This is a genomic window from Filimonas zeae (assembly GCF_014641615.1).
In the GTDB taxonomy this organism is placed as follows: Bacteria; Bacteroidota; Bacteroidia; order Chitinophagales; family Chitinophagaceae; genus Filimonas; species Filimonas zeae.
In genome coordinates this window covers 288,358-346,028 of the sequence record NZ_BMIB01000003.1, presented here as the reverse complement: position 1 = coordinate 346,028, position 57,671 = coordinate 288,358, and the positions used below count along the sequence as shown (strand labels likewise).

Annotated in this window: 47 protein-coding genes, 1 tRNA gene and 1 pseudogene (2 of these 49 only partly in view); 19 read left to right on the top strand and 30 right to left on the bottom strand. The window is 46.4% G+C overall.

What is annotated here, in order from left to right:
- Nucleotides 1-700, top strand: partial view of a relaxase/mobilization nuclease domain-containing protein gene (locus IEY13_RS14410; protein ID WP_188953278.1) — the 3' portion only. It extends 698 nt beyond the left edge of the window; the window shows 700 of its 1,398 coding nt (coding positions 699-1,398); the start codon falls outside the window, past its left edge; the stop codon is at nucleotides 698-700.
- A gap of 11 nt (nucleotides 701-711) precedes the next feature.
- The gene (locus tag IEY13_RS14405) at nucleotides 712-2,676 is read left to right on the top strand and encodes a YWFCY domain-containing protein (RefSeq protein WP_188953276.1); all 1,965 of its coding nucleotides are present in this window, start codon (nucleotides 712-714) and stop codon (nucleotides 2,674-2,676) included.
- Nucleotides 2,677-2,699: 23 nt separating this feature from the next.
- On the opposite strand, the gene IEY13_RS14400 is transcribed toward IEY13_RS14405, so the two are convergent.
- Entirely contained in the window at nucleotides 2,700-2,954 is a 255-nt protein-coding gene (locus IEY13_RS14400) for a helix-turn-helix transcriptional regulator (RefSeq protein ID WP_188953274.1), read from the bottom strand.
- A 509-nt stretch (nucleotides 2,955-3,463) separates the two neighbouring features.
- Between IEY13_RS14400 and IEY13_RS14395 the strand changes: the two genes are divergently transcribed.
- From IEY13_RS14395 to IEY13_RS14375, 5 genes are all read left to right on the top strand, one after another.
- Complete coding sequence (locus tag IEY13_RS14395) at nucleotides 3,464-4,204, top strand: sensor histidine kinase (protein WP_188953272.1); 741 nt, start codon at nucleotides 3,464-3,466, stop codon at nucleotides 4,202-4,204.
- A 22-nt stretch (nucleotides 4,205-4,226) separates the two neighbouring features.
- Nucleotides 4,227-5,126 carry a HEPN domain-containing protein gene (locus IEY13_RS14390; protein WP_188953270.1) on the top strand — a complete coding sequence of 300 codons (900 nt, stop codon included), beginning with the start codon at nucleotides 4,227-4,229 and terminating at the stop codon, nucleotides 5,124-5,126.
- A 52-nt stretch (nucleotides 5,127-5,178) separates the two neighbouring features.
- A complete protein-coding gene (locus IEY13_RS30455) occupies nucleotides 5,179-5,394 on the top strand; it encodes a SymE family type I addiction module toxin (protein WP_188953268.1) in 216 nt (71 codons plus the stop codon).
- A 31-nt stretch (nucleotides 5,395-5,425) separates the two neighbouring features.
- Nucleotides 5,426-5,812: a hypothetical protein gene (locus tag IEY13_RS14380; protein WP_188953266.1), complete on the top strand. Its 387-nt coding sequence runs from the start codon at nucleotides 5,426-5,428 to the stop codon at nucleotides 5,810-5,812.
- A 721-nt stretch (nucleotides 5,813-6,533) separates the two neighbouring features.
- Entirely contained in the window at nucleotides 6,534-7,556 is a 1,023-nt protein-coding gene (locus tag IEY13_RS14375) for an HNH endonuclease (protein WP_188953264.1), read from the top strand.
- 146 nt (nucleotides 7,557-7,702) lie between these two features.
- On the opposite strand, the gene IEY13_RS14370 is transcribed toward IEY13_RS14375, so the two are convergent.
- Both IEY13_RS14370 and IEY13_RS14365 read right to left on the bottom strand, forming a co-directional pair.
- On the bottom strand, nucleotides 7,703-8,992 hold the full coding sequence (locus IEY13_RS14370) for a site-specific integrase (protein ID WP_188953262.1): 1,290 nt from the start codon (nucleotides 8,990-8,992) through the stop codon (nucleotides 7,703-7,705).
- Between the two features lie 310 nt (nucleotides 8,993-9,302).
- A tRNA-Pro gene (locus IEY13_RS14365) sits at nucleotides 9,303-9,376 on the bottom strand.
- A 176-nt stretch (nucleotides 9,377-9,552) separates the two neighbouring features.
- On the opposite strand from IEY13_RS14365, the gene IEY13_RS14360 reads away from it, so the two are divergent.
- Entirely contained in the window at nucleotides 9,553-9,966 is a 414-nt protein-coding gene (locus IEY13_RS14360; RefSeq protein WP_188953260.1) for a hypothetical protein, read from the top strand.
- Between the two features lie 406 nt (nucleotides 9,967-10,372).
- On the opposite strand, the gene IEY13_RS14355 is transcribed toward IEY13_RS14360, so the two are convergent.
- On the bottom strand, nucleotides 10,373-11,122 hold the full coding sequence (locus IEY13_RS14355) for a peptidase associated/transthyretin-like domain-containing protein (protein ID WP_188953258.1): 750 nt from the start codon (nucleotides 11,120-11,122) through the stop codon (nucleotides 10,373-10,375).
- Nucleotides 11,123-11,251: 129 nt separating this feature from the next.
- Between IEY13_RS14355 and IEY13_RS14350 the strand changes: the two genes are divergently transcribed.
- Entirely contained in the window at nucleotides 11,252-12,316 is a 1,065-nt protein-coding gene (locus IEY13_RS14350; RefSeq protein WP_188953256.1) for an NADH:flavin oxidoreductase, read from the top strand.
- Between the two features lie 48 nt (nucleotides 12,317-12,364).
- Here the strand turns inward: IEY13_RS14350 and IEY13_RS30175 are convergent, their stop codons facing one another.
- Together IEY13_RS30175 and IEY13_RS30170 are read right to left on the bottom strand one after the other, a co-directional pair.
- Complete coding sequence (locus IEY13_RS30175) at nucleotides 12,365-12,700, bottom strand: DJ-1/PfpI family protein (protein ID WP_229687872.1); 336 nt, start codon at nucleotides 12,698-12,700, stop codon at nucleotides 12,365-12,367.
- A gap of 10 nt (nucleotides 12,701-12,710) precedes the next feature.
- Nucleotides 12,711-12,917 carry a hypothetical protein gene (locus IEY13_RS30170; RefSeq protein ID WP_229687871.1) on the bottom strand — a complete coding sequence of 69 codons (207 nt, stop codon included), beginning with the start codon at nucleotides 12,915-12,917 and terminating at the stop codon, nucleotides 12,711-12,713.
- 100 nt (nucleotides 12,918-13,017) lie between these two features.
- On the opposite strand from IEY13_RS30170, the pseudogene IEY13_RS30450 reads away from it, so the two are divergent.
- From IEY13_RS30450 to IEY13_RS14330, 3 genes and pseudogenes are all read left to right on the top strand, one after another.
- Nucleotides 13,018-13,502: pseudogene (locus IEY13_RS30450) on the top strand (sigma 54-interacting transcriptional regulator).
- Nucleotides 13,496-13,795: a helix-turn-helix domain-containing protein gene (locus IEY13_RS14335; protein ID WP_188953254.1), complete on the top strand. Its 300-nt coding sequence runs from the start codon at nucleotides 13,496-13,498 to the stop codon at nucleotides 13,793-13,795. Before IEY13_RS30450 ends, IEY13_RS14335 begins: the two are co-directional and overlap by 7 nt.
- 198 nt (nucleotides 13,796-13,993) lie before the next feature.
- Complete coding sequence (locus IEY13_RS14330) at nucleotides 13,994-14,356, top strand: DUF1622 domain-containing protein (protein WP_188953252.1); 363 nt, start codon at nucleotides 13,994-13,996, stop codon at nucleotides 14,354-14,356.
- Here IEY13_RS14330 and IEY13_RS14325 read toward each other — a convergent pair.
- Nucleotides 14,325-15,428, bottom strand: a complete 1,104-nt coding sequence (locus IEY13_RS14325) for a S1/P1 nuclease (protein WP_188953250.1) — start codon at nucleotides 15,426-15,428, stop codon at nucleotides 14,325-14,327. The genes IEY13_RS14330 and IEY13_RS14325 overlap by 32 nt on opposite strands.
- A 245-nt stretch (nucleotides 15,429-15,673) precedes the next feature.
- Here IEY13_RS14325 and IEY13_RS14320 point away from each other — a divergent pair, with 245 nt between their 5' ends.
- On the top strand, nucleotides 15,674-16,657 hold the full coding sequence (locus tag IEY13_RS14320) for an aldo/keto reductase (RefSeq protein WP_188953248.1): 984 nt from the start codon (nucleotides 15,674-15,676) through the stop codon (nucleotides 16,655-16,657).
- 81 nt (nucleotides 16,658-16,738) lie between these two features.
- On the opposite strand, the gene IEY13_RS14315 is transcribed toward IEY13_RS14320, so the two are convergent.
- The 7 genes from IEY13_RS14315 to IEY13_RS14285 form a co-directional block, all read right to left on the bottom strand.
- Entirely contained in the window at nucleotides 16,739-17,395 is a 657-nt protein-coding gene (locus tag IEY13_RS14315; protein WP_188953246.1) for a DUF6766 family protein, read from the bottom strand.
- 112 nt (nucleotides 17,396-17,507) lie between these two features.
- Nucleotides 17,508-19,658: a RagB/SusD family nutrient uptake outer membrane protein gene (locus IEY13_RS14310; protein WP_188953244.1), complete on the bottom strand. Its 2,151-nt coding sequence runs from the start codon at nucleotides 19,656-19,658 to the stop codon at nucleotides 17,508-17,510.
- 25 nt (nucleotides 19,659-19,683) lie between these two features.
- Nucleotides 19,684-23,214, bottom strand: a complete 3,531-nt coding sequence (locus IEY13_RS14305; RefSeq protein ID WP_188953242.1) for a SusC/RagA family TonB-linked outer membrane protein — start codon at nucleotides 23,212-23,214, stop codon at nucleotides 19,684-19,686.
- Nucleotides 23,215-23,228: 14 nt separating this feature from the next.
- Complete coding sequence (locus IEY13_RS14300; RefSeq protein WP_188953240.1) at nucleotides 23,229-24,407, bottom strand: FecR family protein; 1,179 nt, start codon at nucleotides 24,405-24,407, stop codon at nucleotides 23,229-23,231.
- Between the two features lie 69 nt (nucleotides 24,408-24,476).
- On the bottom strand, nucleotides 24,477-25,052 hold the full coding sequence (locus tag IEY13_RS14295; protein ID WP_188953238.1) for an RNA polymerase sigma factor: 576 nt from the start codon (nucleotides 25,050-25,052) through the stop codon (nucleotides 24,477-24,479).
- A 139-nt stretch (nucleotides 25,053-25,191) separates the two neighbouring features.
- Entirely contained in the window at nucleotides 25,192-25,908 is a 717-nt protein-coding gene (locus IEY13_RS14290; protein WP_188953236.1) for an SMI1/KNR4 family protein, read from the bottom strand.
- A gap of 182 nt (nucleotides 25,909-26,090) precedes the next feature.
- Nucleotides 26,091-26,684, bottom strand: coding sequence for a Crp/Fnr family transcriptional regulator (locus IEY13_RS14285; RefSeq protein WP_188953234.1), 594 nt, complete (start codon nucleotides 26,682-26,684; stop codon nucleotides 26,091-26,093).
- 145 nt (nucleotides 26,685-26,829) lie between these two features.
- Here IEY13_RS14285 and IEY13_RS14280 point away from each other — a divergent pair, with 145 nt between their 5' ends.
- Complete coding sequence (locus IEY13_RS14280) at nucleotides 26,830-27,735, top strand: SDR family oxidoreductase (RefSeq protein ID WP_188953232.1); 906 nt, start codon at nucleotides 26,830-26,832, stop codon at nucleotides 27,733-27,735.
- An 86-nt stretch (nucleotides 27,736-27,821) separates the two neighbouring features.
- Here IEY13_RS14280 and IEY13_RS14275 read toward each other — a convergent pair whose 3' ends face one another.
- The 3 genes from IEY13_RS14275 to IEY13_RS14265 form a co-directional block, all read right to left on the bottom strand.
- Nucleotides 27,822-28,100, bottom strand: a complete 279-nt coding sequence (locus IEY13_RS14275) for a hypothetical protein (protein ID WP_188953230.1) — start codon at nucleotides 28,098-28,100, stop codon at nucleotides 27,822-27,824.
- Between the two features lie 178 nt (nucleotides 28,101-28,278).
- A complete protein-coding gene (locus IEY13_RS14270; RefSeq protein WP_188953228.1) occupies nucleotides 28,279-28,974 on the bottom strand; it encodes a LytR/AlgR family response regulator transcription factor in 696 nt (231 codons plus the stop codon).
- Nucleotides 28,967-29,986 (bottom strand): sensor histidine kinase, encoded by a 1,020-nt coding sequence (locus IEY13_RS14265; RefSeq protein WP_188953226.1) that lies wholly within the window; start codon nucleotides 29,984-29,986, stop codon nucleotides 28,967-28,969. Before IEY13_RS14265 ends, IEY13_RS14270 begins: the two co-directional genes overlap by 8 nt.
- A gap of 125 nt (nucleotides 29,987-30,111) precedes the next feature.
- Here IEY13_RS14265 and IEY13_RS30355 point away from each other — a divergent pair, with 125 nt between their 5' ends.
- A complete protein-coding gene (locus tag IEY13_RS30355) occupies nucleotides 30,112-31,767 on the top strand; it encodes a M23 family metallopeptidase (protein ID WP_188953224.1) in 1,656 nt (551 codons plus the stop codon).
- Nucleotides 31,768-31,769: 2 nt separating this feature from the next.
- On the opposite strand, the gene IEY13_RS14255 is transcribed toward IEY13_RS30355, so the two are convergent.
- Nucleotides 31,770-32,291, bottom strand: coding sequence for a L,D-transpeptidase family protein (locus IEY13_RS14255; protein ID WP_188953222.1), 522 nt, complete (start codon nucleotides 32,289-32,291; stop codon nucleotides 31,770-31,772).
- A gap of 170 nt (nucleotides 32,292-32,461) precedes the next feature.
- Between IEY13_RS14255 and IEY13_RS14250 the strand changes: the two genes are divergently transcribed.
- From IEY13_RS14250 to IEY13_RS14240, 3 genes are read left to right on the top strand one after another with little or no spacing between them, the layout of a single operon-like run.
- Nucleotides 32,462-33,829 carry a TolC family protein gene (locus tag IEY13_RS14250; protein WP_188953220.1) on the top strand — a complete coding sequence of 456 codons (1,368 nt, stop codon included), beginning with the start codon at nucleotides 32,462-32,464 and terminating at the stop codon, nucleotides 33,827-33,829.
- Nucleotides 33,830-33,833: 4 nt separating this feature from the next.
- On the top strand, nucleotides 33,834-34,907 hold the full coding sequence (locus IEY13_RS14245) for an efflux RND transporter periplasmic adaptor subunit (RefSeq protein ID WP_188953218.1): 1,074 nt from the start codon (nucleotides 33,834-33,836) through the stop codon (nucleotides 34,905-34,907).
- Nucleotides 34,908-34,928: 21 nt separating this feature from the next.
- A complete protein-coding gene (locus tag IEY13_RS14240; RefSeq protein ID WP_188953216.1) occupies nucleotides 34,929-38,087 on the top strand; it encodes an efflux RND transporter permease subunit in 3,159 nt (1,052 codons plus the stop codon).
- Between the two features lie 165 nt (nucleotides 38,088-38,252).
- Here the strand turns inward: IEY13_RS14240 and IEY13_RS14235 are convergent, their stop codons facing one another.
- Together IEY13_RS14235 and IEY13_RS14230 are read right to left on the bottom strand one after the other, a co-directional pair.
- The gene (locus IEY13_RS14235) at nucleotides 38,253-38,981 is read right to left on the bottom strand and encodes a LytR/AlgR family response regulator transcription factor (RefSeq protein ID WP_188953214.1); all 729 of its coding nucleotides are present in this window, start codon (nucleotides 38,979-38,981) and stop codon (nucleotides 38,253-38,255) included.
- Nucleotides 38,978-40,036: a sensor histidine kinase gene (locus tag IEY13_RS14230; RefSeq protein WP_188953212.1), complete on the bottom strand. Its 1,059-nt coding sequence runs from the start codon at nucleotides 40,034-40,036 to the stop codon at nucleotides 38,978-38,980. Before IEY13_RS14230 ends, IEY13_RS14235 begins: the two co-directional genes overlap by 4 nt.
- Before the next feature lie 248 nt (nucleotides 40,037-40,284).
- Here IEY13_RS14230 and IEY13_RS14225 point away from each other — a divergent pair, with 248 nt between their 5' ends.
- Complete coding sequence (locus IEY13_RS14225; protein WP_188953210.1) at nucleotides 40,285-41,310, top strand: porin family protein; 1,026 nt, start codon at nucleotides 40,285-40,287, stop codon at nucleotides 41,308-41,310.
- A gap of 120 nt (nucleotides 41,311-41,430) precedes the next feature.
- On the opposite strand, the gene IEY13_RS14220 is transcribed toward IEY13_RS14225, so the two are convergent.
- The 10 genes from IEY13_RS14220 to IEY13_RS14175 all read right to left on the bottom strand — a co-directional run.
- The gene (locus IEY13_RS14220) at nucleotides 41,431-41,811 is read right to left on the bottom strand and encodes a VOC family protein (protein WP_188953208.1); all 381 of its coding nucleotides are present in this window, start codon (nucleotides 41,809-41,811) and stop codon (nucleotides 41,431-41,433) included.
- Between the two features lie 287 nt (nucleotides 41,812-42,098).
- Nucleotides 42,099-43,250: a fatty acid desaturase family protein gene (locus IEY13_RS14215; protein WP_229687870.1), complete on the bottom strand. Its 1,152-nt coding sequence runs from the start codon at nucleotides 43,248-43,250 to the stop codon at nucleotides 42,099-42,101.
- Between the two features lie 341 nt (nucleotides 43,251-43,591).
- The gene (locus tag IEY13_RS14210) at nucleotides 43,592-45,748 is read right to left on the bottom strand and encodes an IPT/TIG domain-containing protein (RefSeq protein WP_188953206.1); all 2,157 of its coding nucleotides are present in this window, start codon (nucleotides 45,746-45,748) and stop codon (nucleotides 43,592-43,594) included.
- A 25-nt stretch (nucleotides 45,749-45,773) separates the two neighbouring features.
- Nucleotides 45,774-49,046, bottom strand: coding sequence for a TonB-dependent receptor (locus IEY13_RS14205; protein ID WP_188953204.1), 3,273 nt, complete (start codon nucleotides 49,044-49,046; stop codon nucleotides 45,774-45,776).
- Between the two features lie 13 nt (nucleotides 49,047-49,059).
- On the bottom strand, nucleotides 49,060-50,040 hold the full coding sequence (locus tag IEY13_RS14200) for a fasciclin domain-containing protein (protein WP_188953201.1): 981 nt from the start codon (nucleotides 50,038-50,040) through the stop codon (nucleotides 49,060-49,062).
- 11 nt (nucleotides 50,041-50,051) lie between these two features.
- On the bottom strand, nucleotides 50,052-51,257 hold the full coding sequence (locus IEY13_RS14195; RefSeq protein WP_188953199.1) for a fasciclin domain-containing protein: 1,206 nt from the start codon (nucleotides 51,255-51,257) through the stop codon (nucleotides 50,052-50,054).
- 9 nt (nucleotides 51,258-51,266) lie between these two features.
- Nucleotides 51,267-52,349, bottom strand: a complete 1,083-nt coding sequence (locus tag IEY13_RS14190; protein WP_188953197.1) for a fasciclin domain-containing protein — start codon at nucleotides 52,347-52,349, stop codon at nucleotides 51,267-51,269.
- A 16-nt stretch (nucleotides 52,350-52,365) separates the two neighbouring features.
- On the bottom strand, nucleotides 52,366-53,550 hold the full coding sequence (locus IEY13_RS14185) for a hypothetical protein (protein WP_188953195.1): 1,185 nt from the start codon (nucleotides 53,548-53,550) through the stop codon (nucleotides 52,366-52,368).
- A 13-nt stretch (nucleotides 53,551-53,563) separates the two neighbouring features.
- On the bottom strand, nucleotides 53,564-55,276 hold the full coding sequence (locus IEY13_RS14180) for a porin family protein (protein WP_188953193.1): 1,713 nt from the start codon (nucleotides 55,274-55,276) through the stop codon (nucleotides 53,564-53,566).
- A 26-nt stretch (nucleotides 55,277-55,302) separates the two neighbouring features.
- On the bottom strand, nucleotides 55,303-57,671 hold the 3' portion of the coding sequence (locus IEY13_RS14175) for a TonB-dependent receptor domain-containing protein (RefSeq protein ID WP_188953191.1). It continues 1,003 nt past the right edge of the window; 2,369 of the gene's 3,372 nt are visible here — the last part of the coding sequence; its start codon lies beyond the right edge, outside the window; its stop codon occupies nucleotides 55,303-55,305.

The following is a 57,671-nucleotide window of genomic DNA, read 5'->3' as shown; positions in this document are numbered from 1 at the left end:
TTACCGCGCACTGGATGAAAACGGGCAGAAAATTGGCGTGCCCATCAAAGCCAGCAGCATATACAGTAAGCCTACTTTAAACGAGATTGAAAAGAAGTTTACAGAGAATGAACAGGCCCGGAAAAAGGATAAAAAGCATTTTACCACCGCTATAGACTGGCATATCAAACAGCATCCCGGCAGCTTACAGGAGTTTAAAAATGCACTGCAAAAAGAGCGCATTGCTATGGAAATACGCCGCACTGATACCGGCTTTATTTACGGCATTACTTTTATTAGCCATGAAAAAAAGGCTGTGTTTAATGGGGGCGATTTGGACAAAGATTATTCAGCAAAAAGGATATTAGAGCGTTTGGGCATTGAGCAGGAAAAGCCGCAGGTGAAAGAGAAAAGCCAAGAGCAAGCAAGGCCCAAAAATAAAGAAGCAGCAAAAGAGTCGGTGCCCAATGAACCGCAACCAGCGCCAGCACAGCATACCGGCAAATCCCATTCACCGGCCAGTACACCGCCTGCATCTGAAAAGACACTTACCGCAGATAATGAGAAAAGCGCAGGCAATGCAGATGGTCTGCTGAAAGATACCGGCAACTCTTTACAGGAGATAATGCAGCCGCAGCAGGGAGCAGAAGCAATGGACGCAAATTTAAAACGGGATGAAGAACACAGAAGAAAACGCAGAGATCAATCATTGGAACGTTAAAAAATCATGTTATGAAAAACAATACAAACGACATAGGGTTAAAAAAGATCATAGACCTTACACGGGCTATCAGCATCATAGTTTTACTACTGCATGTTTACTTTTATTGCTACGGCACTTTTAAAGAATGGCATCTTACTGCCAGCTTATCAGATCGAATTTTAGGTAATATCAGTAAAGCGGGGTTGTTCAGCAGCTTCTTAAAATCAAAGCTGGTGGCGCTGCTTTTTCTGCTGCTTTCCCTGTTGGGGGCACAAGGGAAAAAATCAGAAAAGATCGGTTACCCGGCGGCGCTGGCATTCGTAATTACCGGCCTTATACTGTATTTTATAAGTGTACTGGCATTATACATACCAGCCAATCCGGCTATCACCGGTATAGCTTATATTACTATTACAGCTGCCGGTTACATCCTGATACTTACCGGAGGTACGCTGCTTACACGCATTATAAAGCTGAAACTAAAGGGGGATATTTTCAACAAGGAAAACCAGAGTTTCCCGCAGGAAGAAAGGTTACTGGAAAATAATTACAGCTTTAATTTTCCGGCCCGCTATAAGCTGAAAGGACAGGAACGGCAAAGCTATGTATCTGTAGTAAACCCCTTTCGCAATCTGCTTTTGGAGGGCGTACCGGGCTGTGGTAAAACGCTATGGCTCGTAATGGAAATACTGCGCCAATCTATGTATAAAGGCTATGGGGTCTGCCTCCATGATTTCAAGTATCCCGACCTTACCGCCTTTGCATACACCTATTACCAGCAATACAAACACAGGTATAAAGTAGAACCGGAATTTCATGTATTGAACTTTGACGAGATACAGCAACGCTGCAATCCTTTAATGAAAGAATCTATGCGGGATATTACAGATGCTGCGTCAGCCTCCCGTACTATCTTAATCGGCTTCAATCCGGACTGGATGGAAAAAACGGATTTTTGGGCTGAATCTTCCATCAATCTTATTACCTGTATTATCTGGTTTCTGCGGCTCTATAAAGGGGGGCGTTATTGCACTTTGCCGCATGCAATTGAACTGGCACAGACGGAATTTTCTGTACTCTTTTCCATACTTTCAGCAGAGCCGCAGCTAGAGGCTATGATTTCACCGTTCGTGCAGGCGTTGAAAGAGGATGCCGGTAAGCAGCTGGTGGGGCAGATTTCCGGGGCACTGATCGGGCTATCCAAACTGTCTACACCAAACCTGTATTACGTGCTGTCAGGCGATGATTTCAGCATGACCATTAACGACCCGAAGGCTCCGAAAATCGTATGTATTGCCAATAATCCACAGAAAGCAAATGTGTATAGCCCGGTTATATCCCTGTACTTAAACAACCTGCAAAAGCTGCTGAAAGAGCAGGAAGAGCAGCCCTGTGCAATTATTTTAGAGGAGTTTGCCAATATTTCATGGCCTTCACTGGATAAGTTTTTGGCGGTGTGCAGGTCTTATCTGGTTTCTGTTACTATGGTAATACAAGATGCCAGCCAGTTAATAGCCGCCTATGGTAAGCAGCAGGCTGATGTGCTGCTAAATATTGTGGGCAATATCATTTCCGGGCAGGTGGCCGGGCAAGGAGCGAAAGACCTGTCAGAACGTTTTGGTAAGATCATGCAGGACAGGGAAAGCATAGCTATTAACAGTAATGATACTTCTGTTACCCGTTCCAAGCAGCTGGATTATGCAATACCGCAGTCTGTGATTTCATCCCTTTCAGCTGGGGAGTTTGTGGGAGTAGTGGCAGATAACCCAGACCAAAGGATTGATTTAAAAATGTTTCATTCTGATTTTGTACTTGATAAAAACAGGATAAAGAAAGCTGATTATCTGCCATTGCCTAAAAAACAGGTATCTTCTGCTATAGTGTTGGATACGTTCTTACAAATAAAAAAGGATGTAAAAGGTATTCGAGAAAATGAGATGGAGCGGTTGATGAATACGCCGGAGTTGAATCAATTTATAATTACCAAGAAGTAGTGATCTGATATGCTGCAAAGAGGTTACGGCTTTTTTGCAGCATGTTTTTTGTCTTTAGTGGAGTGGAATAAGTCCTTTATATCTATATCCAACCATTCTGCTATTGCATAAAATGTATATACGTCAGGTTGGATTTTATTATTCACCCAATAAGACACGGTAGAGTGGGCAACACCAAAATGCTCTTCTAATTCACCAATAGTCTTACCGCTATCAGCTAACGCTCCTTTAATCCTGTTTATAGCAATATCCGGTCTTATTACTTTCCTACGTGGCATATTTTGTCTTTCCTGTATAAAGAAAAGACAAAATTCTTAAACAGCTGATAAACAGTTATTTGAGTATTATTTCATTGAACTTATGTATCATATTATAATACTTTTATTTTTTTCTATTGATCTAAAGTATTAGATTGCTTTAAATTCAGTGATTTCACCCATGAACGATACCTCATAATATAATATATTGCGGACACATAAAATATTGTAAAGCGTGTTTGCTTTAATTCCTGCAATTGAAAACTACGACAATTTCAAAGCGGCAAGAATAAGGTAAATCGCTCACGTTAGCGCGTGGGCGTTCTTATTGCCGCATGGGTGTCGTAGCCCTTCAATTGCATAAGAACTAACCCACGCCATTTTTTTGTTTAGGACAATAGCAAAGTCTTTCCGTGGGTTTCATCTGCCAACTGCTTACCAAATTTCCTCCTTTGTGCATACCGCTATTCTATCAAGTGCATAACTCATTTTAAGCACATCCACTTTTTCCAACTATCAACTTCTACATTATGCAAGACACATGCAAATGTTGTGGCAAAGCCATGCCTGATGCTAACGACATACCACTTACACAGAAGCTTGAAATAATGGAATTATTTATAGTCAGCTATACCCATGAGGTAAGGAGTTTTTTTACTGCAATACATGGGGCACTATACTACATCGAAAAAGGAATAGAAAAAGATCGTTGGCTCAATCTCACCAAACAGTCTACCAAAGACGCGTTAAGCCTTATTGAAAACATGCTTACGACAGTAAAACTAAAAGAAGGTAAACTGGCTATAACCTTATTATCAGAATCTTTCCATTTTACTAACTGGCTTTTCCCATTTATAACAACATTAAGAGAAAACCCATTCTTTTCCAAAGACATTCACGTAGATAGCGCCGCAACTTTAGAAAAACTACATATCACTACGGATAAGATAAAGCTAGAGCAGATTGTACTTAACCTTGTTGCGAATGCTCAGAAGTATAGCGCCAGAGAGAGTTACATAAATATACTATGCTACACGGTGGATGATTATATTATTATAAAGGTAACCAACAAGGGCACAACCATACCTCCCGAAAAATTAAAACTGCTATTCACCTTGTACTACCAAGCGGATGCAGAAAGGGCTGGTGTTGGGTTAGGATTGTATCTAAGCAAGTTATATGTAGATGCAATGGGAGGCTCCATAGATGTTAACAGCAAAGACATGCTAACAGTTTTTACAGTTAAAATTCCGCTTCAACCTATTATTTAATCACATAAAACACGTCTACTCTATGTCAAAATTCACGCACTTGTCACAACGGCAACAAACGTTGCTGAAAGATTTTACCGAAAAAATTGTTCAAACCGTTTCCCCGGTAAAAGTCCTATGCTATGGCACCCGCCAAACCGTAGTTCAGGAATGGACACCCTTTACAGTTGAGAACAGTAGCATTTCGCAAAGAGCTACTGTTAACTATGACCTATTGATTGTAACACAAAATGACGAAAAACGGCCTGAACATGAAATAATACAAACAGTAGAGCAACAGGCTACGCCATTCGACTTAAAGGTTACCAGCGTTGTTTTGAAACTGGTAAACTTCGACAAGTCACTGACGGAGGGGTGGCGTTTTCATACAACCGCATATACCAAAGGTTATATGTTGTACGATGGTGCCCCTAATATCTTGTATGCGTGGGAATCGTTACCGGATATGCGCGGAGTAATAAACGATATGAAGCAGTACTGGCAGCATCATTTTTCACTGGCACAGGGCTTTTTAAAAACCGCAGAATATAATCTTAGCCAAAATTGGTTTGGCGGCGTAGTCTTCCAGCTTCACCAAGCCACACACCAAGTTTGCCTTGCTCTTCTACGTGTATTTACTGGCTATAAAGCAGCCACACCCAACCTTTCACGTTTGTTTGAATTAACGAAAAATTTTTCGTTAGCACCGGCTACCATATTTCCATGTAACACGCCGGAAGAAAAAGAGCTGTTTACTATTTTAAATAGAAGTTTTGGCGAAGCACGCCACAGGGGTGAATGTGACGTACCTCCTGATAAAGTACAAATCCTGCTTCGCAGAGTACAAGAGCTATTAAAGACTGCAGAAACACTTTATGACAACTTTTTGCAGGAAGTCATTTTACACGCACCTATCACTTTCCCGCTAATAGGCGAATGTTAAGCCCCGCAGCAGTAATACAATCCGATTGCAAATACACAATACCGTACTTCTTATGAGTGCCAAAGTTATACCAATGCACACCAGACAATTAAAAGTGGTTAGAATAGGCCTACCGAGGGTAGGGTATTACAAGTTTGTGCCGTGGATAAACTTATCCGGCGTTTGGCTTAAAAATGCAGGCTTTGAAATTGGCGATAACATAACAGTTTCCACCGGAACAGGCTTTCTTATGATATGGAAAGAGAAACCGCAGACTGACGCTTTATAATTATAAACAGCACTACATCCACTCAGCTTATATGAAAACAAACAAGGACGATTTACGCAACACCGGATACGCCTATACTATTCCGCTAGGGAGAGCAGGGCGATTGCACGCCGATTCACTAAAGAAGCACATTGATAGTGAAACATTCCATTACAAGCAATGGCCTGTGACTTTTGTATCTCCGGTTAAAATAAATCAATATAAGGCAGAATATACCAACACTTCCGGCGCACTATCATACACATTAGCAATCTCCGTTTCTAATAACGAGGTGCATGTTATTTGCGATTGTGACAGGAAAGTAGAAATGCTGTGCCATCATGCTTATGGAGCCTTAAAATATCTCATTACCACAGGAGGCGAAGAGTATTTTTTAGAACTGGGCAAAATACTTCAAACTAAAAAGGATACCCCCTGATAATGGATAATTGGAAAACGAAGGCCTGCTGTTTCTACAGTAGGCACTTTTTTTAAAGTGGTTCCACTGCCTGTCTAATTCTTCTAATCCGTCACCTTATGCACATTGATATAGATTTCCGGGCGCAGAACACTGCGCATATCAGGCTTTATATAAGTCAAGTAAGGCTGGTTATTGCGACCCTGTTGATATATCTATTTTCGGCTTCGCTGGTCTGTCTGTTTATGAATATCTATTTCCACGAACCACTGCTGCTAAAGCACTTCTACAGGCTAGATAACATCATTGCTGCATTAATTAACACCTTTCTGATAGTTGTTTTAGGGCTTGCATTTTTGGTTATTAAACTATGGAAACGCAGTGCCCGCATAAAGAGGAAGTCGGTATGGAGGATATTGGTAATTCATGTGCTTGTAGTTGCCTCAGAGTATCTAATCTTGTACGCTGTAATAAGAAGTCCCCAATTATCGACACTTTCTGTAATATTCCAGATTGTCACGGTTGGTTTAGCCAGAGGTATTTGTGTAGATAGCTGGGTATTCAAATTTGAACGGTATGGTAAAGAAGCCAACTAACGGATTTGCATCACACAATAACCAGCATTATTTAAAAATTGTTTAAAAAGGGAATATTATAAATATTGACAATCAGTATTGTTTTTTGGGCAGCTTGAAAGCATAACGTATATTTATTCGTTAGAGGAACGCTTCAAAACCATGCTATGGGAATTTCAATCAAGACACACAAAATGCTTTGGGGACGGTCAGGTAACAAGTGCGCAATCTGCAAAACAGAATTGGCAGAAGACATTACGGAAACAGACGACCCCTCAGTATTAGGCGAAGAAGCACATATTGTTGCAAGAGAAGAAAAAGGGCCAAGAGGAAAATCTACCTTAACGCCTGAAGCAAGAGATAAATACAATAACCTCATGTTGCTTTGCCAAAAGCACCACAAAATTATTGATGACCACGAAGAGTTATACTCTGTTGATAAGCTACATGAAATCAAGAACGAGCATACAGAATGGGTTCGCACCTGCTTAAACCCTTCTGACATAGTAAAGCAAAAAGATGATGAAACTTACGCAACATATGTTGAGGAATTTGTGAATCTCGCAGGAATTGAAGAGTGGGATATATGGAGTTCTTATGTGTTGTCAGGAGGGCAGCCTAATATTTTTAAAGACCGTTTTGAAGAGTTGCAACGACTAAACGGGTATCTTCTTTCAAGAATTTGGCCGAACCGCTATCCCAAATTGGAATTTGCATTTAAAAATTTCCGTTCAATATTAAACGATTTTTTACATGTCTTTGCAAGACACCTTGATAAAAGTGGTGAAGAAATGTATTACACGGAAAAATTTTACAATAAGGACTATCATATTGATCAAAAAGAATACGATATATTAGGGGACAAATTCGATTATCATGTTGACCTTGTGCAAGACTTAATGTGCGAGTTGACAAGGGGGGCTAATTTTCTGATTGAACAAATTAGATATTTTATTTCGCCATCGTTCAGAACAGAAAAAGGCCTGTTGTTAGTTACTACCGGCCCCGACATGTTAATGCAATGGACAACCGTTCGATTAGAATTTTCAATAAAAGACCCTGAACAGCTGGCATACAAAGACCTCAGGAGTTTTATGACCGCTCGTGAAAATAATACATACCATTTTGGAAAAGGCGTTAGTGAGGATTATTTTCTTGGTGACAAATTGCGAGAAATGATGGGAGAATAGTGCAGTCATCAACACTTCACTTCATGCCATTGGTAGCTTTAATGTAATTTCGGGTTTTAATAGCAGGTATTGTAAGAACAGTTTAAGCAGACAACTCAAAAATATAAGGGCTTTCGCCCCTATATCGTACTAATAAATAATAGAACTCACACAGCTTGTAAGATTTTTTTCTTTTTTAAATTGAACCGTTCCTGCACATGCGCAGTATCATCAATGATTTTTTCCTCGTCAACATCGGCATAGTTCTCTTTAGTGGTACTAATTTTAGAATGGCCCAACATTTTACTCACCGTTTCCATAGGCACACCGTTTTTCAGGTTTAATTCTTTAGCAAAAAAGTCCCTTGCTTTTCTGGTACACAGGTTTATTGGAATGTTTAGAATGCCAGCTATGATTTTTAGATTCCTGTTAAAGTCCTGATTACTGATATACGGAAATATCTTACCACCAGCCACTGCCGCAGGTGTATTTGCGTACTTATTCATAATAGCAATTGCTGCTGGCGGTACAGGAATCCCTGCCCGTTCAATGCTTTTTTGCCGGTATATGGTACAGAATAAAGTGTCTTCCATTTCCACAAAATGGCCTTCCTCTAAATTTAGCAAGTCCACATAGCTAACTCCTACATAACAATCATATATAAACAAGTCCCTGACATAGTTTAGCTTATCATCATTAAAAACTCCGTTTTCAATGGCAACAAATTGCTGAATAGTTAACCGCTCCTTAACCGTCCTTTTCTTTTTTAGCTCATATAATTCAAAAGGGTTATCAGTTAGCCACCTCATACTACGCGCCATGCCAAACAGTTTCATTACTCTTTCCATGTGCTTATACACGCCATTGCCTAAGCAGGGGTCAGATTGCTTTATTGGAAAGTTCCTTATGTAATATTCCAATTCCAGTACGGCCTGATAGTCAAAATCTAAAAGGTCAACATCTTCCTTTTTGTATTTATGCAGCATGAAATTGGTAAGATACTTTTCTGTTGCTCCATAGTTTTTCATAGTGCCGGGCTTCAATTTTGCTGCTTCCTCATTATGCTGTGCTTCGCCCTCTATCTTATTATGAAACCTTATAAGCTCCTTAATCGTGTGCCCGGAAGTAGGGGCTTTCTGGCTGGTATGCCTGCCTTCATAATGCTCTTTAATTGTTGAAGCCGTAATTGGATGCCTGTTTGTTTCTAATGCCTTTCTGCTTTCCTTTATCTTATACCTTACCTCATCAATCCAATCGTTAATTGATTTTGCATACTTGTTTTTACCTTTTACCGTTTCGCTTCTGGAATCCCAATCCCACACCTTAATTTTTTCCTTCAATGAAATTTCAGTGTTTTGCCCATTGACTGTGACACGGGCGAATAAATAGCCTTCTGTTTTATCCTGTTTGTCTTTTCGGATAATGAAGTCAATTGAAAAACTTTTGTCTGTTCTCATACCACACCATTTGAAATGATTTGAAATTGTTTCAAATTCTTTCACCTCTTATCACGTAGGACGCAGGTTCAAATCGTGTTAGGACGCACCAAAGTAAATTGGCCTAACAGATTGAACCTCAAAAGTTTGAATGAATTTCTGTGAGTAAAAGTTAGCGAGTTTTTCGACTCACGTATTTACTCACCACCAGATTGAAATAATGTGATATAAATTGAAATGCGGCTAAAAATGAAAAAGCCCGCAAACTCAATATTTGCGGGCCTTCCGGTCAATTAGGGTATCATTATATTTCATAATAAAACCCCTTCAGTCGGGACGACTGGATTCGAACCAGCGGCCTCTTGCACCCCATGCAAACGCGCTACCGGGCTGCGCTACGTCCCGTAAAACATGCTAACCGTATGATTAACAGGGTTGCAAATATAAGCGCTTTTTCATTCAAACCAAGAATTTCTACCAATGTATGGTTATTTTTTTGAAGCTTTCCGACAGTTGGCCTGTTCAGATATTACACTTAATCAATATCCTGGTTTCAATATATTTGAAGTAAATATGTAACTATGACCCCTAATCCATCAGAAGAAACAACTCCCGCCCCACAGTACGATGCAGCTACGGAAGCCTTTTTAAACAGCGGCTACGACCTTCCTATTAAACAGGCCAGAAATGCCCTCTTTATCATTGCTGCTGTACAATTAGTATCGGGCATTATTGCAGCTGCACAGGCGCCTGCTGAAACACAAACGGCAATATGGATAGAAACAGGTATTCTAACAGCAATTTTCGCCGGACTGGCATTATGGACCCGAAAGAAAGCTTATGCAGCATTGTTAACCGGGCTGATAGTATATCTGGCATACCAGGCTTTACTGGGTATTATCAATCCACTTAACCTGCTTTCGGGTATTTTCTTTAAAATCTTCATTATCGTTTATCTTATCATTGGCATCAACAACGCCAGAGACAGGCAATAACAACACCTTCAAACGCCTGAAATAATACAATCTGTTTCAGGCGTTTGAAGGTATTATTCAGAAATGTCTTCAAACAAAATGCCCTTGAGGCTGAAATCAGCCGATATCGCCTTGTCATAGCCAGGCAGCGCCAATAACAGTGTATGGAATTCGCAGTTTTCTCATTATCCTGCTGGACAACCTTCCACGCATGACGTAATACCTACTCTGCGCTACAGTACAAACGCTTGATACACAAGGTTGCTACCATATAGCCGTAAACAAATGAAAATCATCAACACCTCTGTGCTGCCATTACATAACAAGGCTGCGCGCCACAGCAATAACAGCACTCGGGTCTGCAGAAAAAGAATTCAGTCAGGTAAAGGGTATTTAGCCTAAACGGCTTTTCTAAAACTATAATACTCTATTTTCTGTGAAGAATAAATCTGTCAGCATATTCATTCCGCATCTTCCTGCTATACGAGATAGCATTCCCTAAAAACTTCTTTTCTCCATCAGGAAAAGTCAACCCTATCCCTTCCACTAATTGATCATCCAAATTGCCAGGTTTCATACCCTTTAAATCAGGACATTGGGCTACAATCAACAGAACCATAGTGCTATCTGCTGCTTCGGTTTGGAAAGCCCTTGTGTAGTTTTTATTCAGGTTATCGCTAAACCACCAGGCTTTCGCCCGCCAGATATCCGGCTTTAAAACCGCCAGCGTCTGCTTAACAGTCATCCCCAATAACTCCGGGCCTGCTTTCTGAGTATTATACCATCTGCTTGTGCGATCACGTACAAGCACAGCTGTATCAATTGTCATAAACGACTTAAGCTCGGCAAAACAATGCTCTGAGGTAAAAAAACCTGGTTTGTTAAAGTACAGCGAGTTGGTTACAAACTGAGATTCTCTACATTTCACTTCAAAACACCCATTCTCGTCCGTAACAACAGTGTCTTTTTCATACCAGGTTATATCATACTTTTCCAGATAAAAAGGATAGAACAATACCCACACATCTTTAACCGGGTTACCGGATTCATCCAGCACGCGCCCGCTCACAAAAACGGAATCATCTTTAGCAGGCTTAATACGGTCGAGTATAGCAACATTCTGTGCATTTAGCACAATGCACACTAACAAAAGGCTTAGGCTAAATAAGTATTTCATACAACCAGATATTCTCTCAAAATAAACAACCAGGATACCGGTATTTGGGGCAAATAGTTACAAATGTAAACCAATGATGGTTACTTCGTGTAACAATCACTTTTACAGAGAACCACTAAAGAAGAAAAGATGAACACAGCAGCTTTGTTTCAGCCGTTCAGCTACAAAAACCTGCAGCTGAAGAACAGGATGGTAATGGCTCCTATGACGAGGGCGCAGTCGCCCGATGGTGTACCCACCAGTGAGGTGGCAGCGTATTATGCCAGAAGGGCTGGCGCCGAGGTAGGTTTGATTCTCTCTGAAGGTACCGTTATCAATCGCCCTGCTTCTAAAAACATGAAAGACATTCCCGACTTTCATGGTGAAGCCGCTTTACACGCATGGCAAAAGGTAATTGACGGCGTACATGCCCAAAACGGCAAAATGGGCCCTCAGATATGGCACGTAGGTAACACACCCATTGCAGGCTCCCCCTACCCTGGCATACCCATGGAAAGCCCGGAAAGTATGTCTGTGGCAGATATAGAAGATACCATTCAGCAATTTGCCAACGCTGCCCGTGCAGCTAAAGCACTGGGCTTTGATTGTCTGGAACTGCATGGTGCCCATGGTTACCTGATTGATCAGTTTTTCTGGCAGGGCACCAACAACCGCACTGATGAATACGGTGGTAAAAGCATTGCAGCAAGAAACCGGTTTGCAGTAGCAGTTATCAAAGCAGTAAGAGCAGCCGTTGGGGAAGACTTCACCATCATTATCCGCCTGAGCCAATGGAAACAACAGGATTATACCTCCCGCATCGCCACTACCCCGCAGGAAATGGAAGAATGGCTGGTACCGATGAAGGAAGCGGGCGTAGACATTTTCCATTGTTCGCAGCGCCGTTTCTGGGAGCCGGAATTTGAAGGATCTGACCTCAACTTTGCCGGATGGGCTAAAAAAATTACCGGACAGCCAACCATTACCGTAGGCTCCGTAGGATTGAAAGGAGATTTTCTCGGCTCTTTCTCCGGCCAGGGTTCGGAAAAGTCAGACCTTACCGAACTGTTACGCAGACTGGAGCGTGAGGACTTTGATCTGGTAGCGATAGGCCGCGCAATACTGGCCGATCCGCTGTGGGTGCAAAAGATAAAAGAAGGCAAAACAGAAGAGTTGAACGATTTTTCTGCGGCCAGTATGGGCATACTGTATTAAAACAAACAAGCTGTACTGTTGAACAGTACAGCTTGTTTACAATAGCTGCTATTTCTTACGTAACCTGCCTTCCACTGCTCTGGAAAAATCAGCTACATCAATAGGATGCCTGCTGGTAATCAGGTTGCCATCTGTTACCACTGGTTGCTCCAGTACGGTAGCACCTGCATTCTTCAGATCAACCTGTATGTTCCAGTATCCTGTCAGCTTTCTGCCTTTCAGAATATCGGCAGACGCCAGCACTACCGGAGCATGACAGATAGCCGCTATCAGCTTTCCGGATTGGTTAAAATCCCGGATAAACTTTATCACATCTTTATCATACCGCAGGTTATCGGGGTACCAGGCGCCACCCGGTATAAATACGGCATCGTAATCACTCACCTGTATTTCATCAGCTGTCCTGGGCGCCCAGTTGCCTGAAATACCATACCGGCCCCAGTAACTCAATCTCTTCAAGACCATCTGCAGCAATCACGGCAATTTTTTTACCCTTCAATACCGTTGAATCTTTAACCGGTGTAAAGAGGAAAGCCCGCAAGGCTTCATTACCAGGCGCATTCAGCAACTGAGATACGGGCACTTCGGGTAGCACAGACAAACGCGCAGGCACAGTTCATTCCCGGCAAGAGGATACCGAAAGCGCCACGGGATTTAAAAGCATCATCGGCAGTCACCATTTACTCTTATCTGCATTAGACATGGCAGCACAGGTAGCCCCCTACACCAGTTCCGTTTTACTACTGGGCGAGAGTGGCACAGGAAAAGAAAAAGTGGCGCAGGCCATTCACCTTTCTTCCCCCGGAAGAAAAGGCCCGTTTGTAAAGGTTAACTGTGCCTCTATTCCGCCCACACTGGTAGAGTCAGAGTTGTTCGGGCATGAAAAGGGCGCATTTACCGGCGCTACAAAAAAAGAAAGGGCAGGTTTGAGCAGACCGACGGAGGTACAATATTTCTGGATGAAATTGGAGAACTGCCCCTGACCATGCAGGTAAAACTGCTACGCGTTTTGCAGGAAAGAGAATTTGAAACGGTAGGCAGCAGCACACCCGTTAAAGTAAACATTCGTGTGGTAGCGGCCACCAACCGCCATCTGGAAAAGGAAGTAGCAGAGGGTAATTTCCGGCTCGATCTGTATTATCGCCTCAATGTATTTCCCATAACCCTGCCTCCACTGCGGTGTTAAACAACGGCCGGTCTCCCCTGCAGCTGGCGCGTAAGCTTTCCGCTACAGCACCACGCCTGAATGCTAATGCAAACCCTGGCACCCTGGAAGCCATTAAAGATGTTCAGCGGGCTACAGAAAAGGAATATATTGTTGCTGCCCTCAAAAAAGCAAGGGGCCGCATAAGAGGCGCCAACGGTGCCGCAGAGTTGCTGCACATTAAACCAACAACGCTGGAATCGAAAATGGCCAGGCTGAACATAAGAAAGCAGGATTTTTGCCAGGGAACAGCAGAAGATGAACTTTCCGGCTAAATGCCTGTCAGGCAATACCTGACTCTTTTCTGCAACCAGCGGGGCAAACTCCGGCACCACTATCATACATTTACGATATACCGCAAAACACAAATAGCAACCACCCCGTATAGTACTCTAAAAATCAAACAATTAGCAAACAGGCATTCTGCTTGATTACTATGCACACACAAACATCACACATTCAATAATACCTGTATGGACTTATTTATTCAACAACTGGTACACTGGCTGCGGTTCAGTCTTGAGATTATGGGGGCTATGGCTATTGGCGTGGGCACGCTGGTTTCGCTGATTCAATTTTTCCGGTGGTGGGCCAGAAGGCAACACTCAGATTTTGGCAAGATAAGGATTGACTTTGCCCGATACCTTACCCTGGCGCTGGAGTTTCAGCTGGGGGCAGATATATTGTCTACTGCCATAGCACCCAGTTGGGAAGAAATAGGCAAACTGGGCGCTATTGCAGTAATAAGAACGGGATTAAATTACTTTCTGAGTAAGGAGACCAATGAGCAGCCGGCGCCAGAGTCTACTGTAGCTGCGCCGGATCGTCTACTATAATCTCCGGCTTACCTTTAAACAGAATAACCTTACCGGTTACCGTAATGGTTTTACCATTCAGGTTGCCGGTGAAGCTTGTTTTTGCTTTGCCCTGTAAGGCTACGGTAAGCAGTTGATTGGGATGCGCCGCTCCTATGTTTAACAACAGCATGCGGCCTATGTCCTTAGCACTGAAAACTTTTCCGCTAACAACCACCTGTTTTCCCACAGCGTTTGCTACATCCTTCAATGCAATTCTGGTAGCAACGCCGGGTTGCTGCGGACGAACGGGTGTAACAGGCTTCACCTTTACCGGCACGGCCTTCTGCCCTTTCAGCACGGAGTTTAACTCTCCGGCCAGGCGTATCCCCGCAAGCAATATTCTTTTACGGGTAATGTTGATGTATTGCTGATAAGCAGCGTCTGCCACATTTGTTCCGGGCTTTAGTTCGCGGTATAGCTGGCCGCTTATCTGATAGCTTTCCCACAGCCACTGCATCACGCTATCCTGCTGCCATTGTTTTACCTGCTGTGGGCTGGCATTATCATAAGCCGCCACCATTTCAGGAATACTCAGCCCCTCCCGGTCAATCAGCTTACCATCCCACAGGCTGTGCATATTGGTTTTATCACCGCCAAATTTCAGGGTAATATCATTACCGCCTCTGTCTTCTTTACGGCTTACGTGCATCGGCTGATGCGCATCTGCCACCAGGTGAATCAGATAGCGTAAGGCATCTTTCTTCTTTTCTTTGGAAGCTCCCGGCATTTGTATAGTGGCCCGTGCTTTTAATAAAGCCGTATATACGGTATGCTTTTGTGCACGTACCGCTTTATCAAACGCCGCATAACTCAGGCCCACCGGCAGGTTAATATAATGCCATTGGGCAGTATAAGTGTTGTGATGATCATCGGCCCAGGTACTCACTTCCTCCATGGTTTCGCCGTCCAGATACGACTGTATCACGGTTTTCACATCGCTTTGCAGATGCTTCTCCGCAATCAACGCCACCGCACGGTGCCCCTTGTTGCCCCAGCCAGCCAATACAGTTACCAATAACAATACGCCGCACAAATAATAATTTCTTTTCATAATCCTGTTCATCTTATACAACTGATCTCACTTTACATCTCCATCGCCTACCGTTTGCGCAGGGCTGCCAAATATAAACGATTACCCTCTATGTTTGAATATCGCAAGCTTCGGTTTGATATTCGCAATTACAGCACCTTGCAACAACAATACCTTTGTGGGGGTTATATACCTGGTGATTGCATACACCGGCAGCAAAAATACTGGCGTGTAAAAAAACGAATCACCGCTAAAAATCATCTACTATGGAAAAACGTGAACTGGGTAAAAGCGGGCTGGAAGTGTCTGCACTGGGCCTGGGTTGTATGGGATTAAGTTCCGGATACGGCCCTGCCACTGACAAACAAACAGGCATTCAGCTGATACGCACTGCCTTTGACAAAGGCGTTACTTTTTTTGATACCGCCGAAGTATATGGACCTTTTACCAATGAGGAATTATTGGGCGAAGCACTGTCCCCCATACGCGACAAAGTAGTTATTGCTACCAAGTTTGGATTTAAAAACGCCAATCCTTCTACCGGTGCCGACAGCCGCCCCGAAACTATCCGGGCCGTGGCAGAAGCATCCCTCAAACGCCTGAAAACAGAAGTGATTGATTTGTTCTATCAGCACCGGGTTGATCCCCATGTGCCTATGGAAGATGTAGCAGGCACCGTAAAAGAGCTGATACGGGAAGGCAAGGTAAAACACTTTGGCCTGTCTGAAGCAGGTGTACAGAGCATTCGCCGGGCGCATGCGGTACAGCCGGTAACAGCGCTGCAAAGCGAATACTCACTCTGGTGGCGCGAGCCGGAACAGGAACTGTTTCCGCTGCTGGAAGAACTGGGCATTGGCTTCGTACCTTATAGCCCGCTGGGTCGTGGATTTCTTACCGGTAAAATTGATGCAGACACACAGTTTGCCCATAACGACTTCCGCAACATTGTACCCCGCTTTTCAGCAGAAAACCGGAAAGCCAATCAGCAGCTGGTTGATGTACTTACCAGCTTGGCACAAAAGAAAAACGTGACCAACTCGCAACTGGCACTGGCCTGGCTGCTGGCACAAAAACCGTGGATAGTACCCATACCCGGCACCACTAAAGTGCACCGGCTGGAAGAAAACATCGATGGTGCAGCAGTTATACTTTCCACCGAAGAACTTGAGGAGATTACCACAGCGGCAGACAATATTGCCATTCAGGGCGAAAGATATCCTGAACAATTAAAGCAAATGGTAGGTCGTTAAATACCGCCATCCGTCCCCCGTAGCGGATGCGTCAGCAACCGGCCTTCGCGCCGGTTGCGCCATTGGCGATTAAAAGCGCCCCTAGCCTGCCCCGGTTTCGCTGTTAGCAGCATCTACCGGTTTGGATTGTGGCGAGCCATGCTGCCGCAGAAAAATACTGAACACCACCAGCGCAAATACCGATAAAAATTCGCTCTGCCAGTTCTGGAACGATTCAAACCAGAACGTAGGATTACCCAGGTAGGCAGTAGCGCTTTCCGTTGGCAAACCTTTTATCATTTGTAACTCGTTGTACCCTTTCAGGCTGCCGTAAAAATGCAGACCGAGAGAAATAGCAAACAGCAGAAAGAAACAGATGGACAGAGAATTTTTATACAGCGCTAGTATTAACCCGCCTTTGCGCACGGGCCAGGGCGCTCCGGGCCGCGATGCATCGGGTTCCCTGTCAACCTCTTCCTCTTCAAACGATTTTGATTCGGACGAGCCTTTCTGCCGCAGCTTAACAGCCAATACCACAAACATACCCATCTGCAGAAACTCACTTTCCCAGTTTTCAAAAGTAGATTGTATAAAATGCCCGGAATGCAGATATTGAGCCATAGCAACCGGCGGCTGTCCGTCTTCCTGCCGCTCTTCATTGTACTCTTTCCACCCCATTATTATCTGGCCCAGCAGTGATAGCAAAAAGAAAACACCAAACACAAGGGACAACCCGTTGTTCTTCCACAGCTTTTTCATAAGGCTACCTGTTATTTATGCAGATAGTTACTTCAAAGGGCATACCACAACAAAAAACGCCGCCTCAGGAATAAGGTGGCGTTGCTCGTAAACGATTGCTAAATGAGAACTATTAGTATCCAGGGTTCTGGTAGTTTTTCATTGTTTCTGCGTCCAGCGGCTTACCATTCACATCGGTAAGCTGTTGCAGAAAATCACTGGGCCATGGGCGGAAGGTATATTCCTTGCGCATCTGGCCTTTACCATTTCCGTTCTGGCCGTTGCCTGCTACGGTATTGTAGGCTACCGGCCATAAGCCTGCCTGAGAAGAGGCCAGCTGGTTCAGGTACTGTATACGATCGAACAGAATGCCTGCATTGTGCAGGTCTTCCCACAGTACACCTTCTGCCAGAAATTCGCGCGTTTTCTCATTATAAATGAAGTGAATAAACATATCCTGTTTGCCACTCGCCGTGGGTATATAACGCTCAGCAGCGGCCTGTGGTGTACCGGGTGTAAAATGGGCTTCTGTAGCCTGTATGGTATTGTAAGAGCTGCCGCTGGCAGGGTATGGTGCTACTTTTTCAGCAGCAGTAAGTGCGGTGGCACCGGGCTCCCACTCCACCAGTACACCGGGGCGGTTTTCACCTGCTTTCCAGGCCGCGCGCTGGCGCAGCACGTTAATATCTGCCAGCGCGTTGGCGTACTGACCTTTGCGGCCATAAGCCTCTGCACGTATCAGAAAGGTTTCAGCCAGGCGCATCAGTATACCATCACGCGTACCTTGCTCATTGTCAAAATTGCTTTCATCAGCACTACCGCCACGTAAAGGGTCTACAAACTTTTTTACAGACAGGTACGGCCAGTTTACCCCTGTGGTAAGCCCCATAGATACCTGGCTGTAATTTAGGCGGTAATACAGCCTGCCTGTGGTAGCGCTTTTTATCCAGCGTACCACAAACTGGTAAGGCTGGCTCATAGCTCTGGCAGAATCCACAGCTTCGGCCGGCTGGTTTTCCAGATAAATCAACGCGCGCCTGCCCGGTGTAGCGCGTGGTGCGCCTACCGTAACAGCAGGCTCTGTAGCAGGTTTGTTGGCATTCCACCACGCAGCAGCATCTGCACTCCAGGGGTAAGAGCCTGTAGCATTGCTGATATATTCGTACTGAAAGGTTTTATAATAGCGGGAATCGTTTACCTTATCGGTAAACACATCATACCCATAATCGGTAGGCTTTAACGTACCAAACGGGCGGCCATACGCCATAGAGCGGGAAACACCGGTACCGCCTGTATAGTTACCCACGTGGTAGTTTACACTGCGGTTGCCAAAGCGGTTATGTAAAGAAAGGTTTACATCAAACTGGCAGGCCCACAGCACTTCCCGGCTGGGGTTGGTTTCTGATACTTTAGGGTCAAACAGTGTCCAGTAATCAGGAGCCAGTCCGCCTGCACCACCGGCAGCGGTAATTACTTCCGTAGCTACCAGTATAGCAGAGTCCAGATCGGTACTTACATTACCTTTATACAGCATCTTCAAATGCGCTTCAGTACTGTTTTCAAAAGCAGCCGCCTGTGCACGGTTCAGATACAACTTGGCCAGCAGATTACCCGCTGCCAGTTTGCTTACACGGCCACGTTCTGTTACTGTAACAGGTAAAGCAGCATACGCCTCACGCACATCCCCTATTATCTGGCGGAACACATCCGGCAGTTTGGCTTTAGGAAAGTAGTATACACCATTGTCTTCCCTTCTGGCTGTTAGTTGCAAAGGCACATCACCCAGCTGATTGGTTACCAGATAATAGGCCCAGGCACGCAGAAACAATATCTCCCCCCGGCGCTGCAGGCGATAGTTTTCATCGGTACCAAAGCGGCCGGGCTTCAACCCCTCTATTACTTCCAGTGCAATGTTACAGTTGTTAATATGCGGGTAAGCACCCATAGGTGGCGCACCGTTGTTAGGCGCGCCTATATAATTGGCAACGTTAGTGGCAATGGTGCTTACGTTAGAGCCGTAGCGCGCAGCGGTGTAGGTAGAGTAAGTTGCATCAGAATGCATATACGCATCGGTTTCTGTTTGCGTAAGGCGTACGCCGCTGGCATCCCACTCATGTTTTATACGGGCATAACCATATAAACCAGTAATCAGTGCATTTAAGCCCTCTTCTGTATTGTAGTAATCCTGCGTAAGGTTGGCTACCTGTTTTTCATCCAGAAATTTTTTGCAGGAGCCGAGGCTGGCAGTTATCAGCACCAGCAGTATCAGTGAATATCTTTTCATATGTTTCGTCTCTGATAGTTAGTAATTAAAGGGCCACACGTAATCCAAACACCCAGCTGCGTGGCAGTATGGTATTGTTGTTCATGCCACCGGATGGGTTGGTAGTAAAGCTATCCGGCTGCGACTGATCGCTCCAGTTGGTTTCATCATCCGGGTTAATACCCATCTTTACCACATCTCCGCCAAACAGAAAGGGGTTCAGCACCTGCACATTCAGCTGCACATTTTTAATCTTAGCACGGCTGATGAGTTTTACCGGCAGGTCGTACGTAAGCGATATATTGCGCACTACCGCAAAAGAGCCATCATTGTACTGTTTGGCAGCAGTAATGTTGGTAATACCTGTAGCGCCCAGCACCGGTAAAGGCCAGCGGCCGCTTTGGTTGTTAAAGCTCCATACATCTTTTTCATTTCGGCCAAACACACCCGGCACACCGCCAAAGTACGTTTGCCCCACGCGTACATACATAAACGAACTCAGGCTAAAACCTTTATAGGTAAACGTGTTGGTAATACCACCATACCATCTGGGGCGCGGGTTGCCACGCAACACATAATCTTCTGCACTTATTTTATAATCGCCGTTCTGGTCTACCACTTTCACTGTACCGGGCTTAAAGTCTAACCCACCAATGGTTTTAAACTTCGCCATCTCTTCCAGCTCTTTGCTATCGCTGCCCCAGATGCCCGCATCCTGCAACTGATAAAACACCTGCCAGGGCTGACCGATAAACAAACGGGAAGCCAAAATGTCCTGCTTGCCATTCAGCAATTCAACAATCTCTTCTTTGTTGCGGCTCCAGTTTAAATCGGTTGTCCAGCTGAAGTCTTTGGTTTTAATATTCACGGTATTAATAGATATCTCCACACCACGGTTTCTGGATTGGCCTATGTTCATTACTTTGGTTACATAACCCGATACCGCCGGCAGCCCCCGGCTAAACAGCAGGTCAGACGTGTTTTGCACATAGTATTCCAGTGAGCCGGAAATGCGGTTGCTGAGTAAAGAGAAGTCTACCCCCAGGTTCAGCTGTGCTGTTTTCTCCCAGCTCAGATCGGGATTTTTTACAGAAGAGGGCATAAAGCCGATAGCCGGTGCATTGCCCCACGCATAGTTACTGCGCGTTAACGGCCCCGTAGTGGTGTATGGGCCTACGGAAGAGTTACCGGTTACGCCGTAACCAATCCGGGGTTTCAGTTCGTTAATCCAGTCTATATGACTCAGGAACTTTTCTTCCTGCATTTTCCACGCCAGTGCAAACGATGGAAAGAACTCCCATTTATTAGCGGGCGATAATACAGAAGAACCATCAAAACGACCAGAGGCAGTAAGCAGGTATTTATTCAGCAGCCCATAGTTTACACGGGCCATGTAAGAGCTGAGGGTGTTCTGCGTAAAGCCTGTACCTATGCCGGGGTTACCCTGTGTATTAGAACCCAGATCGTACCAGTGGCTCAGTGGTATAGCTACACCACCCACACTGGTGCTGGTGTTTTCTCTTCTGCTTTTCTGAGATGATTGTAACAGCGTAACACCTATGTTGTGTTTACCGGCAAACGTTTTATCAAAGTACAACAGGTTTTCTACCACCCAGGAGAAGTTCTCGTCCCGTGCATAACCGGCTGTATTGGCTTTGGCACTCAGGTAAGGAGTAACGGTAGGGCCTGTCCAGCTGCCATTACGGAAGTTGCGCATCTGTGCCCCAAAGTTTATCCGGTACTTCAGCCAGGGAGTAAACCTGATTTCACTATACAGGTTGGCCATGATAGAGGATGAACGCCTTTCATTCAATGCCTGATTAATATCAATCAGCGGGTTCCATACAGAGAGGCCACCACCGGGGTTGCGGATAAAGGCACCCATACTATCCGTAGGAAACGCCCAGGGGAGCATGCTGTAAGCACGTCCGTACAGGTCTTTCGGGCCGCTATTGCTCTGGTTAGCATTTACACCAAAGTTCTGTTTATTCAGCGATGCAATCAGCGAAGCACCTAAAGTAAACCATTTCAGTGCCGTAATATCCCCATTCAGGTTCAGTGTAAAGCGTTCAAAATCCTGATCTTTCTGTACGCCCTGCTGTTTGTTATAGCCAAGCGACATATACAAACGGGTAGCTTCTGTACCTGACGATAAAGCTATCTGGTAGTTGTGTGTAATACCTCTGCGGGTAGCTGCATCCAGCCAGTCAAAAGTGGGTATGCGGCCGGAGTTATATACGGGTATCTGATCGGGCCAGCCCAGCGCTTTTTCTTCTGCTGTGGTGGCACGCGTACGCACCGTGCCATTCGGGTTCCATTCATAGCCCTTCATAGTAGCAGCCAGCAGCTCGCTAAAGTTGTCGGTAACACCGGAAGCTGAAAAGTTAAGGCTATCCAGATGCGGATCGGCATACCAGGCTTTGGGTGCCACCGTAAGGTCTGTAGGGTTGCCAGGCTGGTAACGCCTGCCATTAATAAGGGCGTAACGCAACTGGTCAATATACTCCCCCGCATTCATACGATCGGTCAGCTGATGATAACTATCAACAGAAACAGTAGAATTCAGGTTTAGCGATACCCGGCCTTTGGTGGCTTTTTTGGTAGTCACCAGTATTACCCCATTTGCCCCTCTGGATCCGTAGATGGCCGTAGCAGAAGCATCTTTTAATACTTCTACGGAAGCAATATCGTTCGGGTTAAGATCATTGATAGAAAAGGAGCTTACCCCCAGTGCCGATACAATAGGCACACCATCCACCACATATAAAGGATCGTTAGAAGCATTGGCAGAGCGCGTACCGCGTATACGGATGGCAGGTACTTCACCAGGCCTGATATTGGTAGCCACATTCATACCCGGGGCCTTGCCCTGTAAGGCCTGCGCCAGATTGGTTACCGGCCTTTCCTGTATAGTGGCGGCGGTAATACGGGTAAGCGAACCGGTTACATCGCTCCTGCGCTGTGTACCATAGCCTACCACAATTACATCATTGAGCACAGAAGATTTCTGAAGCAAATGCACTTCCAGTGTGTTCCGTTGCAAAAGGTCCGCAGTAACAGTTATCTCCTGCTGATCGTACCCTATATACGTTATTACCAGCACATCACCAGTACCAGCACCCAGCGTAACAACGCCTTCTGCATTGGTTAAAAAAGACTTACCGGTTTTCTTTACCGCAACCGATGCGCCAGGCATAGGCTTACCGGTTGAATCAGCTACGCGAACCTTCAGTGGCCCCTGCACGGCCGCCGCCGCTGCTTTGGCAACAGTGGCAGAGGCATCAGCAGCAGGGTTTTCCAGCACCACTGTCTGGTCTTCAATAGACCAGGTAAAGGGCTGCTCCTTAAAGGCAAGGGTTAAAAAATCGCGCACCGGTACATGATCCGCCGCAATGCTTACACGCCGGGCATCTTTCAACGTCTTTTTTTTATAAAAGAAAACATAGCCAGCCTGCTGCTTTACGGTAGAGATGATATCTTCTACCGAAGCGTTTTTAGAAGAATAGGTTACAGACTGGGAAAACCCTGTGGTTATACCCATGCAGGCAGCAATCGATAGTAATAGTGTGAGCTTCATAATACAGTTAACAGTTATTTGGTTATAATCAGCTGATTACCGCTTACCCGGTAATGCACATGTATCCTTTGCAAAATTTTCATTACCTGGCTCAGTTTCAGGGTGCGCTGTATCTCACCCATCATTTCTTCCTGCACAGGCTCTGTTTCATATACAATATCCAGATCGTACCAGCGGCCTATCTCACGCATTACCGCTTTCAGGTCATACCCATCAAAATTGAACAGTCCGTTTTTCCATGCCATTACCTGCTCCAGATTTACCGCATGGGCTACACTTAACGTATTACCCGCGTTCAGTACTGCCTGTTGTCCGGGCTTCAGCAACTGCGCCTGCCCGCCCACATGCACTTTTACCGCACCATTAAGCAAAGTGGTTTGCATAGCAGCTTCATCATCATACGCATGAATATTAAAGCTGGTACCCAGTACCTCTACCACAGCCTCCCGGCTGGTAGCTACCCGAAAGGGCATTTGTGTGTTAGTGGTTACTTCAAAATAGGCTTCCCCGTGTATCTCTACCTTTCGTTCTTTACCGGTAAAGCGTGTGGGGTAGGTGATAGAGCTGGCCGCATTCAACCATACACGGGTACCATCGGGCAGCTGTAACTGAAACTGTCTGCCGCGTGGGGTGGTCATGGTATTATAGGCTATCTCTTTGCTTTCTTCTTCTGTATGTTCATACGCCAGCAATCCATCTTTCAGCACCACTTCCGCACCATTCTGCTGCGCCACTACGGTGTTACCCATACTATCCAGCACTATCTTTTTACCGTTAGCCAGGGTAAGTACTGCCCCATCGTGGCCCGGTAATATATCAGCGGCGGGATGCTGTTCGGCTACAGACTTTTGTATATCCGGCTTACTGCGGTAAAACAGGGTAGCTACCCCGCATATCAATATCACTGCAGCCGCATAGCGCCACCAACGCATTGCTGCAACAGGCTTGCTTTGCTGGTGCTCTACCGGTTGCTGATTGGTAGCGCCGTCCATCATCTGCGCTTTAATGCGCGCATAAATAAATGCCTGTGCCTCCTGCGCCTGTACCGGCTCAGTTTGTTCATACCCCTCCTGCAGCAGCTGTTGCAACTCGCTTTCGCGCTCGCTGCTGTGCAGCAGTTGTTCAAAAGCAGCACGCTGCGCAGCGTCCATTTTACCCTTCCGGTAATCATCCAGTAATTGCTTAAAGTCCATTCGTGTAGTGTGTGGTATACAGAAGACGAAGGAACGGGGAAAATGTGGGGGTGTAAGAGGAAAAAAATCTTAGCAAAAGAAAAGCAGCGATAGCAGCATACCTGACTGCCCGTATTGCTGCCGCAGAAAATGCCGTATATGGTGCAACGCTTTGCTCAGGTGCTCGCGGCTCATATCAACCGATATACCCAGCGACCGGGCAATTTCTTTGTGCGAATACCCTTCCACCCTGCTCAGGCGGTATACTTCCTGCTGGCGCTTGCTTAAAGCAGCAACGGCCCCATCCAGCAGCTTTTCCAGTTCGCGGTAATTCACTACATCGTGTGAGTCAATACTTTTAACCTCTTCCGGCTGCCAGCCCGGCGGAAACGCTTTGCGCAGTTCAGTAATCAGCAGGTTGCGGGTAATGGTAATCAGCCAGGCTTCAAAGTGTTCCACCTCAGTTAACTTATGCCGGTTCAGCCATACACGGGTAAATGTTTCCTGCACCACATCCTGCGCCACAGCCACATCGGGCGCATAGCTTACACACATAGCATATACTTTGGGAAAATAGTGCTGGTACAGGTCGTGAAACGCCCGCTCATTACCATGGGTAATACGCACAAGCAATTCCTGCTCTTCATATAGCTGATTAAACGGCAAGTCAGAATTCGTTTACAAGTAAGCCGGACAGTTCTTCATATCAATCATATAGCAGGTCCGGTATGCGATGTTATAGAGAATCGCGCACGTGCCTGTCCTGTGCCATCCTGCAACAATAGTATGCAACCGGTTACATGACTCACGGCTGCACTTCATCTGCCCTAAACACCGCTGTAGCACCTATGCTTTCCAGCTGCCGCACCACCCGCTTCAAATGCAGCAGTACACCATGCTTTACGGTTATTTCCGGCTGCTTTACCATTGCCAATGCTTCCTGCGGAGTTAGTTTAAAAATGTCTTTTAAGTAATGTACCACTTTCATCTTCTGCGCGCCAACCTCCGTTATCACTACTTCTCCCCATATCCATTCCGTCATATCTACGGGTTCTATAGGCGTATCATCCCGGTTAAGCACATTATCATACACTTCCTGCCACAGCACATTCTGCTTATCAGTATGCGCCTGCAGATATTGCAGGGTTTCTTCTTTGTTGGTATAGCGTGCCTTCAGCGCTGTAAGCAGGCTACTAAACATAGCAAGATTATCCGATATCTGCACCACATCCCACCTGCCCGTACCATGGGCAGCATAATAAACCGGAAAGCCCTGTGCTGCATCAGAAAAATCAACTATAAACGGATCATCCATACCATTCTGCGCTACCACATACCAACCCGGTTGCCAGGCACCTGCCTTGTCAGCAACAAGATTTTCCAGGGTAACACCGTGGTAGCGGTAGCCGCTTTGAAAAGCCTCCAGTTCATCCACTTTGGGATAATGAAAAGGAAGGCAGATATCCTCCACCACTATAGCGGCTTCAATAAATTGTTGTACGGAATCAGGTATTTGTATCATAGTAATAGCTAATTTATTACTGATTGATAAGATGTTAAAGTAAATTTCCTGTTTTCTTTAAGACTCCTCCACTCCTACATGTGCAACACCCCTACAGAGAAACTATGAAGATGAAGTTATCTATCCTGGCCGCTGATAAGAACAAGTGGCACGTGGCAGGCAACACCCTGCGCTACCGGCTATCAGCCCTGGCCTTTCAGCTGCCTCATTTGGGTGTGCCGGATGCGGCTTAACGTTTCTCTGGATACGCCCAGGTAAGAGGCTACCATGTGCAATGGCACGCGGTTAAACACATCCGGGTAAGTGTTTACAAATTCCTGATACTTTTCTTCAGAAGTACCGCTGATATTCATCATAATACGCCCCATACTGGCGGTAAGCGTGTTGGTTTTCAACTGATCGGAATAAGCCTTCAATGCCGGAATCTCCTCACTCAGCCGGTTCATGGCATCACGTGTCCATAGCAGCACATCGCAATCTTCCAGTGCATCCACGTTGTATTTGGTAGGCAGTCCGCTGTGGTAGCTTTCGGGGTCAATCAGCCAGGAGCTTTCCGCTGCAAAACGCATAATATACTCTGCACCATCGTTTTTCAGCAGATAGCTGCGCAGCAGTCCCCGTTCAATAAATATCTTATGCCTGCACACTTCTCCCTCATGCAGCAATATCTGCCGTCTGCGCACTCTTTTACGGATACCTTGCGATACTATCAGTTTCGCCTCCTCTTCCGTAACCCCTGCAGCCTGTATAATATAAGTTTCAAAATTATCCGCCATGCAGTAACAAATGTAACCAAACAAGCCCCTTCCCGCAAAACAAGGGCAAACGACCGTGTAAAATTGTGTCAAATGACCTTGTTTCGCCCACCCCTTCCGGCGCAATTTTGTACTGCAAAACAGCACAAAACCTAAATACTACTATATGCGCGTATTTGTTACAGGCGCTACCGGCTTTGTCGGTTCCGCCATTGTGAATGAGCTATTGCAGGCAGGCCATCAGGTACTGGGCCTTACCCGCTCAGAAGAAGGAGCTAAACAATTAAAAGCCGCAGGTGCCGATGTACATTATGGTAATCTGGAAGATCTGGAAAGCCTGAAACAGGGCGCTTCCCTTGCCGATGGCGTAATACACACCGCCTTCAACCACGATTTCACCCGTTTTGCCGCCAGCTGCGAACACGACCGGCATGTAATTGCCGCACTGGGCAGCGCATTGGAAGGCACCAACCGCCCTATGCTTATCACCTCCGGCACTGCATTGGTAGCCACACCCGGCCGCGCCGCCACGGAAGCCGATGATCCTACGCTTACCGCCGCTCAATTTCCCCGTATTGCCACGCAGGAAGCAGCTGTGGCATTAATGGAAAAAGGATTAAACGTGTCGATGGTACGCCTGCCTCCTTCCACCCATGGACAAGGCGATCATGGCTTTATTCCCATGCTAATAGCTATTGCACGCGACAAAGGGATGGCTGCGTATGCCGGAGAAGGTAACAATTTGTGGCCCGCAGTACACAGGCTGGATGCTGCACGTTTGTACAGATTGGCTATAGAAAAGGCTATACCTGGTACGAGATACCATGCGGTGCAGGATGAAGGGGTACCCATGCGCCAGATTGCGGAAGTAATTGGTAAACGCTTACAGGTGCCCGTAAAATCTCTTACGCCGGAAGCAGCTAAAGGCCATTTTGGATGGTTTAACCATTTTGCTTCATTGGATGCGCCTGCTACAGCGCTTATTACGATGGAGAAGCTGGGCTGGAAGCCAACGCAGATTTCACTGCTGGAAGACATAGATCTGTATTACTTCGGAAACAAAAACAATTAATACATGCCTCAAAAACATACAAAGCCATCCCAATATGGAATGGCTTTGTATGTTTTATTAATTACTCAGATGATATAATATCTACATCAATCCCTAAATCCAACCCTGGCTCCCCCACTCTCCATTATCTCCCTTACTCTGGCAGCAATACTTATCTTCTCTTCAATTGAAAGAGGCCGACTTTCATTTCTCAAACCAGTTCCCGAATAATAAATTACTATGTCTAATTCTTCGACCTCATTACGGATATTATCGGTATCAAGATAATATTCGTTGTTACCGTCATAGAAACTCATTCCAGCTCTTCCGAGAAGCTTAATTGAGTCTTTCTTACGTTTGAACATAGAAGAAAATAAATTAAACATGCACCTATTTTTTAATAACTGATATCAACAAGTAAATTGCTCTTTAATGCCCGTTCCCTTCCCACAAGAAATATGTCTTCAACCTTAAATTCAGGCCGGACTGACTAGACGAGGCCGATGCTGCATTCTGTCTACCAGAAACCGTATCAACAGCTGCCAAATCTACTGCCCTTACTGCTTAAACCGGCTTAATCCACTGCTGTACCGCCTCCTTATACGTATCTCCCACCGGCAGATATTGCCCCTTTATCACTACCTTACCCCGCTCCAGAAAATCAACATTATCGCGGTTGATAATATAAGATTTATGAATGCGGATAAACTGCTGACCCGGCAACACCTCTTCCATACGGCGCATACTTTCCAGCGAGAGTATTTTTCCTTCCGTAGTGTGAAAAGCAATATAATCCCGTAAAGCCTCGATGTACAATACAGAAGCCAATACTATCTTCTGAATGCGGTACTCTGTCTTCACAAAAATATAAGGCATAGCAGTAACGGGGGCACTCTCCTGCAACCTCGCCCTTACCTTCTGTACAGCCAGCGCAAAACGATCAAACGTAACCGGCTTAAGCAGGTAATCCACCACATCATATTCATAACTCTGTAAAGCATATTCCTGATAAGCGGTCGTAAGCACCACTTTGCATTCTTTACCTATCACTTTTATCAATTGCAGGCCGGTCAGTTCCGGCATTTGTATGTCCAGAAACAATACATCCACCTGCCCTTCCTGTAACACCGGCAGCGCTTCCAGTACTTTGGTGGTGGAATACACCAGCTCCAGCCCCGGAGTTTTACGAATGTAATCTGCCAGCAGTTTTACCGCCAGCGGCTCATCGTCAATTACCATACAACGTATTGCATTAGCCATGTGTCAGTTCCAGGTGAATGGTGAACGATTCTGGTTTATCTTCTATTTCCAGCAGGTGTTTACCGGGGTATAACAATTCCAGTCTGCGTTTTACATTCTTCAGGCCAATGCCTCCGCCGGCATCCTTTTCTCCCTGTCCTTTCCGGTTGCGGCAATAAAACTGCAACTTTTGTATAGAGCTGTATACGGTAATCACCATGCCTTCGCTTCCCCCGGTAAAATCGCCGTGTTTAAAAGCATTCTCTACAAACGCTATCAGCAGCAGGGCCGGTATCACAACCTGGTCCGTTTCGCCGCTTACATGCACCTGTGTAACAATCGGATGATCAAAACGGATTCCCTGTAGTGCTATGTATTGCTGTATATAGTCCAGTTCTTTCTGTAAAGGCACGCGGTCATTACCCTCATATAACATATACCGCATCAACTGCGATAAACCGGCTATGGCAGGCAGCGCGCCGGGGTGGTTTTCATATACCAGAGAATAGATATTATTCAGGCTGTTGAATAAAAAATGCGGGTTCACCTGCGAGCGCAGAAAGGATAGTTCAGACTGCCTGTTCTGCAACAACAGCTCTTTCTGTTCCACCTCCTTATCATAAGCATAGCCGGTAAAGTAAAACACTACGCCATAAAACAAATACACCCCCAGAAAAAAAAGGTTATTCAGAAAGTAGGTACGCAGGCGAAAGGTATAGCCCTCCATACGCCAGGCAAGGCGAATAATGCCGATATGAACGATACCCAATAACACTACACCCAGCGCTATCAGCAACAGAATTTTTCCTATACGCCGTGCGGGATACCCTTTCAACAACACCCGGAAGGGCCAAAAAGCAAACAGAAAAGCACAGGCCAGATCCAGTATCCGGATAATCAATCCCCCAACGGTAAGCGGTATCCATTTAAAACCAGGATGGCCGTTTACCAGGTTGGGTAAATCGTACGCAATATGTATCAGATAATATAAAGCAATCAGTCCTGATAACAGAAGCCGCACCTTTTTCTTCATAAATCAAATGTACTATTTAGGTACCATTCACCGCCGGGCGTTGGCAGAGAAGAAAAGCCTGTTTGCAGAGTGCAGTTTACCCGCCAGGCAGGCAGCTATAGTTTGGCAGTTATAAAACTTCTGTTATGAAAAAACGCTTCGCCCACTCTATTCCCGTGCTTGCCATTGGTGCCGTAACGCTTATCATTTTTCCACTCATCCGCTGCGGACGCTACCGCGATAATCCATTGCAACGCCCCATAGAACTGGCTGCCGGCTTTGGGGAAATAAGAAAGGATCATTTTCATATGGGTGCCGACTTACGTACCAATGGCCGGGAAGGCCTGCCGGTATACACTGTAAAAGAAGGCTACATCAGCCATATCAGTATACAAAGTAACGGCTACGGAAAGGCTGTTTGGGTTACGCATCCTGATGGCACAACTACGCTGTACGCTCACCTCTCCCGTTTTAACGGCGCTGCCGGTAAATGGATTACCGCCCTGCAGTACAAAAGCCAGTGCTGGCAGCAGAATCTGGATGCACCCGCAGGCAGCTTTCCGGTAAAAAAAGGGCAATGCATTGGCTACAGCGGCAATACGGGCACCTCAGAAGGCCCGCACCTGCATTTTGAAGTGCGTAATACCGCCACCGGAAAAAGCCTGAACCCACTGCTGGATGTACTGCATGTAACGGACACCATCAAGCCTATAATAAAAGCGGTGTACTGGTACAACCGCCGTAACAGCATTTATGAAGATTCTGCCCGCCCCGTAAGCAAATCACTTACCCGTTGCAACACTCCTTTAATAGGAATAGGCATTAGCGCCTCCGACCAGTATGCCGCAGGCCGTTTTACTACGGGGATAGATAAAGCCTGGGTGTATAAAGACGATGTGTTGCAGTATTCATTTTCCGTGCAACAGTTATCAGCCGAAAACAGCCGGTATGTAAATGCCTGTATCGATTACAATAAAACCCTCCACAGCAAACGTCCGGTGCAATTGCTGTTTTCATTGCCCGGTAACCGCCTGCCCTACACCCGTCAATCCACTTCAGGCGGCACTATCGACCTCAGCGATCGCTGGCAGCATGAAATAAAAGTAGTGGTGAGCGATCTGGTTGGTCATACCACTGAGAAAAAATGGCGCATGCAATACGATGGCAGCGCCAGCCAAAGCAACGCTTCCCCTGCGGAACGCCTTTTATACCCCTCCCGTACCTATCTGGTAAAAAGCGAACATGCCATGCTACAGATTCCTGAAAATACTTTTTACGATGCCGTACCCCTGCAACTGATAGAAAATAAAAGCAAACTAACAAACGCAGTATCGCCTGCCGTAATTATGAAAATGCCCTGCGCCCCGGTGCATAACAGCTTTACGGCATGTATTGCTACCACCTTGCCACAGGGCCATACACTTCGCCAGCGCACCGTAATGGTACTCTCCGGCAAAAAGGAAAACATGGCGTTAAAAGGTAATTGGAAACAAAACAATATGCTGGGTCAGTTCAACCAAACAGGCACTATTCAACTGGTAGCAGATACTATAGCCCCCGTAATAAGTAATCCTATTGTGGAAGAAGAAAAACTACAGTTTACTTGCACCGATAACCTGGGGGCAATTGCCTCCTTTACTGCAACAGCTGATGGCCACTGGCTGGCCTTCGATCAGAAAGGCAACTGTTTTACCTATAAAAAAGATGATCACTTTCCCGAAGACGCACGTAGCCTTACGGTAACGATTACAGATATCGCCGGTAACACCACTGTTAAAAAATACAGACTACAAACCCGTTAGTGCTACGGTAAAATAATAATAGGAGTACCCACAGCCGTATGCGCATACAGGTCGTCTATTTCTGCATTGGTTAAAGCTATGCACCCCAGTGTCCAGTCATAACAACGCTGAAACCTGCCAATAAAACCAGTGTAGTTTCTCAGTGCATGTATTTTAATATCACCACCGGCAGGCTTGCCCAGTTGTTTTGCTCTTTCCAGATTCTGCTGATTGGGATAGGATACCCCAAGGTTTTTATGATAACCACTGTTGGGATTTTTGGCGGAAATGAAATACGTGCCCTCCGGCGTTTTCTTATCTCCCTCAAACTCCTTGGCACCAATAGGATTGCGCCCTAATGATATTGGAAAGGTTTTTACCAGCTTCCCCTTTTCATAAGCCAGCAATTGACGTTGCGATTTCTGTACCACCAGCTTATCTATTTGGGTTCCGGCAGGCATGGGTGAATAAGGATACCAGGCGTAAATAGCCGCCACTGCAAACACTACAATAAAAACAACTAATAAAATCTTCCTGCCACGCATAGGTTTCGGTTTTGTTTACGAACAAATCGCTGGCAATAATAAACCACTCTTTTCTATTATAGTACTTATTCCCAAAGTTTCCATCTATTACCAACCCGGCTATATCGGCTGTTAAACGGGGTACATCTAATATATTTTCCACCCCATGCTGTTACCTGTTCATTTGCGGCATGATAATAAAGTTTCTCTTTACCAGGCAAAAGTGGCTGCCCTTTTTTTGCCTGCTGCTCACCGGCAGTTCAGCCATGGCCCAAACGGAGCCGCTTACCTTAAAATCTGCGCTGCAATATGCATTGCAGAACTATGCCAAAGCCCGTAAGGCAAGGCTGGACGTGGAAAACAGCGAATACAAAATCAGCGAAACACGCGCCAAAGCGCTGCCACAGATCAATGGCACCGGCAGCGTTACCTATAACCCCTTATTGCAGCTGAGTGCTTTACCGGCGGAGCTATCGCCTACCGGCACATCTACGCTTATAGCTTTTGGGCAGAAATGGAATGCCAACTTTGGCGTATCTGCCACGCAAACCCTGTTCGATCAGTCGGTTTTTACCGGCCTTAAAGCAGCTGCAGCCAGCCGCATGTACTATCAGCTGGTACAACAGCAAACAGAGGAGCAGGTAATGCAGCAGGTAGCTACTGCTTATTATCAGTTACTGGTACAGAAACAAAAAATAGCCGTTGCCGACTCTAACATACAAACCACCACTGCCATGCAAACCGTTATTCAGGGGCAGTTCAACAGTGGCCTGGCCAAACGGATAGATCTGGATCGTGTAACCGTTAACCTCAACAACCTGGAAAGCCAGCGCCGCCAGCAGATAAACGAAGCCAGCCTGAAAGAAAACCAGCTGAAGTTTTACATGGGCATGCCGCTGCAAAAGCCGGTAGCCATTGCCATGGAACAACTGCAACTGCTGCAACCACAAGCCGTATCTGTACAGGACTCTGTAAGTGTTGCCAACCGTAGCGATTATCAGGTACTGAAAAAACAGGAAGAGCTGCTGAAACTGCAAAAAAAGGCCGTAGCCGCCGCGTACTATCCTACCCTGTCGCTTTCCGGCAACTATAGCTATCAGCGTTTCTCCAATCAGTTTCCTTTCAGCAAGGCTACAGCCAGCAGCCCCGGATGGTTTGATGTGGCTTCTGTAGGTCTGAACCTGAAAGTACCCATCTTCACCGGCGGCGCCACCAGGGCCAAAGTAAAGCAGGCGGAGGTAGATATTAAGAAGCTGCACGAAGATATTATAGACCTGTCGCTGAACCTGCAACTGGCATTTGAAAACGTCCGCAGTCAGGTAAACAATGCTATCCTTACCATAAACAGTCAGGAAAGCAATCAGAAGCTGGCACAGTCCGTATTTAACGATACGCAGAACAACTACCATCTGGGCCTGGCGCCACTGACCGATCTGCTGGATGCACGCAACCAGCTTACCGAAGCGCAGAACAATTATACCAATGCGTTGCTGGATTATAAACTGGCGCAAATACAACTCATTACCTCGAAGGGAGAACTACAAAATTTATTAAAATAACGATATGGGCAAGGTTACTAAAATTATCATTACAGTTATAGCCGTGGCAGTTATCCTGTTTGTAATTGCCAGGGTACTTACCGGCAATAAAAAGAAGAACGAACAGCAAACGCAGCTGGTGGCAGAGCAGGGCAAGGCCGCTATAGCCGTGCGGCTGGATACGGTAAAACGTAAAACATTACAGTTCGATTTTACTACCAACGGCATTTTTGCCGCCGGTAAGGAAATTAAGTTTGCCGCAGAAAAAGCAGGCCGTGTAACCAGCATACTGGTGGATGAGGGCAGCCATGTAACCAAAGGCCAGCTGCTGGCCGTAATAAGAACAGATGAACAACATGTACAGCTGGAGAATGCAGAAGCCGGATATGCCAATGCCAGGCTGGATAAAGAGCGGTACGATAAAGCTTTTCAAACCGGCGGTGTTACACAGCAGCAGGTAGATAAAGCGGCGCTGGATCTGCAGAATGCAGAAACCAAACTGAAACAGGCCCGCATTGCCGTAGGCGATGCCTCTATCCGCTCATCTATAGATGGTATTATTAACAAACGTTTTATTGAGCCGGGCGCAGTGCTGGCACCGGGTACCGAGTTGTTTGATATTGTAGATGTATCGCGCCTTAAACTACAGGCAACGGTAACAGAAAGCCAGGTAGCCATGATTAAAACCGGCGATAAAGTAAAAGTAACCGCAGGCGTGTTTCCCGATAAAACATTTACCGGCACCATCACCTTCATTGCCCCCAAGGCAGATGAATCGTTAAACTTCGCTATTGAAATAGAAGTAAGCAATGCCGCAGGCAGTATGTTACGCGCCGGTATGTATGGCAGCGCTGTATTTAGTTTTCCGCAGCAGGCGCCTGTACTGGTTATACCGCGTACAGCCTTTGCAGGTAGCATTAACAGCGGTGAGGTGTTTGTAACAGATACCAGCTTACGTGCACAACTGCGCAAAGTAACCGGCGGTCGTGTGGCGGGTAATGAAGTAGAAGTATTGAACGGATTACAGGAAGGTGAATTAATCATCAGCAGCGGACAGATTAACCTGGCAAACGGTACCGCAGTGCAACCTGTTAAATAGATTACCGATTAAAAGAAGCAAATGAAACTGGCAGAAATATCTATCAAACGGCCAACGCTGGTGGTCGTTTTGTTCACCATACTTATACTGGGCGGCATACTCAGCTATACCTCCCTTACGTACGAGTTATTACCTAAGTTTTCCCTGGCCACTATTACGGTTACCACTACTTACCCCGGCGCATCGCCCGGTGAGGTGGAAAACACCGTAACGCGTAAAATTGAAGACGCAGTATCGTCCATGGAAAACATTAAGAAAATAGAAGGCAAATCTTTTGAAAGCCTCAGCACACTTACCATTACCATGAATGCGGGTACAGATGTAGACTATGCCCTCAACGACGCGCAGCGAAAGGTAAATGCAATATTAAAAGACCTTCCTGAAAATGCTGATCCACCCTCGCTGAACAAGGCATCGCTGGACGACCTGCCTATTATGACGCTTTCCGCATCCTCTAATATGGAGTCTGCTGAATTTTACGATCTGATGGACAAGCGCATAGCCCCCGCCCTTTCGCGTGTAAACGGCGTGGCCACGGTAAACCTCATCGGCGGGCAGGAACGTGAAATACAGGTAAACCTGGATCGTAATAAACTACAGGCCTATCATTTATCGGTAGGCCAGGTACAGCAGGCCATCCTCAGCTCTAACCTCGACTTCCCTACCGGTAGCGTAAAGTCACGGGAGGAAGATGTGTTAATCCGCTTATCAGGCAAATACAAAAACGTAGAAGAACTGAAACAGCTGGTGGTAACTACTACCAACGGCGTACCTGTAAAACTGCTGGATATAGCAGAGGTGCTGGATAGCGAAAAGGACGTAGAAAAAATAGCGCGCATTAACCAGCAAAGCGCCATTGCGGTGCAGATAAGCAAACAGAGCGATGCCAATGGTGTAGCCGTAAGCGAAGGCGTAAAAAAGACCATTGAAAAACTAAAACAGGAATATGCCGGCAACCACCTGCAAATGACCATTGCCAATGACAGTTCTGATTACACCCTGGAATCTGCTGATGCCGTAATACACGATCTTATACTGGCAGTAATACTGGTAGCAGTGGTAATGCTGTTTTTCCTGCACAGTATACGTAACGCCTTTATTGTAATGGTATCCATACCCTGCTCGCTCATTGCCACGTTTATAGGCATGAAGTTTCTGGGCTTTTCGCTCAACCTCATGTCGCTGCTGGGTTTATCGCTGGTGGTAGGTATTCTGGTAGATGATGCTATTGTGGTACTGGAAAACATTTACCGCCATATGGAAATGGGTAAAAACAAAGTACGCGCCTCTTACGATGCCACTAAAGAAATAGGGTTTACCGTTTCTGCTATTACGCTGGTAATTGTGGTAGTGTTTCTGCCCATCTCTGTAAGTACCGGCCTGGTATCTGATATTCTGCGGGAGTTTTGTCTGGTAATTGTTATTGCCACATTGCTGTCGTTACTATCTTCCTTTACCATTGTACCGTGGCTCAGTTCCCGCTTTGGTAAATTGGAGCACATTACCGGTAAAAACATCTTCGGTAAAGTTATTCTGAGTTTTGAAAAAGGGCTGGATAAGTTTACACACTTTATCACCCATATATTAAAATGGTCGCTCAGGCACAAACTTATTACACTGGTAACGGTGTTTGTACTGTTGATTGCTTCCTTTTATCTGCTGGGTGCCGGTTATATAGGTACGGATTTCTTTCCCAAAGGCGATAAGGGAGAGTTTATAGTAGAAATAGAACTACCCAAGGATATGCCTATTGAGCAGACCAACCAGGTTGCCATGCGTGCAGAAGCCTTTCTGAAAAAGCAGCCGGAGATTACCAAAATCATCACCACCGTAGGCCAGGTAAGCGGCAGCTTTTCTACGCAATCCACCGCTTATAAAGCAGAGTTGAATGTGCAACTGGTGCCTAAGAAAGACCGGAAAGATGATTCGTACCTCTACGCTGCCAAAATAAAAACGGTATTGCAGAAAGAGCTGGTGAACGCCAAAATAAAAACCACACCAGTAAGTATATTGGGTACTGCCGAACAGGCACCGCTGGCACTGGTGGTAATGGGGCCAACTACCGATAGCGCCATGGGCTATGCCCGTTCCGCCATGGAAGCCCTGAAAAAAATAAAAGGTGCTACAGAAGTGAAGCTGTCTGTAGAAGCCGGTAACCCGGAAATAACCGTACAGGTAAACCGCGATAAAATGGCTGCGCTGGGCTTAACGTTACAGGAAGTAGGTACCACCATGCAAACTGCCTTTAATGGTAATACTGATGGTAAATATCGCGCGGGAGAGTATGAGTATGATATCAATATCCGTTTCAGCAGCTTTAACCGCTCTTCTATAGACGACATCGGCAACCTGGTGTTTATGAATAAGAGCAACCAGCAGGTAACCCTCTCTCAGTTTGCAGAAATTAAACAATCCTCCGGCCCCAGCCAGTTAGAGCGTCGCGATAAAAGTGCCTCCATTACCGTACAGGCGCAAACCATTGGCCGCCCTACAGGTACTATTGCTGCGGAATGGAAAGAAGCGCTGGAAAAAATGAAAACCCCGCCCGGCATATCTGTGGTATGGGGTGGCGATCAGGAAAACCAGGGCGAAGGCTTCGGCTCACTCGGTATTGCCCTGTTAACGGCCATTCTGCTGGTATATCTTATTATGGTGGCGTTGTATAACAGCTTTGCGTATCCGTTTGTGGTACTGTTCTCCATACCGCTGTCCATCATAGGCGCCTTGCTGGCACTGGGCCTTACCAATAACTCGCTTAACATTTTTACCATATTGGGTTTGATTATGCTGATTGGTCTGGTAGCTAAAAACGCCATTATCCTGGTAGATTTTACCAACCAGCGCAAGGCAGAGGGCGAAAGCACCTATCAGGCACTGATAGATGCCAACCACGCCAGGCTGCGGCCCATTTTAATGACTACCATTGCCATGGTAATTGGTATGATACCTATTGCCGTAGCCAAAGGTGCGGGCGCAGAATGGAAAAACGGACTGGCCTGGGTTGTAATTGGTGGCCTGGTTAGCTCGCTGTTTCTTACCCTGATTATAGTACCCGTTATGTATGCCATTTTCGACAAACTGATTACCCGGTTCAGCAAAAAGAAAACAAAACCGATAGAGGAGCTAATGGTAGAAGACTACACCCCTATCGAACCAGACGTAGTAAGACCTTCTCATTAACCTGAATGGAAGGAATGAGAACGAAGGCCCGCTGTATCTACAGGGGGCTTCGTTTTTTTTCATGTTGCCTGCGGATTTGTAAATGAGCAGCTGGTGTTTCAACTGGCCCTGAAAGCCATTGAAGCACACCGGAAAAACGATGTAAATTATGATGCGCGGGATACCTTATTCTATCCAGTCTTTTAAAAACGCCGCAAAGGCTTCGCGGTAGTTCTCACCTACCGGTATTACCAGCTCCTGTATTTGCACAGATGTTTTTGTAACTGCTGTTATTTTAGACAGCGCAACAATAGCAGAGCGATTTAAACGCATAAACTGATTGGGTGGCAGTTTGGCTTCCAGGTTCTTGAGTGAGTTGAGGGTAATAATATTTTTACCATTGGCCAGGTGTACCTTTACATAATCCTTCACCCCTTCTATATACAATATCTCGGCAAACAGCACTTTTATCCACCGGTATTCTACTTTAAAAAAAATAGAATCCGGCTCTGCCACCGGTGCAGCAACCACCGCTTTTTCCAGCTGGGCTTTCGCTTTCAGCGCTACACGCAAAAAATCATCGTAACTAAACGGCTTTAACAAATAATCCAGCGCCTCTACCTTATACCCTTCAATAGCATATTGGTTATACGCCGTGGTAAACACCAGCCTGGGTGCTGCATCTCCCTGCAAAGCTTTTATCATCTTTGCCAGTTCAATACCATCCAGGTCGGGCATATGAATATCCATAAACACCAGATCGGCCTCCTGCAGCACCTTTGCATCCTGCAATACCGTAATGGCATTTTTATATTTGCCCGTCAGCTCCAGAAACGGTGTTTGTGTTATAAACTTACACACCAGGTTCAGTGCCAGCGGCTCATCATCAATAGCAATACACTTCAACGTTTTCATAGCGCTAATTCCAGTTCAACAATATAACTATCCTGTTCGTTACGGCCATAACGCAGCTGATGGCGGCCGGGGTACAGCATTTCCAGCCTGCGTTCTGTATTGGTTAATCCAATGCCCCCATCTTCTATACGAACACTTTTGTCTTTAAATATATGGTTCTGCACATACAGCTTCAGGTGGTTGCCCCGCTGCGTTATGCGCACAATTATCTCCCCCTGCATCAGCGAGCTTACCCCATGCTTAAAAGCATTCTCAATAAACGGCAGCAGTATCATAGGGGCTACCGGCTTTTCTACCAGTTGTTCCGGCACTTCCAGTTCAATGCGCATGGTTTCCGTCATACGCAGCCCCATCAGTTCTATATAATCGCGTACAAATTCAATTTCACGGCTCAGCGTGGTTTGGTTATTGGGTGTTTCGTACAACAGATAACGCATCATGCGCGACAGCTTATACAGCGAGGCGCGTGAGTTATCTATATCATCAAAACTCAGAGAATAAATGTTGTTAAGTGTATTAAAGAAAAAATGCGGATGAATTTGCGCCTTCAGCAAAGCCAGTTCTGCATCTACCTGCTTTTTACGTATCAGCTCGCTTGCCCGCAGGTTGTTCTGCCATATCTGCACCAGTGCTATACAGGTACTTACCCCCGCCACCACAAACGAGGTTAACAGCAGTGTGGCATCCAGGTTGGTCCAGCTATCAATATTCAGCTTCAGCTTCTGCGTATCCAGCAGCAGCTTAATCATCTTCTCTTTGGTATGAAAAAAGAAATCCACTACCCTGCCCAGTACCTGAAAGCAGGTTATAATACCCAGGTGCAAGGCTATAAAAGCAGGCAACTTTTCTTTATACAGCAGCCGGGGTACAAAAAACTTTTCGTTGGCATAGTAGTAAACAATCAGCAATATAAACAGGCCAACCTGCTTTAAAGTAAGTTCTATAGGCAGCGGTACGCCTAATATCAGGCGCAGCTGTATAATCATTATAAAGGCTACAAGCTGCCAGGCCAGCAAATGAATAATTACGCGGGTATACTTGCCAATCAACAACATAATGCAACAAATAATCCGTCAAATGTACCGCTTATAGCCAGAAAGCTACCCCCGGGCGATGAAAGGCGGTTACTGGCAGACCAGCCCGCACTATCATCCGATAAACCCCAGGCAGTTTCCTTTATCTATGCGCGCATGCCCTTCATCGGCTACGGAAGGCATCAGGTCTAATAAACTTTATACCGCTGGCGCAACCCGTTTCTTTGCGCCACACAACGCTGCTACTCACTTGCACAAAACCAACAATCATGAAAAAAGTCCCTTGTATCGTTTTCCCCCTGCTGCTGTTAAGCGCAGGCATTCAGGCACAAACGCCCCAGGCCGCCATGCGCCAGAAAATGATCGATTCCATTAAAATGGCTATGATAGGCGAGTACGCAAAAACCTATCCCATTCTGCGCCAGGTAATCGTTTATAACGATTTTATAGGCACCACCCGCAGCTATACCGACTATCAAAAGAACCGCGTACTCTCTGGCAAACTGCTTACCGACCGCACCCAGGCACTGGTAAACCTGCCCCTGGCCGCCTGGAAAAAGAATGTGATTAACCTGAATATGAATTACAGCCACCAGTACATACGTTATACCGACCGGGAACTGCTGGACCGCCCCGTACCGGAAGCAGCCCCTAACCAGGATTTGCATACCAACACTTACGGTGCCAGCCTTTCCTGGGCACATACCGATTCGCTGCTGGGCCTCCCCATATCCACCTCCCTTACCGCCAACGCCCTCACCGGTAAATCAAACGCCATTCAAAAATTCAGCGTAATGGGCAACTTTGTATTTACCCTTAAACGCACAGCCACTACCGCTATAGCCGTGGGCGGCGTAGTGCTGATTGATCCTTCGCTTAACGTACCTTTTATTCCGGTGTTCAGCTACTGGCACCGGTTTCCCGGCAAGCTGGAACTGATTATAGACCTGCCACAACGGGCAGTATTACGCCGGGCCTTTAACCACAAATGCTGGGCTACCCTGGGCACAGAAATCGCATCCTCTGTAGCCTTTCTTAACCTTAGCCCCTGGCAACTGCCACAGGAAACCAATTTTTCCACCTTCGAATTAAAAAACGGCATCACTTTCGAGCATATATTAAGCCGTAAAATGATAGCTGGCATCAGCGCCGGCGTGTTTACTACCGTATCCTCCCGCCTCTTCAGTATCGATCAGAAATCGAACGACTATTTTATCAGCAATAAAAACAATGCTACACCTTACCTCAATGTATCGTTGTCGTTTCTGCCTTTTACCAAAGCGCTTATACGGTAAAAACCAATGGTAAATACCACAGCAACTATCTGTCAGATAATACCATAAATCCCAAAGGGCGTATCGTAAAGTCCGATACACCCTTTGGGATATGGATATTTATAACTGTTCTATCTGCCCTCACTCCCCCAACGGCTCCCACAACTCTACCTTGTTTCCCTCCACATCCATAATGTGCACAAACTTTCCATAGTCGTACGTTTCAATCTGGTCAACAATTACCACTCCTTCTTTTTTAAGTTCTTCTACCAGCGCTTCCAGATTTTCTACCCGGTAGTTAATCATGAAGTCCTTGCCGGAAGGCTCAAAGTATTTGGTTTTTTCTTCAAATGGCGTCCATTGTGTGGTTGCCTTTTTAGTACTGTCAGCCTCCTGATACCATTCAAAGCTGGCCCCATAGGGGCCTGTGTTTAACCCCAGATGCTTTTGATACCACTCATTCACTTTCTTCGGGTCTTTGCACTTGAAAAAGATGCCACCAATGCCGGTTACTTTTTTCATTTTTACAGGTTTTTGATCTTGTCTTGTTAGTATGGTTTTAAACGCAAAGCCAGAGCAGAACGCAACGGCCGTTATCAGCGTTATTAGAGTAAGCTTTCTCATTCCGTACAGTTTCAGGTTTTTACAGATGCATAAAAACCTATCTAAATGTAAGGTTTTATTGCTTTGGTATAGCCGGTTGTATCAAGCTGCGGGAAGCGCCCCAACAGCAGCCTGCACAAAAACGCCCCTTACCTGGCAGGTAAGGGGCGTAATATAATATGCTTAGCACCCTTGCTGATAATCAGCTATCCCAGCTCATTCAAATCTGGCAGTTTCCCCAGCCTTTTCAGATAGGTAATATGAGATTTAAGTGCCTCAAAAAACGTGGTATGTTCCAGATACGGCACATTAAACTCCGCTGCGGTTTCTTTTACTATAGCAGACAAACGCGGATAATGAACATGCGAAATACGGGGAAACAAATGATGCTCCACCTGATAATTAAGCCCCCCGATATACCACGACAGCCATTTATTTCTACGCGAAAAATTCATAGTGGTCCTCATCTGGTGTATGGCCCAGTCATTTTCTATGATGCCCTTCTCGTTGGGTATCGGGTGTTCTGTGCCTTCCAGGCTATGCGCCAGCTGAAAAATAACCGTAAGTACCATGCCTGATACAAAATTCATTACCAGAAAGCCCACTACCACTTCCCAGAAAGGAAGGCCAAAGAACACAGAAGGCAGCACCAGAAAAACGAACAGATACACCACTTTAACAGCAATAATCCTGGCCAGCATACCTCCGTTCTCCTTTTTGGAAGAGGTATTTACCCCATTCTGTTTATACTTCACAAACTGTACAAAATCTTTCACCAACACCCAATACAGCGATGTGAGGCCATAAAACAGGAAGAAATAAATCCATTGAAAACGATGCACAGGCTTCAATTCAGTATGCGGAGTAAAACGCAGAATCACTTTATCGTTAATATCATCATCCATATTAACAATGTTCGGATAAGTATGGTGTAGAATATTGTGCTGATATTTCCAGTTAACGGTTGACCCTCCCAGCAGGTTAAGCACATGCCCCATCAGGTAATTCACCGCTTTGTTAGCGGAATAAGCACCGTGGTTGGCATCGTGCATTACACTCATACCCAACCCCGCTACCGCCAGCCCCATCAGCACCCATAATGCCAACGCAACCCCAAAAGAAGGATTAAACGCCAGCAGGCAAACAAAGGGCCCGATATAGGTAAGCAATAACACGATGGTTTTTACCACCATACCCACATTACCAAATTTAGAAAGCGTCTGCTCTGCAAAATACAGATCGACCCGCTTCTTCAGCGTTGCAAAGAATTGGTTTTTATCCTTGTTTACAAACTTCACCTGCCCCTTTAACCTTTGTTTTATGGGAAAAGTATTTTTATCGTTACCTGATTTCATCATATTCATTGCATCTAACACCCACAAAGTACACTTCTCTCTTTGATATACCTCTTTTTCTTAATTTATTAACAAGGAATAAGGATAAACGGAAATAAAAAGCCCCTTGCGGTAGGGCAAGGGGCCTGCATATATTAATCCGTTTAGGCTACAAATCACCTTTGGTGCCGGCGGATAGTTCGTTTTTAACTTTTATTACAAAATCAACAGACTCTCCTGCAAAAGATGCTATAGTCATATTTATAAGGATGATATTTTGCGTCATTGTCGGTAAAGATGACTAAAGAAAAGCCCGCGCATAAAAATGCGTGGGCAGCATTGATTTTTGGTTTACATAAAATCCCCTATCTGAAAAACACTTTACGTATGCTTTTATTGTTGCGTTCTGCTACATATAAGTTGCCATCTTTATCCAGGCACGTAGCGCTTATACTGCTGAATTTAGCATTGCCAAAGCCGCCATCCTGGTAACCTGGCACCTGTGTACTACCGCCTTGTGTACCGGTTAAAGTGGTAACCATACCATCAGCAATCATTCTGATAGCGTTTCCATCACCAACATATAGTACACCTGCATCGGTAACTACCACACCGGTGGGTGTTCCAAAAAGGGCACTGGTTAAAGTACCGTCCTGGAAGCCGTAACCGTTAACAGCACCGGCATAGGTAGTTTTCTCCCCACCTGCTATTCTAAAAATAGCATTGTAACTGTAATCGGCTGCATAGTAAATAGTACCGTTGAGGGCACACAGATAGTTGACAGATTCGTAGGCGTTGTTTACCAGGCGGGTAATAACACCATTGAAAGCGATTGAGTACACGCCCTGGTAATCGGCACCCACATACACCTGACCATTTTTATCTACTGCCACACCGCCGGGGCTAAAGGTAACAGTAGCTAATGTGCTCACCACACCCGCCGGTGTTATTTTACGGATTTTTTTATTAAACCGGTCTGTTACATACAGGTTATCATTAGCATCAATAGCCATGGAAGTAAGATAATTGAAGCGTGCGTCTGTGCCCGTGCCATCCACATTACCCGCAGCACTGTTACCCGCAAAAACAGTAACCACACCTGCGGGGCTCACCTTTTTAATCCAGTTATTATCTACCGCAAACACGTTACCCTGTTTGTCCACTGCCAGGCCCTGAATCCAGTTAAATTCACTGCTGGTGGGCCCACCAGCCAGTGTTGCTACACCCGCTCTTTTAAATACAGGGCCAACTGCATTCATACCATTTACGGTAAGCGTAACTGCACCAGTGCTTACACCTTCCGGCACCGTTACCTCCAGCGTAGTAGCCGTAGCAGCCGAAACCACCGCAGGCAAGCCGTTAAAGCTGATCTGATTTTCAGCAGCAATGGAGCTGAAGCCAACGCCCTGTATAATCACTTTTGCGCCTGCCAGGCCATTATCGGGTACCAGTGCTGCCACACCCAGGTTTTGCTCTTTAAACTCCGGCCCGGTGGTTGCCTGATCATTTACGGTTAATTGCACCGCACCCGTTCCCACACCTTCAGGTACTTTTACAGTTATCTTTTTCTCAGCAGCGGTTTCTACTACCGCGGGCTTGCCATTAAACAGCACTACCACTTCATCTGCATTTACGCTGAAGTTTTCACCGGTAATGGTAACAACGGTACCTGCGGGGCCACTTAACGGAGCTACTGTAGTAAACACCGGTGCAGGCACTATTGTAAATACACTACCAACGGTACGCTGCCCTTTAATAATTACAGAAACAGGCCCGGTGGTTACCTTGTCAGGCACTTCTGCTACCACCTGTGTGGCGCTGGCTCTAAGCACGGTGGCGGCTATACCGTTAAAGAACACCTGGTTATCTGCTACAACCGCCGCAAAGCCTTCTCCATTAATGGTTACTTTGGTTCCTTTACCACCTCTGGCAGGCTTGATACCCCTAATCAGCTGAAAAGTAAAATCAGGCCCTTCCACTTCCTTACCATCTACTATTACCTTTATTTTACCGCTTCCGGCTGCTTCGGGTACTATGGCTACCAATGCTGTATCATTTACGTTAGATACCAACGCCTCCTTATTGTTCACATATACTTTGGCAGGGCCGGTAAGGCTGGTAAACCCCGCACCGCTGATGCGGATGTTAGTACCCGCAGGGCCGTTGGCTGGGGTAACACCATGCAGGCTCAGCTGCTGATAGGTATAGTTACCTGCATCGGCCTTGCTGCCACCGGCATGTACACCAATAATACCGGTGGTGCCCGCTACAGGCGCCAGCACGGTTAATACGGTATCCTGCACATCTACCACGCGGGCAGGGGTGCCGTTAAAATCCACTTCGTTATCTGCTGCGGTGGAGCCGAAGCCAGTACCGGTAATATGTACTATAGTACCGGCATTACCGCTGTTGGGCCAGAAGCTTTTTACCTGCAGGGGTAGTTTCCCACCCTCCTGCTTGTCTTTTTTACAGGCGGTTGCCAGCAGTAGCAATGCAGCCATTATGTAAAGCGTATGTTTCATATACCTGAAATTCATTTAAGCATTCTTAAAAGGAATATCTAACCCCCAGTTGCACCTGCGCGCGGGAATTGAAATAGTCGATAGAATAAGGTTTACCCGGATTGGTGAATGTATACACCGGATAGCTGCCTGCGTTCTGGCGCGCGGGGAAAGCCGGAGTTAAGCCCACACTGGCAGTGGAGTTAAACGTGTTGGGCGAAAAAAACACCCTGCCCCAGCTGCTGCTGAGCAGATTGGCCACGTTAATTACATCTATGCTGAAAGTGAGGAAGCCACCCTTCACGCCCTTGTTGAAATAATACTCCTGTGCCAGGTGCAGATCAGTCTGCACATTCCACGGCGTGCGGCCGGCGTTACGTTCGGTAAAATTACCTCTGCGGCTGCTCAGGTATTTGTTACCATTCACATACTCATTAAACGCCTGTGCCTGTGCAGCTGCGGTAACAGTTTGGCCGGCTGCACTGGTATAACCCTGGAAAAAGCGGATAGCATCTGCTGCCTGTGGTACATACACCAGGCTCACCTGCTGTGGCAGGCCCTGTATGCTGTTGTTTACTACACCATAAGTAAACGGGCTACCCGATTGAAGACTTGCAAACAAGGTGGCAGTGGTTTTCCAGGTATCGTTCCAGCGTTTGTTGTAGCTGGCGTTGAACACAATGCGGTGGCGGATATCAAAATTGCTCCATGCCAGGCCGGGGTTGTTGGGGTTTAATGCCTGGTTCAGCTGCCAGTTACTTTCCATAGAGTTACGGATACCGTTACTCAAATCTTTGGAACCACCATAAGTATAAGCCACAGAAGCATTTAAACCAAACGGCCAGGTACGGCCGGCAGTAGCGGTAATGCTGTAGCGGTAACCTTTACCGGTATTGCTGAGCTGGTAAGCATTAGAGAAGCGGCTGTCGATAGTACCGTTGTACACCGGCTGCTTACGCTCCACATCATAGGCATAATAGTAAGGATCATCCTTAATATTTACCTGCTGAAAAGCCACATCTTTCAGGGTTTTGGTAACGATGGCTTCCAAACCAAAACGGTAGCCGGATAAAGGTGCATAGTCTACAGCCACATTGGTACGCCATACTTTAGGCATTACAAAGTTGTTGTCCACCACATCTACCTGTACCTGTGCGGCTTTGCTGTTATTAACTACAGCACCATTCTGCGATATAAAGCCGGCTATACCGTTGGCAGAAGGGCGTACCGGATCTGTACCCGGTAAAAATGCTTTGGCATCTGCCTTCTGATCAAACGATCCGTAGTTCATACCATTGTTATAATAGGCATAGGCCAGCCATGCAAAAGGTATACGGCCCGTAAACAGGCCGGTACCGCCACGCAGTATCAGGCTCTGATCACCCTTCCAGTCGTACCGGAAACCCAGCCGGGGGGATAGCTGTACGGTATTCAGGTACTGGTTGTTGATGCGGTTTAACGGCGTATACGAATAGGTATTTCCAAAATAACTGTCAGTAAAAGCAGTACGTGTTTGCTCACTCAGCTCCGGTTTGGTGGGCAGCCAGGTATAGTCTGCACGTAAACCCGGTGTAATACGCAGTTTATCTGTCAGCTGAATTTCATCCTGTACATAAGCACTCATCAGGTTTACATCAAACTTCGCTTCCGGGTTGGCCAGAATGTAATTACGGTCGTTATTATTAAAATGATAGCTGCCCCTTACACGGTAAGGGTTGTTGTTCAGGTAATCTTCAATGCTCAGGTAATCTACCCGGCCGTTCCAGCTGTTTACAAAACCATAGTTGATATTGTACAACTCGTTGTGGGTACCAAACAGAAAAGTATGTTTACCGGTTCTCCAGGTAAGGTTATCTGTAATTTCAATGGTACGCTGCTTCATATCAAAAATGCTGGCTTCACGGTCGGTACCCAGGTAAATAGTAGTACCGGGTGTGCGGCCCATAATCTGCACCTGCGGTAATGCAGGGTTAGAACCAGGGGTACGCTTATCATGTACCATGCTGTAACCGGCAATTAAACTGTTGGATAAGCGGTTGTTGAAACGTGCTTTCCATTCTGCCACGGTTGAGCTTTGGTTGTTCACCTGTTCATACGCCATACTGCTGAAACGGAAATCCTGCTGATCGCTATCCATATTGACAGATTTGGACAGGATGGTATTGTTACGTACCACCAGCTGGTTGCGACTGTCTATGTTCCAGTCAATACGGTTAAAGAATTTATAGCTCTGCGCACTGGCACTGTAATTACCGGCAGTACCGGGGTCAAAGCTATCACCGTACCGCGCCAGTGTGCTGCTGCGGATGGCTTCCGCATCATTGCTGCTTAAAATCTGTTCTGTTTCCTTTACGCCCGCTATCAGCTGAGAGGGATCGCGGCGGCGGGTAATTTCTTCATTGGTAAAGAAGAACAGTTTGTTTTTGATGATGGGAAAGCCCACACGTGCGCCCGCCTGATAATCATAAAAATTGCTGTTCATTTTACCCAAAGAACCTGCTTTATCAGAACCGGTAATAGCAGCGTTGCGGCCAAAACCGTACACCGAACCGGTAACTTTATTGGTACCGCTGCGGGTAACCGCGTTAATGCTGCCGCCAGTGAAGTTGCCTATTTTCACATCAAACGGTGCCAGGTACACCTGCATATCTTCAATAGCATCCAGTGAAATAGCATTGGTGCGCGTGCTGCTGCCAGCCATACCGGAAGTACCGGTAATACCGCCTGTAGAAGGACTAAACCCAATAGCATCGTTGTTAGTAGCACCATCAATGGTTACGTTGTTGTAACGAAAGCTGGTACCGGCAAAAGAGTTGTCTTTGGTAGCCTGCGGCACCATACGCGTCATATCCTGCATACTGCGGCTGATGGTAGGCATACCACTCACCTGCGCGCTGCTGATGTTCTGGCCTGCGCCATAAATATTGGCTTTAGGCCCGCGTTTGGCGGTTTTAACTGTAATGGCCTGCAATTCAGCACCGGCCTGAGCCAGCGATACATTCAGCAGCATCGGCTCGCCCAGGCGTATATGTACCTGCTCTCTTTTTTCGGGGTTGCGGCCTACCATGGTAACCGTAACGGTATAAGGGCCGCCAATGCGTAAGCCTGGCAGGTAAAACTTACCATCTGCACCGGTAGTAGTAGCGTACCGGGTACCGGAGGGCTCATGCACGGCCTCTACCGTAGCCCCGCTTAATGCTTTGTTCTGCTCATCGGCAATGCGGCCTCCGAGGGTACCGTTGGTTTCCTGTGCATACACCCCAGCGGTGGTAAGCACCGTTAACAACAGTGTGTATAGAATAATCTCAATCCTTTTCATTACAAATAATGGTTTACTGGTTCTCCTTTAATACCTGGTTAATTGTATGCAGCACGCCGTTGCCTGCCAGCACATTGGGTTTGGTAACGCTGGCAACCGTGGCGTTACCTATTCCTTTTACAGTAATACCTGTGTAGTTAATGCCTGTTTTAAGCAGATTTACCGTTATGTTACTGCCTGAAAGCATGGCCTGCTCCGATTTATCGGTGGGGCCGGTAGCCAGTATATAATCGTACACAAACTTTCTACCGCCAAACAGGTGGTATTGCAGCAACTTTTTAAGGGTAGCTGCATCTGCCTGTTTTATATCCTGTATGGTAGCATAGCCTGCTGCTACAAAGGCGCTGTTAACAGGGGCAAACACGGTGTATGGCGTTTCCTGCTCCAGCTGCGTTTTCATATCTGCTTTTTGCAAAGCAGCATTCAGGTAGGTGAACTGAGGGTCTGATGATATAGCATCAGACAGTGTTTTGTGTACCAATGGCTGCAATACGGTATTGATGGCCTGTATTAAACCATTGCTGGCCTTCATATTATAGCTCAATACCCGGCTGCCGTTAATGGTTACCACGGTATCCTGATTTTTTACCCAGCGGGTAATATACAGCTTGCTGCCCGTAACGGAGGTAAGCTCCTGGTTAAAGCGAAACGGAAGCTGATTCAATTCCCAGGTACCGGAAACAATCTGGTAGCCTATCATATTATTCAGCACCGTAGCATTTTCTGTAAGCACCGCATTTTCGTTACCGTAGCCAGCAGCCACAAAGGCGTTGTTATCCGGCACCAGCACCGTGTAAGGCCCCGGCTGCGTAAGTGTTACGCGGTAAGGCGTTCTGCTGAGCCCGGCATTGAAGTACGAAAAATTAAACAGGTTATCTTCTATCACAAAATTGAGGCGGCCGGTAATATCCGGGGAAACGCTGCTTTCCGCCTTCTCTTTACTGCACCCCGCCAGCAGCATTAACAGAAAACCGCTATAAAATATTCTTTTCATTGAGTTTGTTTTTAGGGGATGAATAAACCATCCACTACGTGGATTACACCGTTGAGCACGCGGATGTCAGATTGAGCCAGCGGCATAGGTGTATGGTTGGCTTTATGCCGTTTTACCTGTGGCTGACCGTTTGCTACGCTAAAATCCACATTGATAACACCAGGAGCACTACTGTACTGAACGCCCGGCCTAATTTCCACGCCGCTTAAGCCAGCTGCGTTCTGCACAAGGTCGTTGGAAAAATACGCTGCGCTTACAGGGTAATTAATGCTACCGCCATACAAATAGGCGTCCAGGCCGTGGGCCATCAGAATGCTGTCCATGGAGGTAGTGGGGTTTACATAAAACCAGTTCTCATCATAATCCGGATCTTTCACCGGCAGGCTTCGGTTTATATAGTTCTGCACATCTTCATCCGTATAAATACCCAGCAATGCAAAGGCTTTGTTGGAAGGCAGAAACAGCGTATACTCAAAACCGGGCATGCCCATCAGGTACATCTGGCTGTTCATTCCAGACCAGCCCATGCTATACTCAAAATCGCTCTTTTCTACGGCCGACTTAAACAAGCTGAATTCCGGATTACTTTCAATATACTCCCACATGGTTTGCATGGGTTTTTGCAGCACAACATCTGTTGTATATACATATCCTTCACCAGCATCCTGCCCCTTACCCCATTTAGCGGCGCGCACGCCGTTTATCACAAGGCTATCGTTCAGGTAACCTGTGTACAGGCTATAGATATAGGGCTGGCTGCTGTTGTGCCCCATAACCACGTCATTGGTAAGTAGTGTTTTCAGTTGTACGCTACCACGGATACCAGCAATGTTAGCGGGGTTATACTTTCCGGGCGCTATGTGGTAACTGAGCAGGCTATCCAATGTTTCCTTACCGGCGTTGTTAATCACATCCAGTGTCCAGCCAGCGGCCGTAAAGGCCTGGTCAGTGGGCATAAACACGGTAACAAAAGCACCCGCCTTATCAGCAGCAGCAAGGGTGTTCATATCAGAGCGGTTCCAGGCAGCTTTCCACAAAGTGTAACCTGGCTTATCCATCATCTCCTTCCACGTGCGTATTGCGGTGTCTTTATAAGGTACCGGTTCGCCTACCGCCTCCGGCATAATGTCTTTTTTGGTACAGGCACCCAGCTGTAACAACACCAGCAACGCCGGCATCCATACAGCAAAAGCAGCTGCTTTTATAGTATAGCGCATACAGTTCATTTATTTTTTCAGTAATTCAGGATAAAAAAGCAGGTCGTCAATTACATGCACAATGCCATTTGCGGTAAGGTGGTCGGCGCCTCTGGCAGCACCGCCTTTATAGTTTGCCTGTGCGGGCCCTTTATCGTTAGGCTGATAAAAACCACTGACATCTAAATAAAGTACAGATACGTTGGCCTGGTCTGTGTTGTTGTTACCATTATAAGCGTAATCGGGGGTAACCACATAGTTTCCAAAGTAAATGCCGTTGGGGCCGTACTGCTCACTTTTTATTTGCCAGGAATCGGTGGAAAAAATATGGCGGGGCTGCAGCAGCAAAGGGTATACCCCAAAAGCCAGCTCCTGGTAGCTTGCGGGGTTCATACGCGCAATACTATCCTGCGTAAAGCCATAGCGGCGAAACGCTGCATTATCCGGAGCAAACACAGTAACCTTACTGTTGGCTTTAAGCCCATCCCATAAATTAAAACGCTGCATAGCTGCTGCAAAAAACGTTAAACTGGTATCGCGTGTAATATATTCCTGCACGGTACCCTCATTGTACTGCAGCGGTTTACTCAGCAGGTGTATTACGCCATTCGACAAAGCTATATTCCGTTTGGCACCGGTGTACACCATAGCGCCATTTACATACACCTGCCTGGCTTCCGCACCGGAACCATAAAGGTTACTGGTACTCACATACATGGGTTTGCCGTTAGCAGATGTATAGCTATATCCTATCTGAGAGGGAAACGAAGAAACAAAGTACCGGTTACGCAGCAGATGATAACGCAACTGGTTGCGCAGGCTATCGGTATTCATTCCATTAATAGCTGCAATGCTACCGATACCGATGGCAGCAAAGGCATTGTTGTCCGGCGCGAAAAAGGTAGCACTCCCGGGCAGTGCCAGGCTATCCAGCAAACCGGTTTTTTGTAATGCCATACTCAGCAGCGACAGGTCATAGTTATTCTGTATAAACGCAGCCATGGTACGTGGCAGCTTTGTAGTATCTACCGGGGGCTCTATATCATCTTTTTTACAGGAAGTAGCCAGCAACACAGCTGCCACAAAACCTGTCATGTATTTCAATTTACGCATACAATACATTTTTGATTTAGTATACAGGAGGGTCAAACCTGCGTTGAATAGTAGTGATGTAAACCTTTCTGTTGATATACTCTATGGTGTTTACCGTGGCAAACGAACGCGGGTTGTAAACGCCTGAACGCTCAGATATAATTAAACCGCTACGCACATCGGCACTTGCCTTCACCATAATATTGGCTTTGGCATTCACATTATCTCCCACCGACCCTACCGATACGCCCAGGTAGTACCCCAAGGGTAAACTCTGCAACAGACCTGATTTGTCAGGTGTAAAACCTGGTTTCATAAACTGAAACAGCTGCGCTACGTTACCGGTATATATTCTGTTGGTACCCGTATCTGCAAACAGCGGAAAGCTGCGGTATGGGTTTACCACCGACTCCTGCGAGCGTACAATGGTGCCCATAGGCGCATACTCGCTGCCTTTTATAGCCGTGCTGGTGCTGGTACTTACATACTTGTACAGGGAGTAAAAGATGTTCATGGTATCCAGTATTTTATCACGGGCCAGCACATTACCCGGTAACACATTGGGTGAGTATTGATAAAATCCGTTGCTGGAAAGGTTATAGAAGTTTACATACACCAGCGAATCGGAAAGCGACTGCTTTACAAACGTTTCGTTACGCAGGTATACAATATTCTTCTTTGTCTGATAATCCTGCTCCAGCACCTGCATAGTATACACTTCGCGCTCCTGTAAATCAATCATAGTATCTGCCATTACATCGCCCCGCTGATTTTTATCCAGGTTAAAAAATGGTGTGGTATTCTGCGGACGGGAAAAGAACATTACACGGTGTTTACCCGAAGGCACCTGTGCCCAGCTGCTGAGATCGTACCCGTTCAATATAGGAGCCGCTATCGTTTTAGCAGTACCCGGAAACTCCTTCTGATACAGCGTTGTGTTGGCCGCATCCGGATAAGGCCTGGCCCACTGATCGCGTGTTTCCAGAAAATCACCTGTGGTAGCCGCACTCTCCGGAATGCCGTTGGCATCCAGCTGCGGATCTATCAGCATGGTTAAAAAAGGCTGCGGCGCATCTTTATTGTCCAGCGTGGCACTAAACCTGAGGCTGTTAAATACCCTCAGGTAAGCGGGGCTGCTTACTTCCGCAAAATCTGTTTTACGGCACCCCGCGCCGGCGAGAACTGCTATGAGTAGTAAGGATAGAAATGACCGGTTATACATACAATACTTCTGTTTACTTGTTGTGTTTGATAATGATCATGGATGGCTTTTCACCTGCTGCGCTATTGCCCACCAGCGCCACGGTATAAATACCAGGCTCCGCATTGGGCTTTTTTGCGGTTTTATATAATTCCGGATTGGCTATAAAACGGCTGGCAGTGAGTGGTGTTACCTCCGTTAGCCAGTTACCGGGAAAAACACCCGGTTTGGAAGCATAGGCCAGTATGCTTATATTTTCATTGGCCCTTAAACGCACATACTCATTGGCTTCCACTGCCTTACCCAGCTGAATATGCGAATAAGCCTGGCTGGTGGTGGCAGTAGTAAAATGCTGTCCGTTCGCTTTGGTAAAAGTCACCTCGTTTTCATCTGCACAAAAGTTCATAAAACGAATCCACCACGGGTTCAGATCCTGCACTGTTGCATAGCTGCCATCATTACCGGAAACGCCTGTATAATATTTGCCGCTGAGGTTATTGGCAGAAAAGCTGATGGCAGGTTTGCCATCGCGGGCTGCATATAACCAGGCGGTAATGTTATCTCCCGGTGTAAGCTGCCAGTCTGCTTCGGCCAGTGTAGCCCCCTGTTTATCCAGTGCCTTCACATGGTGTGCACCGGCAATGTATCTGTTATAATCTGTTTGTGCAGCAAACGCCAGGGTTTCACCCAGCGGCTTTCCATCTACCTGCCAGCTGATTTCTTTGCCTGCAAGTACGTTTACTGCCTGCATGCGGCTGTAAGTAATATTGGTAGCTTCTTTATTGTCAGCAATAATCTGGAAGCTGTTGAGCACAGCGCTAACCGTTTCACCAGGGCCGCCCGTAGGTATACCATAGCCGGGCATAGCCCCTACCACAATGGTATAAACGCCACCGGGCTGATAGTTTTTTACAGGTGCGTAAGTTAACCAGGTATCTGCAAAACCACCGGCGCCCGCATCCCCGTCTATACCGGAGGTTGACATCATAGTACCTGTGGTGGGGTTCAATATATTATTCAACATCTCTGCTGAACCTTTGGCAGGCACCTCTTTACCGGCAGCGTCCAGCACTTTAAACTGATAGCTACCAAAAGGTATTTCCAAATACGCAGAGTAACTTCCGGGTGCAACATCACCCAACCCTGCAATGGCAGAACCATCTGCCCAGGTGAGCGACATATTGCCGGAGTGAAACCTGTCTGGCGTAGAGCCCAGGTTTAACAGGCGTATTTTAAAATGCTCCGGGTTGGAAGAAGGCGACACCTCACGCGGAATAGCAAACAGCGAATCCTGAAAGCCACCTTTATTGGGCGTAAACCAGGTAAAATAATAATCCATAGGATGGTTATAATCATCCTGCGCCGTAAAAGGCCTTGGAGCCGGTGCTTGTATTTTGTTGGATAAGGTGCTGAAAATAATGTCCTTTATTTTGCCCTGCCCATCTACCAGCTGCAACGGAACAGTAAACAAACCGCCCAGCCTTCCGTTATCCGGAAAATACAAAGTGCCGCGGGTTTGGTCCGGGCCATAACCGCCCTCACGGTCAGGTGCTATAAAGCTGGTAAGCTTCTGGCCGTTTATCTGCAATTCATTTGCCCCTGCCAGGTTTATCAGCCTGGTGCTGGAACTGGTCAGCGGCTGCTGTTGGGGTCGGTTATCGTAAGTAGTATCCAGCTTTTTTTTGCAGGCACCTGCACCGGTAAGTGCTGCCAGCAGAAAAGGATATATATATTTACTATGCTTCATTTTGTAAGTATTATCGGGTAACAGAATTACATGGTATAAGTAAGCCCCAGCATTACCTCCGTACCACGGTTATAGCTTCTGCGGGTATATTGTTTGCCGTAAAACTTACCACCGGTTCCGGGGTTGGCATATACTTCCTGATAAGGCTTGTCCAGTATGTTTTTGGCAAAACCTTTCAGTTGTATGCGCTTAAATAATTGCTGGGTAAATACCAGGTCCAGCACCGGCTGTGGTCTTGAATACAAATCGGGCGTACCATCCAGGTTTACCTGTATCAGCCGCTCCCCTACCATGTTAAACGTGGCGGTAATATCTGTTCCCGCTTTGCGGTTACCGTAGTTGAGGTATACGTTTACAGAGTAAGGTGCCTGCTCAAACAGCGGACTGTTAGAAGGCGAACGGCGGTCAATAGCTCTGGAGCTGGCCAAACGCTCTGCAGTTTTTTTAATATCACTCTGTGCCAGTAACAGGTTAGAGCCCAGGAAGAAGTTACGCAGTGCAGGCGTTAATAAGCCCAGGTTCTTCACCACTTCCAGCTCTATACCATATACCTTACCCTTGTTAGGATCGTTCTGAAATTCAATGGCAGGAAACTCCGGAAAACGGGCGTTTAAGCCGGTAGAGTTTTGCTTGAATACTTTGGTCAACTGATTTTCAATTTCCTTATAAAAGGTAGATACAGCCAGTACCTCGCCCGGTGACGGAAACCATTCCCAGCGGAAATCGTAGTTGGTGGTTCTCTGATTTTTCAGATTGGGGTTACCCACCACCAGTGCAAACTGAAAAGGATCAAAGTCAAACACATTGGTCAGCTCACGCAGCTCCGGGCGGGCCAGTGAGTTGTTATAACCCAACCTGAAGTTCATGTTGCTGTTAAGCGTATAGGTAAGGTTGGCAGAATAGAAAGGCTCGTAATCTACCTTATATACCGAATTAGGTTCGGTATACACCAGGTTTACCTTGTTACCTGCACCATCGGTAGTAGTTACAGAAGCATCAAGGAATACATTAGAGGTATCCACGGCTGCTTTAATATCCGTCATTTCAAAACGCACACCACCGGTTAAACGCAGCTTCTCCGTCAGGTGCATATCCAGCATGCCATAAAAAGCACGTGTTTCAAAATATCCTTTATAGTTGTTGGGCGATTTTTGGGTGTTGTATAAATAACCACCTACACGCGGCGCGCCTTCTTCGTTGTAAGTACCCGGTAAAGCAATACCAATTCTATCGTACCCCACCAGCCTGTCCAGGTTTCCGTTTACTGCATACAGCGGTAAGGCACCGGTGTTGGAATAGTTGGAACCTGGCAGGTACAGTACGTTTTCAGAGTAACTGCGTTTGCGGTGCAGATAGTTCACCCCTGTTTTAAACTCCTGACGCAGCTTACCTGTTTTAAACGGTACGGTTACATCTGCTTTATAGTTGTAGTTATCCTCGTTCAGTTTTCTAAAACGGCGGCCGTTAGGGTCGGCCTGTATAATACCGTAAGGCCCATAGCCGTTTACGTAGCCCGATACCAGTGAATATAGATGTTCGCTGGCCACCACATTATCCGGTTGGCCGGGTACCGGCACACCGTACGTACCACCACCTGTAGGCTTGTAATCTGCCAGGTTGGCAAAACGAAAATCCGGATCGTTCTGGCTGCTGTTAGAGGTAGCCAGGTTATAACTCAGGCGCGGCGTAAGGTTGCCTTTGCTAAACTTATGCTCGCCCTGCAGGTTAAACGTGTTCAGGCTACGCTGCGTTTGCCGTAACGAATACTGTGTGCTGGCAATACCACCGGGCAATGCAATGTACTCATAGGCTCCGGCCAGGTGGGTGGCTTTGGTTTCTGCACCGCGGCTGCCCAGGTACTGCAAACTAATTTCGTGCTGCGGGTTAAAACGATAAGCAAGCCCACCCAGGAAGCCGTAGTTAAGGGTTTGGGTTCCTGTATTTTCTTTATACCCCAGGTATTTACCCAGGTTAATATTGTTAGGGGTTACGTAGCTGGGTATTACCAGCGGGTTGTAAATAGCAGAGTTGCCGGTAAGGGCGCCCTGGTAAAGGCTCCACTGCGTAAGCTCGCCCTGATAAATATCGGTGGTACGGCTGTAGTAGTTAACACCGGCTATAATGCCCAGCTGATGTTTCTTAAACACCTTCAGGCTGTTGCCATAGGTAACAGAATACACCTGGTTTACCGGTGCAGTTTTGTAGCGGGTAGTCATTACCGGATCCAGCTGATGCATAATACCGTTTACACGGTTAGCTTCTGCCAGCAGTGCCGGATTGTTACGGCTGTTGGCAATCTTTGCCTGTATATCGCCCAGGCCGTTGGGGTATTGCGTAGCCAGATTATGAAAATCGGCACTCAGGTCTTTGTTCTTTACCCTATTGCCCAGAAAGC

Bases quoted from the DNA above. Each gene is read 5' to 3' on its own strand.
- IEY13_RS14255 (WP_188953222.1), bottom strand. From the start codon at position 32,291: ATGCGTGGCAGGAAGATTTTATTAGTTGTTTTTATTGTAGTGTTTGCA.
- IEY13_RS14200 (WP_188953201.1), bottom strand. From the start codon at position 50,040: ATGAAAAGAATATTTTATAGCGGTTTTCTGTTAATGCTGCTGGCGGGG.
- IEY13_RS14405 (WP_188953276.1), top strand. From the start codon at position 712: ATGAAAAACAATACAAACGACATAGGGTTAAAAAAGATCATAGACCTT.
- IEY13_RS14275 (WP_188953230.1), bottom strand. From the start codon at position 28,100: ATGTTTAATTTATTTTCTTCTATGTTCAAACGTAAGAAAGACTCAATT.
- IEY13_RS14395 (WP_188953272.1), top strand. From the start codon at position 3,464: ATGCAAGACACATGCAAATGTTGTGGCAAAGCCATGCCTGATGCTAAC.
- IEY13_RS14205 (WP_188953204.1), bottom strand. From the start codon at position 49,046: ATGAAAAGGATTGAGATTATTCTATACACACTGTTGTTAACGGTGCTT.
- IEY13_RS30455 (WP_188953268.1), top strand. From the start codon at position 5,179: ATGAGTGCCAAAGTTATACCAATGCACACCAGACAATTAAAAGTGGTT.
- IEY13_RS14190 (WP_188953197.1), bottom strand. From the start codon at position 52,349: ATGCGTAAATTGAAATACATGACAGGTTTTGTGGCAGCTGTGTTGCTG.
- IEY13_RS14380 (WP_188953266.1), top strand. From the start codon at position 5,426: ATGAAAACAAACAAGGACGATTTACGCAACACCGGATACGCCTATACT.
- IEY13_RS14350 (WP_188953256.1), top strand. From the start codon at position 11,252: ATGAACACAGCAGCTTTGTTTCAGCCGTTCAGCTACAAAAACCTGCAG.
- IEY13_RS14220 (WP_188953208.1), bottom strand. From the start codon at position 41,811: ATGAAAAAAGTAACCGGCATTGGTGGCATCTTTTTCAAGTGCAAAGAC.
- IEY13_RS14210 (WP_188953206.1), bottom strand. From the start codon at position 45,748: ATGAAACATACGCTTTACATAATGGCTGCATTGCTACTGCTGGCAACC.
- IEY13_RS14185 (WP_188953195.1), bottom strand. From the start codon at position 53,550: ATGTATAACCGGTCATTTCTATCCTTACTACTCATAGCAGTTCTCGCC.
- IEY13_RS14390 (WP_188953270.1), top strand. From the start codon at position 4,227: ATGTCAAAATTCACGCACTTGTCACAACGGCAACAAACGTTGCTGAAA.
- IEY13_RS14290 (WP_188953236.1), bottom strand. From the start codon at position 25,908: ATGATACAAATACCTGATTCCGTACAACAATTTATTGAAGCCGCTATA.
- IEY13_RS14360 (WP_188953260.1), top strand. From the start codon at position 9,553: ATGACCCCTAATCCATCAGAAGAAACAACTCCCGCCCCACAGTACGAT.
- IEY13_RS14375 (WP_188953264.1), top strand. From the start codon at position 6,534: ATGGGAATTTCAATCAAGACACACAAAATGCTTTGGGGACGGTCAGGT.
- IEY13_RS14225 (WP_188953210.1), top strand. From the start codon at position 40,285: ATGAAAAAAGTCCCTTGTATCGTTTTCCCCCTGCTGCTGTTAAGCGCA.
- IEY13_RS14330 (WP_188953252.1), top strand. From the start codon at position 13,994: ATGGACTTATTTATTCAACAACTGGTACACTGGCTGCGGTTCAGTCTT.
- IEY13_RS14245 (WP_188953218.1), top strand. From the start codon at position 33,834: ATGGGCAAGGTTACTAAAATTATCATTACAGTTATAGCCGTGGCAGTT.
- IEY13_RS14235 (WP_188953214.1), bottom strand. From the start codon at position 38,981: ATGAAAACGTTGAAGTGTATTGCTATTGATGATGAGCCGCTGGCACTG.
- IEY13_RS14180 (WP_188953193.1), bottom strand. From the start codon at position 55,276: ATGAAGCATAGTAAATATATATATCCTTTTCTGCTGGCAGCACTTACC.
- IEY13_RS14355 (WP_188953258.1), bottom strand. From the start codon at position 11,122: ATGAAATACTTATTTAGCCTAAGCCTTTTGTTAGTGTGCATTGTGCTA.
- IEY13_RS14280 (WP_188953232.1), top strand. From the start codon at position 26,830: ATGCGCGTATTTGTTACAGGCGCTACCGGCTTTGTCGGTTCCGCCATT.
- IEY13_RS14315 (WP_188953246.1), bottom strand. From the start codon at position 17,395: ATGAAAAAGCTGTGGAAGAACAACGGGTTGTCCCTTGTGTTTGGTGTT.
- IEY13_RS14270 (WP_188953228.1), bottom strand. From the start codon at position 28,974: ATGGCTAATGCAATACGTTGTATGGTAATTGACGATGAGCCGCTGGCG.
- IEY13_RS30355 (WP_188953224.1), top strand. From the start codon at position 30,112: ATGAAAAAACGCTTCGCCCACTCTATTCCCGTGCTTGCCATTGGTGCC.
- IEY13_RS14285 (WP_188953234.1), bottom strand. From the start codon at position 26,684: ATGGCGGATAATTTTGAAACTTATATTATACAGGCTGCAGGGGTTACG.
- IEY13_RS14215 (WP_229687870.1), bottom strand. From the start codon at position 43,250: ATGATGAAATCAGGTAACGATAAAAATACTTTTCCCATAAAACAAAGG.
- IEY13_RS14310 (WP_188953244.1), bottom strand. From the start codon at position 19,658: ATGAAAAGATATTCACTGATACTGCTGGTGCTGATAACTGCCAGCCTC.
- IEY13_RS14230 (WP_188953212.1), bottom strand. From the start codon at position 40,036: ATGTTGTTGATTGGCAAGTATACCCGCGTAATTATTCATTTGCTGGCC.
- IEY13_RS14325 (WP_188953250.1), bottom strand. From the start codon at position 15,428: ATGAAAAGAAATTATTATTTGTGCGGCGTATTGTTATTGGTAACTGTA.
- IEY13_RS14250 (WP_188953220.1), top strand. From the start codon at position 32,462: ATGATAATAAAGTTTCTCTTTACCAGGCAAAAGTGGCTGCCCTTTTTT.
- IEY13_RS14195 (WP_188953199.1), bottom strand. From the start codon at position 51,257: ATGCGCTATACTATAAAAGCAGCTGCTTTTGCTGTATGGATGCCGGCG.
- IEY13_RS14265 (WP_188953226.1), bottom strand. From the start codon at position 29,986: ATGAAGAAAAAGGTGCGGCTTCTGTTATCAGGACTGATTGCTTTATAT.
- IEY13_RS14400 (WP_188953274.1), bottom strand. From the start codon at position 2,954: ATGCCACGTAGGAAAGTAATAAGACCGGATATTGCTATAAACAGGATT.
- IEY13_RS14300 (WP_188953240.1), bottom strand. From the start codon at position 24,407: ATGGACTTTAAGCAATTACTGGATGATTACCGGAAGGGTAAAATGGAC.
- IEY13_RS14370 (WP_188953262.1), bottom strand. From the start codon at position 8,992: ATGAGAACAGACAAAAGTTTTTCAATTGACTTCATTATCCGAAAAGAC.
- IEY13_RS14240 (WP_188953216.1), top strand. From the start codon at position 34,929: ATGAAACTGGCAGAAATATCTATCAAACGGCCAACGCTGGTGGTCGTT.
- IEY13_RS14305 (WP_188953242.1), bottom strand. From the start codon at position 23,214: ATGAAGCTCACACTATTACTATCGATTGCTGCCTGCATGGGTATAACC.
- IEY13_RS14320 (WP_188953248.1), top strand. From the start codon at position 15,674: ATGGAAAAACGTGAACTGGGTAAAAGCGGGCTGGAAGTGTCTGCACTG.